The sequence below is a fragment of the Pantoea sp. X-Soil-TKNS-1280 genome (genome assembly GCF_059730475.1).
In genome coordinates, this window is sequence record NZ_AP035962.1 from 1316112 (window position 1) to 1373393 (window position 57282).

53 protein-coding genes and 1 riboswitch (2 of these 54 running past the window's edge) are annotated in these 57282 nt (G+C 56.6%); of the genes, 34 read left to right on the forward strand and 19 right to left on the reverse strand.

Annotated features, from left to right (window positions below; all coding sequences use genetic code 11):
• From galM to modE, 5 genes are all read right to left on the reverse strand, one after another.
• A protein-coding gene (galM, locus tag AC6I8X_RS06175) for a galactose-1-epimerase (protein ID WP_497840734.1) crosses the window boundary here: on the reverse strand, positions 1-219 show its beginning. 816 nt of this gene lie to the left of the window's left edge; only the first 219 of its 1035 coding nucleotides appear in the window; its start codon is at positions 217-219; the stop codon falls past the left edge of the window.
• Positions 213-1361, reverse strand: coding sequence for a galactokinase (gene galK / locus AC6I8X_RS06180; protein WP_299454652.1), 1149 nt, complete (start codon positions 1359-1361; stop codon positions 213-215). The genes galM and galK overlap by 7 nt, the downstream gene beginning before the upstream one ends.
• Positions 1362-2405 (reverse strand): galactose-1-phosphate uridylyltransferase, encoded by a 1044-nt coding sequence (gene galT / locus AC6I8X_RS06185; RefSeq protein ID WP_497840735.1) that lies wholly within the window; start codon positions 2403-2405, stop codon positions 1362-1364.
• 275 nt (positions 2406-2680) lie between these two features.
• Positions 2681-4156 carry a molybdate ABC transporter ATP-binding protein ModF gene (gene modF / locus AC6I8X_RS06190; RefSeq protein WP_497840736.1) on the reverse strand — a complete coding sequence of 492 codons (1476 nt, stop codon included), beginning with the start codon at positions 4154-4156 and terminating at the stop codon, positions 2681-2683.
• A 76-nt stretch (positions 4157-4232) separates the two neighbouring features.
• The gene (gene modE / locus AC6I8X_RS06195; RefSeq protein WP_497840737.1) at positions 4233-5015 is read right to left on the reverse strand and encodes a molybdenum-dependent transcriptional regulator; all 783 of its coding nucleotides are present in this window, start codon (positions 5013-5015) and stop codon (positions 4233-4235) included.
• Between the two features lie 121 nt (positions 5016-5136).
• Here modE and AC6I8X_RS06200 point away from each other — a divergent pair, with 121 nt between their 5' ends.
• The 4 genes from AC6I8X_RS06200 to modC all read left to right on the forward strand — a co-directional run bounded on the left by AC6I8X_RS06200 (position 5137) and on the right by modC (position 7938).
• Positions 5137-5292: an AcrZ family multidrug efflux pump-associated protein gene (locus tag AC6I8X_RS06200; RefSeq protein ID WP_299454641.1), complete on the forward strand. Its 156-nt coding sequence runs from the start codon at positions 5137-5139 to the stop codon at positions 5290-5292.
• 128 nt (positions 5293-5420) lie between these two features.
• The gene (modA, locus tag AC6I8X_RS06205) at positions 5421-6194 is read left to right on the forward strand and encodes a molybdate ABC transporter substrate-binding protein (RefSeq protein ID WP_084873557.1); all 774 of its coding nucleotides are present in this window, start codon (positions 5421-5423) and stop codon (positions 6192-6194) included.
• The gene (gene modB / locus AC6I8X_RS06210; RefSeq protein WP_084873558.1) at positions 6191-6880 is read left to right on the forward strand and encodes a molybdate ABC transporter permease subunit; all 690 of its coding nucleotides are present in this window, start codon (positions 6191-6193) and stop codon (positions 6878-6880) included. Before modA ends, modB begins: the two co-directional genes overlap by 4 nt.
• On the forward strand, positions 6880-7938 hold the full coding sequence (gene modC, locus AC6I8X_RS06215) for a molybdenum ABC transporter ATP-binding protein ModC (protein WP_313682482.1): 1059 nt from the start codon (positions 6880-6882) through the stop codon (positions 7936-7938). Before modB ends, modC begins: the two co-directional genes overlap by 1 nt.
• Before the next feature lie 51 nt (positions 7939-7989).
• On the opposite strand, the gene AC6I8X_RS06220 is transcribed toward modC, so the two are convergent.
• Entirely contained in the window at positions 7990-8808 is an 819-nt protein-coding gene (locus tag AC6I8X_RS06220; RefSeq protein WP_497840738.1) for a pyridoxal phosphatase, read from the reverse strand.
• Positions 8809-8953: 145 nt separating this feature from the next.
• Between AC6I8X_RS06220 and pgl the strand changes: the two genes are divergently transcribed.
• On the forward strand, positions 8954-9952 hold the full coding sequence (gene pgl / locus AC6I8X_RS06225; RefSeq protein WP_497840739.1) for a 6-phosphogluconolactonase: 999 nt from the start codon (positions 8954-8956) through the stop codon (positions 9950-9952).
• A 106-nt stretch (positions 9953-10058) separates the two neighbouring features.
• Here the strand turns inward: pgl and bioA are convergent, their stop codons facing one another.
• Positions 10059-11348 carry an adenosylmethionine--8-amino-7-oxononanoate transaminase gene (gene bioA, locus AC6I8X_RS06230; protein WP_497840740.1) on the reverse strand — a complete coding sequence of 430 codons (1290 nt, stop codon included), beginning with the start codon at positions 11346-11348 and terminating at the stop codon, positions 10059-10061.
• A gap of 86 nt (positions 11349-11434) precedes the next feature.
• Here bioA and bioB point away from each other — a divergent pair, with 86 nt between their 5' ends.
• The 4 genes from bioB to bioD are packed head-to-tail and all read left to right on the forward strand — an operon-like array spanning position 11435 to position 15021.
• Positions 11435-12466 (forward strand): biotin synthase BioB, encoded by a 1032-nt coding sequence (bioB, locus tag AC6I8X_RS06235; RefSeq protein ID WP_313682490.1) that lies wholly within the window; start codon positions 11435-11437, stop codon positions 12464-12466.
• Positions 12466-13620: an 8-amino-7-oxononanoate synthase gene (gene bioF / locus AC6I8X_RS06240; protein WP_313682492.1), complete on the forward strand. Its 1155-nt coding sequence runs from the start codon at positions 12466-12468 to the stop codon at positions 13618-13620. The genes bioB and bioF overlap by 1 nt, the downstream gene beginning before the upstream one ends.
• Positions 13601-14356, forward strand: a complete 756-nt coding sequence (gene bioC / locus AC6I8X_RS06245) for a malonyl-ACP O-methyltransferase BioC (protein WP_313682494.1) — start codon at positions 13601-13603, stop codon at positions 14354-14356. The genes bioF and bioC overlap by 20 nt, the downstream gene beginning before the upstream one ends.
• The gene (gene bioD / locus AC6I8X_RS06250; protein ID WP_313682496.1) at positions 14353-15021 is read left to right on the forward strand and encodes a dethiobiotin synthase; all 669 of its coding nucleotides are present in this window, start codon (positions 14353-14355) and stop codon (positions 15019-15021) included. Before bioC ends, bioD begins: the two co-directional genes overlap by 4 nt.
• Positions 15022-15098: 77 nt before the next feature.
• Here bioD and AC6I8X_RS06255 read toward each other — a convergent pair whose 3' ends face one another.
• On the reverse strand, positions 15099-15815 hold the full coding sequence (locus AC6I8X_RS06255) for an ABC transporter ATP-binding protein (protein WP_299446751.1): 717 nt from the start codon (positions 15813-15815) through the stop codon (positions 15099-15101).
• 896 nt (positions 15816-16711) lie between these two features.
• Between AC6I8X_RS06255 and uvrB the strand changes: the two genes are divergently transcribed.
• Positions 16712-18733, forward strand: coding sequence for an excinuclease ABC subunit UvrB (uvrB, locus tag AC6I8X_RS06260; protein ID WP_299446748.1), 2022 nt, complete (start codon positions 16712-16714; stop codon positions 18731-18733).
• 76 nt (positions 18734-18809) lie between these two features.
• Here uvrB and AC6I8X_RS06265 read toward each other — a convergent pair whose 3' ends face one another.
• Positions 18810-19712 (reverse strand): gluconeogenesis factor YvcK family protein, encoded by a 903-nt coding sequence (locus AC6I8X_RS06265; RefSeq protein ID WP_299446745.1) that lies wholly within the window; start codon positions 19710-19712, stop codon positions 18810-18812.
• A 193-nt stretch (positions 19713-19905) separates the two neighbouring features.
• Positions 19906-20038: riboswitch (molybdenum cofactor riboswitch) on the forward strand.
• On the opposite strand from AC6I8X_RS06265, the gene moaA reads away from it, so the two are divergent.
• The 7 genes from moaA to AC6I8X_RS06300 all read left to right on the forward strand — a co-directional run bounded on the left by moaA (position 20029) and on the right by AC6I8X_RS06300 (position 24669).
• A complete protein-coding gene (gene moaA, locus AC6I8X_RS06270) occupies positions 20029-21015 on the forward strand; it encodes a GTP 3',8-cyclase MoaA (protein ID WP_299446742.1) in 987 nt (328 codons plus the stop codon). It overlaps the preceding riboswitch by 10 nt.
• Before the next feature lie 16 nt (positions 21016-21031).
• The gene (gene moaB / locus AC6I8X_RS06275) at positions 21032-21547 is read left to right on the forward strand and encodes a molybdenum cofactor biosynthesis protein B (RefSeq protein ID WP_299446739.1); all 516 of its coding nucleotides are present in this window, start codon (positions 21032-21034) and stop codon (positions 21545-21547) included.
• A gap of 2 nt (positions 21548-21549) precedes the next feature.
• Positions 21550-22035 carry a cyclic pyranopterin monophosphate synthase MoaC gene (gene moaC / locus AC6I8X_RS06280; protein WP_497840741.1) on the forward strand — a complete coding sequence of 162 codons (486 nt, stop codon included), beginning with the start codon at positions 21550-21552 and terminating at the stop codon, positions 22033-22035.
• Positions 22028-22273 carry a molybdopterin synthase sulfur carrier subunit gene (gene moaD, locus AC6I8X_RS06285; protein WP_208714386.1) on the forward strand — a complete coding sequence of 82 codons (246 nt, stop codon included), beginning with the start codon at positions 22028-22030 and terminating at the stop codon, positions 22271-22273. Before moaC ends, moaD begins: the two co-directional genes overlap by 8 nt.
• 2 nt (positions 22274-22275) lie before the next feature.
• Positions 22276-22728, forward strand: a complete 453-nt coding sequence (moaE, locus tag AC6I8X_RS06290) for a molybdopterin synthase catalytic subunit MoaE (protein WP_299446815.1) — start codon at positions 22276-22278, stop codon at positions 22726-22728.
• 80 nt (positions 22729-22808) lie between these two features.
• The gene (locus AC6I8X_RS06295; protein ID WP_497840742.1) at positions 22809-23903 is read left to right on the forward strand and encodes a DUF1615 domain-containing protein; all 1095 of its coding nucleotides are present in this window, start codon (positions 22809-22811) and stop codon (positions 23901-23903) included.
• A 58-nt stretch (positions 23904-23961) separates the two neighbouring features.
• Positions 23962-24669 (forward strand): Bax inhibitor-1/YccA family protein, encoded by a 708-nt coding sequence (locus AC6I8X_RS06300; protein ID WP_299446728.1) that lies wholly within the window; start codon positions 23962-23964, stop codon positions 24667-24669.
• Positions 24670-24753: 84 nt separating this feature from the next.
• On the opposite strand, the gene AC6I8X_RS06305 is transcribed toward AC6I8X_RS06300, so the two are convergent.
• Genes AC6I8X_RS06305 through AC6I8X_RS06315 form a run of 3 tightly spaced genes read right to left on the reverse strand, consistent with a single transcriptional unit; the run spans position 24754 to position 27739 of the window.
• Positions 24754-25737, reverse strand: a complete 984-nt coding sequence (locus AC6I8X_RS06305) for a lysylphosphatidylglycerol synthase domain-containing protein (protein ID WP_497840743.1) — start codon at positions 25735-25737, stop codon at positions 24754-24756.
• On the reverse strand, positions 25737-26981 hold the full coding sequence (gene clsB, locus AC6I8X_RS06310; RefSeq protein WP_313682511.1) for a cardiolipin synthase ClsB: 1245 nt from the start codon (positions 26979-26981) through the stop codon (positions 25737-25739). Before clsB ends, AC6I8X_RS06305 begins: the two co-directional genes overlap by 1 nt.
• The gene (locus tag AC6I8X_RS06315; protein ID WP_313682513.1) at positions 26978-27739 is read right to left on the reverse strand and encodes an endonuclease/exonuclease/phosphatase family protein; all 762 of its coding nucleotides are present in this window, start codon (positions 27737-27739) and stop codon (positions 26978-26980) included. Before AC6I8X_RS06315 ends, clsB begins: the two co-directional genes overlap by 4 nt.
• Before the next feature lie 176 nt (positions 27740-27915).
• Between AC6I8X_RS06315 and AC6I8X_RS06320 the strand changes: the two genes are divergently transcribed.
• The 4 genes from AC6I8X_RS06320 (at position 27916) to AC6I8X_RS06335 (ending at position 32136) form a co-directional block, all read left to right on the forward strand.
• Positions 27916-28308 carry a YbhQ family protein gene (locus AC6I8X_RS06320; RefSeq protein ID WP_299446716.1) on the forward strand — a complete coding sequence of 131 codons (393 nt, stop codon included), beginning with the start codon at positions 27916-27918 and terminating at the stop codon, positions 28306-28308.
• A gap of 220 nt (positions 28309-28528) precedes the next feature.
• Entirely contained in the window at positions 28529-29893 is a 1365-nt protein-coding gene (gene rhlE, locus AC6I8X_RS06325) for an ATP-dependent RNA helicase RhlE (protein WP_299446713.1), read from the forward strand.
• 4 nt (positions 29894-29897) lie between these two features.
• On the forward strand, positions 29898-30854 hold the full coding sequence (gene dusC, locus AC6I8X_RS06330; protein ID WP_313682516.1) for a tRNA dihydrouridine(16) synthase DusC: 957 nt from the start codon (positions 29898-29900) through the stop codon (positions 30852-30854).
• 76 nt (positions 30855-30930) lie between these two features.
• Positions 30931-32136 (forward strand): MFS transporter, encoded by a 1206-nt coding sequence (locus AC6I8X_RS06335; RefSeq protein ID WP_313682518.1) that lies wholly within the window; start codon positions 30931-30933, stop codon positions 32134-32136.
• On the opposite strand, the gene ppk2 is transcribed toward AC6I8X_RS06335, so the two are convergent.
• Positions 32133-33050: a polyphosphate kinase 2 gene (gene ppk2 / locus AC6I8X_RS06340; protein ID WP_497840744.1), complete on the reverse strand. Its 918-nt coding sequence runs from the start codon at positions 33048-33050 to the stop codon at positions 32133-32135. The two genes, AC6I8X_RS06335 and ppk2, sit on opposite strands and share 4 nt — an antisense overlap.
• 12 nt (positions 33051-33062) lie before the next feature.
• A complete protein-coding gene (locus AC6I8X_RS06345; RefSeq protein WP_313682520.1) occupies positions 33063-34670 on the reverse strand; it encodes an inorganic phosphate transporter in 1608 nt (535 codons plus the stop codon).
• A 164-nt stretch (positions 34671-34834) separates the two neighbouring features.
• Between AC6I8X_RS06345 and AC6I8X_RS06350 the strand changes: the two genes are divergently transcribed.
• Positions 34835-35860, forward strand: coding sequence for a CorA family divalent cation transporter (locus AC6I8X_RS06350; RefSeq protein WP_313682522.1), 1026 nt, complete (start codon positions 34835-34837; stop codon positions 35858-35860).
• Between the two features lie 135 nt (positions 35861-35995).
• On the opposite strand, the gene AC6I8X_RS06355 is transcribed toward AC6I8X_RS06350, so the two are convergent.
• Both AC6I8X_RS06355 and AC6I8X_RS06360 read right to left on the reverse strand, forming a co-directional pair.
• Positions 35996-37060: a L,D-transpeptidase family protein gene (locus AC6I8X_RS06355; protein WP_299446686.1), complete on the reverse strand. Its 1065-nt coding sequence runs from the start codon at positions 37058-37060 to the stop codon at positions 35996-35998.
• A 186-nt stretch (positions 37061-37246) separates the two neighbouring features.
• Positions 37247-39061 carry a glycoside hydrolase family 15 protein gene (locus tag AC6I8X_RS06360; RefSeq protein ID WP_416412910.1) on the reverse strand — a complete coding sequence of 605 codons (1815 nt, stop codon included), beginning with the start codon at positions 39059-39061 and terminating at the stop codon, positions 37247-37249.
• 118 nt (positions 39062-39179) lie between these two features.
• Between AC6I8X_RS06360 and AC6I8X_RS06365 the strand changes: the two genes are divergently transcribed.
• Positions 39180-39959, forward strand: a complete 780-nt coding sequence (locus AC6I8X_RS06365) for an SDR family oxidoreductase (RefSeq protein WP_313682554.1) — start codon at positions 39180-39182, stop codon at positions 39957-39959.
• Here AC6I8X_RS06365 and AC6I8X_RS06370 read toward each other — a convergent pair.
• Positions 39956-40531, reverse strand: coding sequence for a DedA family protein (locus AC6I8X_RS06370; RefSeq protein WP_313682528.1), 576 nt, complete (start codon positions 40529-40531; stop codon positions 39956-39958). The two genes, AC6I8X_RS06365 and AC6I8X_RS06370, sit on opposite strands and share 4 nt — an antisense overlap.
• A 166-nt stretch (positions 40532-40697) precedes the next feature.
• On the opposite strand from AC6I8X_RS06370, the gene AC6I8X_RS06375 reads away from it, so the two are divergent.
• The 3 genes from AC6I8X_RS06375 to AC6I8X_RS06385 all read left to right on the forward strand — a co-directional run bounded on the left by AC6I8X_RS06375 (position 40698) and on the right by AC6I8X_RS06385 (position 45042).
• Complete coding sequence (locus tag AC6I8X_RS06375; RefSeq protein ID WP_084878368.1) at positions 40698-41285, forward strand: Yip1 family protein; 588 nt, start codon at positions 40698-40700, stop codon at positions 41283-41285.
• Positions 41286-41479: 194 nt separating this feature from the next.
• The gene (gene pbpG / locus AC6I8X_RS06380) at positions 41480-42430 is read left to right on the forward strand and encodes a D-alanyl-D-alanine endopeptidase (protein ID WP_313682530.1); all 951 of its coding nucleotides are present in this window, start codon (positions 41480-41482) and stop codon (positions 42428-42430) included.
• Between the two features lie 173 nt (positions 42431-42603).
• Positions 42604-45042 (forward strand): DUF3772 domain-containing protein, encoded by a 2439-nt coding sequence (locus AC6I8X_RS06385; RefSeq protein ID WP_497840745.1) that lies wholly within the window; start codon positions 42604-42606, stop codon positions 45040-45042.
• 96 nt (positions 45043-45138) lie between these two features.
• Here the strand turns inward: AC6I8X_RS06385 and dld are convergent, their stop codons facing one another.
• Entirely contained in the window at positions 45139-46842 is a 1704-nt protein-coding gene (dld, locus tag AC6I8X_RS06390) for a D-lactate dehydrogenase (RefSeq protein ID WP_497840746.1), read from the reverse strand.
• A 157-nt stretch (positions 46843-46999) separates the two neighbouring features.
• Between dld and bglX the strand changes: the two genes are divergently transcribed.
• A complete protein-coding gene (gene bglX / locus AC6I8X_RS06395; protein WP_497840747.1) occupies positions 47000-49297 on the forward strand; it encodes a beta-glucosidase BglX in 2298 nt (765 codons plus the stop codon).
• A 116-nt stretch (positions 49298-49413) separates the two neighbouring features.
• Positions 49414-50277, forward strand: a complete 864-nt coding sequence (locus AC6I8X_RS06400; protein ID WP_497840748.1) for an oxygenase MpaB family protein — start codon at positions 49414-49416, stop codon at positions 50275-50277.
• Between the two features lie 4 nt (positions 50278-50281).
• Here AC6I8X_RS06400 and AC6I8X_RS06405 read toward each other — a convergent pair whose 3' ends face one another.
• Positions 50282-50575, reverse strand: a complete 294-nt coding sequence (locus tag AC6I8X_RS06405) for a hypothetical protein (RefSeq protein WP_497840749.1) — start codon at positions 50573-50575, stop codon at positions 50282-50284.
• Positions 50576-50800: 225 nt separating this feature from the next.
• On the opposite strand from AC6I8X_RS06405, the gene AC6I8X_RS06410 reads away from it, so the two are divergent.
• The 6 genes from AC6I8X_RS06410 to AC6I8X_RS06435 all read left to right on the forward strand — a co-directional run.
• Positions 50801-51919: a suppressor of fused domain protein gene (locus AC6I8X_RS06410; RefSeq protein ID WP_313682544.1), complete on the forward strand. Its 1119-nt coding sequence runs from the start codon at positions 50801-50803 to the stop codon at positions 51917-51919.
• 200 nt (positions 51920-52119) lie between these two features.
• Positions 52120-53001 (forward strand): Rpn family recombination-promoting nuclease/putative transposase, encoded by an 882-nt coding sequence (locus AC6I8X_RS06415; RefSeq protein WP_313682546.1) that lies wholly within the window; start codon positions 52120-52122, stop codon positions 52999-53001.
• A gap of 170 nt (positions 53002-53171) precedes the next feature.
• Entirely contained in the window at positions 53172-55067 is a 1896-nt protein-coding gene (locus tag AC6I8X_RS06420; protein ID WP_497840750.1) for a methyl-accepting chemotaxis protein, read from the forward strand.
• A gap of 185 nt (positions 55068-55252) precedes the next feature.
• Positions 55253-55786: an isopentenyl-diphosphate Delta-isomerase gene (gene idi / locus AC6I8X_RS06425; protein ID WP_313685895.1), complete on the forward strand. Its 534-nt coding sequence runs from the start codon at positions 55253-55255 to the stop codon at positions 55784-55786.
• A gap of 266 nt (positions 55787-56052) precedes the next feature.
• A complete protein-coding gene (gene osmF, locus AC6I8X_RS06430; RefSeq protein ID WP_497840751.1) occupies positions 56053-56961 on the forward strand; it encodes a glycine betaine ABC transporter substrate-binding protein OsmF in 909 nt (302 codons plus the stop codon).
• 9 nt (positions 56962-56970) lie between these two features.
• Positions 56971-57282, forward strand: partial view of an ABC transporter permease gene (locus AC6I8X_RS06435; RefSeq protein ID WP_497840752.1) — the 5' portion only. 849 nt of this gene lie beyond the right edge of the window; 312 of the gene's 1161 nt are visible here — the first part of the coding sequence; the start codon lies at positions 56971-56973; its stop codon lies beyond the right edge, outside the window.

Genomic DNA, 57282 nt, shown 5'->3' on the forward strand with positions numbered 1-57282 from the left:
CACCGTCGCCCCAAGATAGGCGTCCTGATGCAGATAATCGGACGGCGTAGCGCAACCAAGCAGCGCTTCGCGCACGCTGCCATCCTGCATCGGCACACGCGCTGAGAGCCAGGTGGCTCCCCAATCCATAAAGGTCACTACCATGCCGTTGCGATTGCGTAAGACGGTAATCCGCCACGGCTGTCCGTCCGGTGCATGTGATTGCACATCATTTACCATTGGCCCGCTCCTTCAGAAGCTTTGCACACGTAAAAGGTTTCTTTGATACCGGTTTTGGCTTCGTATTGTTCGGCCACTGCGGCCTTCACCTGATCCACCAGATCGGTTGGCATCAGCGCCACGATGCAGCCACCAAAACCGCCACCGGTCATACGCGCACCACCGCGCGTACCGATCTCAGCTTTGACGATCTCGACCAATTGATCAATCGGCGGCACGGTGATTTCGAAATCATCACGCATCGAGGCGTGCGATGCGGCCATCAGCTCACCCATACGGGTCAGATCGCCCGCGCTGAGTGCATCGGCGGCTTCCAGCGTGCGGGCGTTTTCAGTGATCACATGACGTACCCGTTTGGCGACCAGCGGATCGAGCTGGCTTGCTGCGGCTGTGAATTCTTCCAGCGTGACATCGCGCAGCGCCGGTTTGTTGAAGAAGCGTGCACCGGTTTCACACTGCTCGCGACGGGTGTTGTATTCGCTGCCCACCAGCGTGCGGCGGAAGTTGGAGTTGATAATCACCACCGCCACATCGGCAGGCATCGACACTGCGCGGGTGCCAAGGGTGCGGCAATCCAGCAGCATGGCGTGATCCTGTTTACCCAGCGCGGAAATCAGCTGATCCATGATGCCGCAGTTACAGCCGACGAACTGGTTTTCCGCTTCCTGGCCGTTCACCGCAATGGCAGCACCGTCGAGCGGCAGTTGCCACAGTTGCTGGAAGACGGTGCCGACCGCCACTTCCAGCGATGCCGATGAGCTCAGGCCTGCACCCTGCGGGACGTTACCGCTGATCACCATATCCACACCGCCAAAGCTGGCATCACGTTTTTGCAGATGTTTCACCACGCCACGCACATAGTTGGCCCACATCGGCTCAGTTACCGGCTCAATCGGCGCATCCAGCGAGAAGCTGTCTTGTTGATTGTCGTAATCCACCGCGACCACGCGCACCTGGCGGTCATCACGTTTGGCACAGGCAATCACGGTTTGATAATCAATGGCGCAGGGCAGTACGAAACCGTCATTATAGTCGGTGTGTTCACCAATCAGGTTTACGCGGCCCGGTGCCTGAATGCTGTGGCTCGGCTGATAACCAAATGTCTCAACGAAGGTCTGTTGTGTAATGGATTTTAATGACATTTATTGCGCCTCGCGGAAATGGACATCGCTGACAGAACGCAGGCGTTCTGCCGCCTGTTCTGCCGTTAAATCACGTTGGGTTTCGGCCAGCATTTCGTAGCCAACCATAAATTTGCGTACCGTTGCTGAACGCAGCAGCGGCGGATAGAAGTGAGCATGCAGCTGCCAGTGTTCGTTAGCTTCACCATTAAAAGGTGCGCCGTGCCAGCCCATCGAGTAGGGGAAGGAGCACTGGAACAGGTTGTCGTAACGGCTGGTCAGCAGTTTGATCGCCAGCGCCAGATCTTTACGCTGGGCGTCCGAAAGATCGGTGATGCGTTTGACATGCGCTTTGGGCAGCAGCAGGGTTTCAAACGGCCATGCTGCCCACCAGGGCACCACTGCCAGCCAGTGATCGGTTTCTACCACCGTGCGGCTGCCATCTTTCAGTTCACGCGCTACGTAATCCACCAGCATAGGCGTGCCTTTTTCGGCAAAGTAACGACGCTGATGCTCGTCTTCACGCTGTGCTTCATTCGGTAAGAAACTGTTGGCCCAGACCTGACCGTGCGGATGGGGGTTGGAGCAGCCCATCGCTGCGCCTTTGTTTTCGAATACCTGCACCCACGGGTAGTGCTGGCCGAGGTCGGCGGTTTGTTCCTGCCAGGTACGGACGATATCTTCCAGCGCGTTGAGTGGCAGCTCCGGCAGGGTTTTGCTGTGATCCGGCGAGAAGCAGATTACCCGGCTGGTGCCGCGCGCGCTTTCGCAACGCATCAGGACGTCGTCGCTCTCGGGAGCGTCCGGCGTGTCGGTCATCAGGGCGGCAAAGTCATTAGTAAAGACGTAGGTGCTTTTATAATCAGGGTTTTTATCACCGGTGATACGGGTGTTACCGGCACAGAGGAAGCAATCGGGATCGTGTGCGGGCAGCTTTTCCAGTGCCGGTGTTTCCTGTGCGCCTTGCCACGGGCGTTTAGCACGATGTGGTGAGACCAATACCCACTGATCGCTTAGCGGGTTATAACGGCGATGCGGATGATCGACCGGGTTAAATTTTTCCATGTGTGATCCTGGTAAAAAACAGACAGATAAAAATGACTTCGATCAAAGTAGCACAAAGGCCAGACTGAAAGCGTGATCCAGTCTGGATAAATGGTATCGTTTACACAAGGTGACGATTCTCATTTTGTGGGTTTAATCGCAGGGTTTGCTGAATATATGGGCAATACAGTGGTAACGATTACACAGGAGGGGTGTGCGCGATAAATCGCGCCGCTACTTATGATCGCACCAGGCGTAGCGGCGCGATTTATCGCGCATGTGTTTGGGTGTTGACCTTAACGTAGCTTTTCCTGTTGGTAGCCGTAACCGCCACCATCCTGCGCGACAAAACTCAGGCGATGGGTGATGCACTGCGGTGCATCTTCGGCATGGTGCGAGACAAACAACAGCTGCGTGCGGCCCTCGCCAATCAACACATCAACAAAACGGCGAACCAGCAGGCGGTTGATCGGATCCAGCCCCTGCAATGGCTCATCAAGGATCAGCAACGCGGGATGTTTGACCAGCGCGCGTGCGATCAGCACCAGCCGCTGCTGGCCCCATGACAGGCTATGGAAGGGGGCATCGGCCAGTGCGTTATCCATCCCCAGCAAGGCCAGCCACCGGCGCGCGAGCGCTTTCTGTCGATCGGACACCGCCTGATACAGGCCAATCGAATCGAAGAAACCCGACAGAATCACGGTGCGCACATTCACACTGACGCGATAATCGAGATGCAGGCTACTGCTGACATAACCAATATGTTGTTTGATGTCCCAGATGGTTTCCCCACTGCCGCGCCGGATACCGAACAGCGTTAAATCGTTACTGTAGCCCTGCGGGTGATCGCCGGTCACCAGGCTGAGCAGGGTGGATTTGCCTGCGCCGTTCGGTCCGACAATCTGCCAGTGCTCGCCAGGATTAACCTGCCAGTTCAGGCCGTTAATCACCGGTTTGTCGTTATAGGACACCACGCCGTTGCGCAGAATCACGCGCGGCGCATCATCCGCCAGCGGCGGGAGCTGATCGGGCGCATCGGCCTCCGGCAGCGCCATTCCCTCCAGCTTCTCGCTGTGCGCCAGCTGGGCCACCAGCGCTTCCGCCAGAATCGCGCGGCGCTCGCCGACGTGCGTCAGGGTGCATTCCGCCAGCACGCCAACCTGCTGAACAAAATCAGGAATATCATCAAAGCGGTTCAACACCAGCACCACGGTGTAACCCTGCTGATGCAGATCGCTCAGAGTTTGCGCCAGGCTGGCACGGGACGCCACATCCAGGCCATCAAAGGGTTCATCGAGGATCAGCAGGTCCGGCTGCGCCATCAGTGCCTGGCACAGCAGCGTTTTGCGGGTTTCGCCGGTGGAAAGATATTTGAAGCGACGATCGAGCAGATAGCTGATACCAAACTGCTGCGCCAGCGCCTCGCAGCGCGCTTCGTCCTTCACTTCATCCTGAATGATCTGCGCGGCGGTGCGACCGGTGTCATCTTCGCCTTCACTGAGCAGATCGGTGTTATTGCGTTCCCACTCTTCGGTCACCAGCTTTTGCAATTGCTCCAGTGATAAACGCGTCGGACGCTGAAAGTTATGGCTGACGCTGCCTTTGCCCGCGGGCAGTTCGCCTGATAACGCGCGTGCCAGCGATGACTTGCCGCTGCCGTTGGCACCGACAAAGGCCCAGCTTTCACCGCTGTTAAGGGTTAAATCGTTGAGGGACAGCACTCGGGTGTCGCTAAGACGAAACGTGCCTTGCGAAATTTGCAATGAAGCCATGATTTATTCCATTTTATGCATCGTGTCACTCAGTTGTAGCGACCGCTGCCAATGAAGTCAAATCATGGCCTGGATTTCAGAGCAGTGTGGCGATGATGGCGTGTTCCGCATTAAAACTGGCGGTGACGTTATCGCCAGCCTGTAGATTCTGCTGTGCCACTTCGCTATTGGGGACGGTAGCGCACAGAATTTCTCCCCCCGGCAATGCCATCAGCACTTCGCTCACCTGATCGCCGGGTTCGATGGCGGTGATCTGCACAGCCAGCTGATTATCACTCTGGCTGGCAGCACGGCTGACCTGAATCCACGGCGCTTTGATCAGCACCAGCACTTCTTTGCCGTTTTCCAGCTGCAAACGCTCGGCGCTGCGCTGGGTCAGCGCCACCTGCAGGCGGGTCACGCCATCGTTCAGCAGCACATCAAGATGCTGCACCACCTGCTGGTGATCACGCGTCAGCACCGTACCAAAAAGCTGGTTACGCGCGCTGGTCTGCAACGAGAAACGGGCAATCGCCGCCAGCAGGCTATCGAGGGGCAGGCTGTCATTCTTCAATACATCAAAGGCTTTTTGCTGAATCTGCTCCATCAGCTGAAACAGCTGGATCAGGCGTTCGCCGTAACGTGTCAGCTGCGCGCCACCGCCGCCTTTGCCACCGGTGGCACGTTCTACCAGCGTTTGATCGGCCAGTTGGTTCATTTCGTTGATGGCATCCCAGGCACTTTTGTAACTGATACCCGCCAGTTTTGCCCCCTGGCTAATGGAGCCGGTTTCCTGGATGCGCTTCAGCAGCTCAATACGACGCGGATCGGCAAACAACTTCTGTTGCAGACGAATATGAAGAGAGAGTTCAGCTTGCATGTCAGCTCCTTAGGTTAGTCTGTCGATTCTAATCAGCTGTTAAAGTAAAAGCACGAAAAGGGCATGGCACTTTATTCTCAGGACGTTACAATCACTTTTTTATTTTCTGCGTGAGGTTTCCATGCTGGAACTGCTAAAAAGCCTGGCCGTCGCCGTGATTATGGTGCCGATTGTTATGGCTATCATGCTGGGCCTGATTTACGGCCTCGGCGAAGTGTTTAACGTCATCTCCAAATTTGGCCGTCGCGACGATCGTTCCGCCAACGGCTCACATTGATTTTCCAGCGCCCGCATCTCGCGGGCGTTTTGTCCTTAACTTCCGTCAAATCCTGCCGATATAAAGCTCATGACAGCATCAAACCTTGCGTTGTAGTATTCAGTATATAACGTAACAAGGAGATAAAAATGCTATCAAAACATTACCGCTGGGGTGCCGTTGCCGTTCTGTCTTTCTCACTGACCGGACCGGCACTGGCCGCAGAGAAAATCACCGTGTTTGCTGCGGCTTCACTGACCAATGCGTTGCAGGAAATCGGCACGCAATATCAGAAGCAGACCGGCGTTGAAGTGGTGTCATCTTTTGCCTCTTCGTCCACGCTGGCACGCCAGATAGAACAGGGCGCGCCAGCGGATTTGTTCATCTCTGCCGACCAGCAGTGGATGGATGATGCGGTGCAGAAAAAGAGCGTGATCGACAACACGCGCTATACCCTGCTGGGCAATGATCTGGTGCTGGTGGCTCCGCGCAGCAACAGCGCTAAAGAAGTCACCATCAATGAAAAAACCGACTGGAAAAGCCTGCTGAAAGGCGAGCGTCTGGCAGTGGGCGATCCGGACCATGTACCGGCCGGGATTTACGCCAAAGAAGCATTACAGAAACTGGGCGCGTGGGACACCTTAGCGCCAGTGCTGGCACCGGGCAATAGCGTGCGTGCGGCGCTGGCGCTGGTCGAACGTAATGAAACGCCTTACGGCATTGTTTACGGTTCTGATGCGGTCGCCAGTGATAAAGTCCAGGTTGTCGGTCGTTTCCCGGAAGATAGCCACAAACCGGTGGAATATCCGATGGCGATTGTCAAAGAACATCAACGTGCGCCGGTTGAGGCCTTCTACAAATATTTGCAGGGGCCGGAAGCCGCCGCAGTGTTTAAACAGTATGGATTTACGCCGAAGAAATGATACTGAGTGATCCTGAATGGCAGGCGGTGTTTCTCAGCCTGAGAGTCTCCTGCGTGGCGGTGCTGTGCAGCCTGCCGTTTGGCATCCTGATGGCCTGGATTCTGGCACGCTGCCAGTTTCCAGGCAAAACCCTGCTGGATAGCCTGATCCATCTGCCACTGGTGCTGCCACCCGTGGTAGTGGGCTATCTGCTGCTGATTTCCCTCGGACGCCGTGGCTTTATCGGCCAATGGTTGTATGACTGGTTCGGTATCAGTTTTGCCTTTAGCTGGCGCGGTGCGGTTATTGCCGCGGCGGTAATCGCGTTTCCGCTGATGGTGCGGGCGATTCGCCTGGCGCTGGAAGGCGTCGATACCCGGCTGGAACAGGCGGCGCGCACCCTGGGGGCGGGGCGCTGGCGCGTATTCTTCACCATCACCTTACCCCTGACATTTCCTGGCATTATCGTTGGCACGGTACTGGCCTTTGCCCGCTCGCTGGGCGAATTTGGTGCCACCATCACCTTTGTCTCCAATATTCCTGGCGAAACGCGCACCATTCCCTCAGCAATGTTTACCCTGATTGAAACACCCGGGGCGGAAAATGCGGCGGCACGGCTGTGTGCGGTGGCGATTCTGCTGGCGCTGCTGTCGCTGGTGGCCTCGGAACTACTGGCCCGCTGGGGCCGCAAGCGGCTGGGGGTTTAATGCTGACCCTTAATTTTTCCCAGCAACTGGGCAATCACCAGCTGGAAGTGGATGTCGATATTCCAGGCAAAGGCATCACCGCCATTTTTGGCGTGTCCGGTGCCGGTAAAACCTCGCTGATCAACGCCATCGGTGGTTTAACGCAGCCGCAACGCGGGCACATCAAACTGAACGAGCGGCTGTTATTTGATGCCGAATCCAGCCTGAACCTGCCGCCTGAGAAGCGTCGTATCGGTTATGTGTTTCAGGATGCGCGCCTGTTTCCGCATTACAGCGTGCGCGGCAATCTGCAATACGGCATGGCCGCCACGATGAAGCCGCAGTTTGACAGCCTGGTGGCGTTGCTCGGTCTGGAACCGCTGCTGCGGCGTGCGCCATCTTCTTTGTCGGGCGGTGAGAAACAACGCGTGGCGATTGGTCGTGCACTGCTGACCGCACCGGATATCCTGCTGATGGATGAACCGCTGGCTTCGCTCGATCTGCCACGCAAACGTGAGCTGATGCCTTATCTGCAAAAGCTGGCGAAGCAGGTGGATATTCCGCTGTTATATGTGTCACACAGCCTCGACGAAATCCTGCAACTGGCGGATAACGTGCTGGTGCTGGATAGCGGCAAAGTGAAAGCCTTTGGTTCGCTGGAGAAGGTATGGAGCAGCGCGGCCATGCGTCCGTGGCTGCCGGTGAGCGAACGCACCAGCGTGCTGCGGGTGCAGGTGCTGGAGCAGCATCCCGATTACCCAATGACCGCACTGTCGCTCGGCGATCAACATATCTGGGTAAGCCGGGTTAATCAGCCGCTGAAAACCGTGTTGCGCATTCGTATTGCGTCAGCCGATGTCTCACTGGCATTACAGCCGCCGCAAAACACCTCGATCCGCAATATCCTGCCCGCGCAGGTGGTGGAGTTGCTGGAGATTGATGATCAGGTGGAAGTGAAGCTGCGTATCGGCATCAGCGAATTGTGGGCGCGTATCTCGCCGTGGGCGCGGGATGAGCTGGGCATCCGGCCAGATCAGTGGCTGTATGCCCAGATTAAAAGCGTCTCAATTACCGCCTGATTCGTCGCGATTCAGGCACATCCCGTAGCGGCGCGATTTATCGCGCGGGTTTTACAGAATTTCCTGGTAAATCACTTCGGCAATGCCGGGTTCCAGATTGGTGCCAATCACCTTGCCGGCACGCGCTTTAATCGCGTCGTCGGCATTGCCCATCGCCACACCCAGACCCACTTCTTCCAGCATGCTGAGGTCGTTGTAGTTATCACCGAACGCCAGCACATCTTTCATGCTCAGACCCTGGCTCTCCACCCACTGCGCGAGGCGTTTGCCTTTGCTGTTGCCGCGCTGGGCGATATCGACCTGATCGTGCCACGACCATTCACAAGCCAGCCCCAGTTCGGCTTCGGTCTGCTCAGCGAATTGTTGTAATGCGCGCGTGTCAGAATGGGACAGCGCGAATTTCCAGATCGACTGCGCATCATGGGCCGCCTGTACCAGGCTCGGTACGTGCAGAAAGGTCGGACGCTGCTGCGGTGGCAGTGATTCCGCCCAGTTAAGCGTACGCGTGACATGGCCGGTGGGATGCTGGTAAAGCATCGCGTCATCGACATAGAGCAGGCCGTGAATGTCCTGCTGGTCGAGCATTTCAATCACGCGTACCGCCTGTGATTTCTCCAGCGGATCGGATGCCAGCACTTTTTTTGCCTGATAATCATACAAATAGGTGCCGTTGCAACAGATTGCGGGTGTATCCAGTTGCAGCGCCTGATAAAAAGGATGGATGGCACAATGGTGACGACCGGTGACGATCAACACTTTGACGCCAGCCTGCTGTGCGCGGGCCAGCGCTTCAAGGGACTCGGGCAGAATAGTTTTACGCGGGGTCAGCAGGGTGCCGTCAAGGTCAAGGGCGATTACGCGGTAGCTCATTACTCTTTCCGTCTGGGGTTACAAAGCAAACAGTCTACACCGGGCAACCGCTCTGAGACAAAAAACAGGGCACAAATGATTCCAGCGCGTCCAAATGAAACGCGCTACAGTGATACCCTTTCAGCAAGCCGAACAAGGAGAACGCATGAAACAAGTCGTGTATACCGCCAGCCCCGAGAGCCAGCAAATCCATGCCTGGCAGCTACAGGAAGATGGCGCGCTGACGTTACTGCAGGTGACGGATGTTGCTGGTCAGGTGCAGCCGATGGTGGTCAGCCCGAAGAAAGATTTCCTCTATGTCGGCGTGCGTCCGAATTTCCGTGTGCTGGCCTACCGCATCGCTGCTGATGGCACGCTGAGTGAAGCGGGTGAAGCCCCTCTGCCGGGCAGCCCGACACATATCTCCACCGATCGTCTCGGTAACTACCTGTTCTGCGGTTCCTACAACGATGCCTGTGTCAGCGTCAGTCCGATTGGTAGCGATGGCGTGCCGCAGGCCCCGAGTCAGGTGATTGGTGAGCTGGAGGGTTGCCACTCTGCCAATATTGATGTGAAAAATCAGACGCTGTTTGTTCCGGCACTGAAGCAGGACCGTATCTGCCTGTTCCAGCTGAACAGCGACGGTACGCTGACGCCGCGTCCGCAAGCGCAGGTGACCACGGTGGAAGGGGCGGGGCCGCGTCATATGGCGTTTCACCCGAATGGCAACTACAGCTATTGCGTGAACGAGCTGGACAGCACCGTAGATGTCTGGGCCTTGAGCAATGCGCATGGCGAAGTTGCACGCGTGCAGAGCCTGAACATGATGCCAGCCGATTTCACCGGCACCCGCTGGGCGGCAGATATCCACCTGACGCCAGATGGCCGTTTCCTGTATGCCTGCGACCGTACCAGCAGCATCATCACGGTGTTCAGCGTCAGTGAAGACGGTGGCCTGCTGAACCTCGAAGGTTTCCAGCCGACGGAAACGCAGCCGCGTGGTTTTAACATCGACCACAGCGGCAAGTACCTGGTCGCGGCGGGACAGAAATCTCACCATATCGAAGTGTACAAAATCAGCGACGATCGTGGTCTGCTGACACCGCTGGCGCGCTATGCGGTAGGGCAAGGCCCGATGTGGGTGGTGATTCACTCGCTGGATTAAATCCTTGCGCGATAAATCGCGCCGCTACGGGGCGGTGCGGTTTTTTGGACGGGACAGGCATCCGGCACTTGATCGTAGCGGCGCGATTTATCGCGCTGTTTTTATCTCACTGAAAATGATGCGAAAAATCCAACGCATCACGCACCGCGTCGGTGAGTTTCAAAAGCTCAGTGGCGGAAATCACATACGGCGGCATCAGATAAATTAAGCGTCCGAACGGACGGATCCACACCCCACGCTCAACAAAGAACTGCTGTAACGCCGCCATATCCACCGCCTGGTGGGTCTCAATCACACCAATCGCCCCCAGCACGCGCGCATCTGCGACGGCGGGATGGCTGCGTAATGGCAACAGCGCGGCACGCAGCTGCTGCTCAATAGCAGGCACCTGGGTGGACCAGTGGCCTTCATTAATCATGGTCAGACTTTCTACTGCCACCGCGCAGGCCAGCGGATTACCCATAAAGGTCGGGCCATGCATAAAGCAGCCTGCCGCGCTACGGCTGATGGTGTCCGCCACTTCACGGGTGGTCAGGGTGGCGGAGAGCGTCATGGTGCCGCCGGTCAGCGCTTTCCCCAGACACAAAATATCCGGCGTGATCCCGGCATGTTCACAGGCGAACAATTTACCGCTGCGGCCAAATCCGGTGGCGATCTCATCAGCTATCAGCAGCAAACCGTAGCGATCGCACAGTTCACGCACTTGTTGCAGATAACGCGGATGATAAAAACGCATGCCGCCTGCACCCTGCACAATCGGCTCCAGAATCACCGCCGCAATCTGCTGATGATGCTGCTCCGCCAGACGGGCAAAATCGGCGAAATCTTCCTCCTGCCACGCCTCATCAAACCCCAGCTGCGGTGCGGCTGCGAACAGATGCTCCGGCAGATAACCGCGCCACAGGCTGTGCATCGAGTTGTGGGGATCGCACACCGACATGGCGGCAAAGGTATCGCCGTGATAACCGCGTTTCAGGGTGAGGAATTTTTGTCGGGTTTCGCCGCGTCCCAGCCAGTATTGCAACGCCATTTTCATCGCCACTTCGACGGCGATCGAACCTGAATCGGCGAGGAATACGCATTCAAGCGACTCGGGCGTCATCGCCACCAACTGGCGACACAACGCCACTGCGGCCGGATGGGTGATGCCGCCAAACATCACGTGTGACATTTGGCTGATTTGCGCCTGCATCGCCTGATTGAGGCGAGGATGGTTATAACCGTGAATCGCGGCCCACCAGGACGACATACCATCCACCAGTTCGCGTCCATCGGCCAGCTGTAACTGGCATCCATGTGCCGCTACCACCGGGTAGCAGGGCAGTGGATTCTGCATCGAGGTATAGGGGTGCCAGATATGCTGGCGGTCAAAATCGAGGTCATCCTGAGTGAACATGGGTATTGTAAACCAAAATTAAAAGATTTAGTTTACAAGTATAACCACGTTAATCGTCAGGATGAACCCTTTTCTGGAGCGAAGCAATGGCACACCGCTGGACACTGGCACAAGCCCAGGCACTATTTGATAAACCTTTCCTTGAGCTAATGTTTGAGGCGCAACAGGTACATCGTCAACATTTCGACCCGCGTCAGGTACAGGTCAGTACACTGCTGTCGATCAAAACCGGCGCTTGCCCGGAAGACTGTAAATATTGCCCGCAGAGCGCGCGCTACAAAACCGGGCTGGAATCAGAGCGGTTAATGGAAGTGGAAGCGGTGCTGGAATCGGCGCGCAAAGCCAAAGCGGCCGGTTCCAGCCGCTTCTGTATGGGCGCTGCGTGGAAAAACCCGCACGAGCGCGACATGCCGTATCTGGAGCAGATGGTGCAGGGCGTGAAAGCGATGGGCATGGAAACCTGTATGACTCTCGGCACGCTCGACAACAGCCAGGCGCAGCGTCTGGCGCACGCCGGGCTGGATTTCTACAACCACAACCTCGATACCTCGCCGGAGTTTTACGGCAACATCATCACCACCCGCAGCTACCAGGAACGTCTGGATACGCTGGACAAAGTGCGCGGTGCCGGTATCAAAGTCTGCTCAGGCGGTATCGTCGGTCTGGGAGAAACGGTGAAAGATCGCGCCGGTTTACTGGTGCAGCTGGCGAACCTGCCGACGCCGCCGGAAAGTGTGCCGATCAACATGCTGGTGAAGGTGAAAGGTACACCATTGGCCGATAACGACGACGTAGAGCCATTCGATTTTATCCGCACTATCGCCGTGGCGCGCATCATGATGCCATCTTCTCACGTACGCCTGTCGGCAGGCCGTGAGCAGATGAGCGAACAGACTCAGGCGATGTGCTTTATGGCCGGGGCGAACTCGATTTTCTACGGCTGCAAGCTGCTCACCACGCCGAACCCGGAAGAAGACAAAGACCTGATTCTGTTCCGTAAACTGGGGTTGAATCCGGAGCATACCGCCACCACTGCCGGTGATAACGAACAGCAGTATCAGCTGAGTGAGCAACTGCTGCACGCTGATACCCCACAGTTCTACAACGCGGCGGTGTAATGAGCTGGTTGCAACGCATCGAACAGGCGCTGGCAGAGCGACGCGCCGTTGATGGCTGGCGTCAGCGCGTGCGCGTTGAGCACAACAGCGTGCGCGAACTGACGGTCGCCGGACAGCGCTATTGTCACTTTTCCAGTAACGATTATCTCGGCCTGAGCCAGCATCCGGCGGTGATTGCCGCGTGGCAGCAGGGGGCGGCGGAGTCGGGTGCGGGAGCAGGGGCATCAGGCCATGTGACCGGTTACAGCCGCCATCATGCGCAGCTGGAAGAGGAGCTGGCCGACTGGCTGGGCTATCGGCGTGCGTTGCTGTTTATCTCCGGTTTTGCCGCGAATCAGGCGGTGATCCATTTGCTGGCGGAAAAACCGGATCGCATCCTTGCCGACAAGCTGGCGCACGCGTCATTGCTGGATGCTGCCAGCCACAGCCCGGCGCTGTTGCGTCGTTTCGCCCATAACCAGCCGCAAAGCCTGGCAAAAATGCTGGCAACGCCGGTTGAGGGTAACACGCTGGTGGTGACGGAAGGGGTGTTCAGCATGGATGGTGACAGCGCGCCGCTGGCAGAGATTGCAGCGGAAACGCGGCGTGGCAACGGTTGGTTGCTGGTGGATGATGCGCATGGTATCGGCGTCACCGGCGAACAGGGGCGCGGCAGCTGCTGGCAGCAGCAGGTGCGACCGGAACTGTTGATCGTCACCTTTGGCAAAGGCTTCGGCGTCAGCGGCGCAGCGTTGCTGTGCGATGACGCCACTGCCGATTATGTTGAACAGTTTGCCCGCCATTTGATCTATTCCACGGCGATGCCTCCGGCGCAATGTTGCGCGTTGCAGGCCGCATTGCAGCAAATTCGGCAGGGTGATGAACTACGCGCGCGTCTACACGCCAACATCGCTCGCTTCCGCGCCGGTGCAGCCGATTTACCGTGGCAGCTGATGCCTTCGGACAGCGCCATCCAGCCGCTGGTGGTGGGTGAGAACAGCGCAGCTCTGGCGTTATCACAACGGCTGAAGGCGGCGGGGTGTTGGGTTAGCGCCATTCGTCCGCCAACCGTACCACCGGGCACCGCACGGCTGCGTATCACGTTAACCGCCGCGCATCACCCGGATGATATTGATCGTCTGCTGGAGGCGCTGTATGACGCTACAGGTCAATAAACAGGCGGTTGCGCAGGCGTTTGGTCGCGCAGCGCAGCATTACGAACAGCATGCTGAACTGCAACGCCAGAGCGGCGATGCGTTGCTGGCACTGGCCCCGGCCGGGTTTGGTCCGCACCTGCTGGATGCCGGCTGCGGCACCGGCTGGTACAGCCGGTACTGGCGTGACCGTGGGCGCGAAGTGACCGCGCTTGATTTGTCGCAAGCCATGCTGGATAGCGCTGCACAGCAGCACTCGGCGCAGCATTATGTGCAGGGCGATATTGATGCGTTACCGCTGCCGGATGCCTGTGTTGATGGCGTGTGGAGCAATCTTGCGGTGCAGTGGAGCAGCGATTTGCGCACCGCTTTGCAGCAGTTTTTACGCGTCACCCGACCGGGCGGCACGGTGCTGTTTTCCACGCTGTTGTCCGGCTCATTGCACGAGGTGCATCAGGCGTGGGCGCAGCTGGATGGGCGTCAGCACGCCAACCGTTTCCTCAGTGCAGCGCAGGTTGCCGCTGCCACTCACGATCTCTCGCTTAAACACCAGCAGCAGACCATTACGCTGCACTTTCCCAGCGCGCTCAGCGCGATGCGTTCACTGAAGGGCATCGGTGCAACCCATTTGCATGACGGGCGGCCGGGAGGATTGCTGACGCGCACGCAACTGGCCCGGCTGGAGCAGGGCTGGCCGCAGGATGAGGCAGGTTATCGCCTCAGCTATCACCTGATGTTTGGAGTATTAACACCATGAAACGCTGGTTTATTACGGGCACCGATACCGAAGTAGGAAAAACGGTGGCCAGTGGGGCGCTGTTGCAGGCGGCCAGTGCAGCCGGATTGACCACTGCAGGCTACAAGCCAGTGGCTTCCGGTTGCGAGGTCACCGCCGAGGGGATTCGTAACAGCGATGCGCTGGCTTTGCAGCGTTACAGTTCGCTGGCGCTGCGTTATGAGCAGGTCAATCCGCTGGCCTTTATCGAGCCAACGTCGCCGCATATCGTCAGTGCGGAAGAGGGGCGACCCATCGAATTCACTCAGCTGTCAGCGGGATTGCGCCAGCTGGAACAGCAGGCTGAATGGGTGCTGGTAGAGGGGGCAGGCGGCTGGTTTACCCCGTTGTCCGCCACCCAGACTTATGCCGACTGGGTGATCGCTGAACAACTGCCGGTCATTCTGGTGGTCGGAATCAAACTGGGCTGCATCAACCATGCGATGCTGACAGCCGCAGCCGTGCGCGCCAGTGGTTTATCGCTGGCCGGCTGGATCGCTAATGATATTCAGCCACCAGGCAAACGTCACCATGAGTATCTGGCAACCCTGCGTCAGCGTATTGATGCACCCTGCCTGGGCGAAATTCCATACCTGACGGATGACGCTCAGCAGGCAGAGTGCGGACGTTTCCTGACGCTGCCGTAGCGGCGCGATTTATCGCGCGGCTGTCATGGCGCAATAAATTGCGCCGCTACGGTTTGTGCCAAAAATAACCGGCATTATCAGGTCACCGTCAGCCATTTGTTGATGGTGACATCATCCAGCTGTGCCACTTTGCCCTGTGCCACATTACGACCCCGATGCAGCAGCAGAAAGTAGTCAGCGACGCGGCGAATAAAGGAGACGTGTTGCTCCAGCAGCAGGATGGTCAGGCCATAATCACGGTTCAGACGGCGGATTAAGTTGCCCATCTCCTCTTCGAGCCAGGGTGACATCCCTTCAGTGGGTTCGTCGAGGATTAACAGCTTCGGTTGCAGCACCAGGGCACGTGCCAAAGCCAGCTGCTGCTGTTGATCCATCGGCAGCTCGCCACTGCGCTGGTGACGCAGTGAGTAGAGCGCCGGGAACAAATCAAACACCATTTCCGGGATAGCGCGGCTGCGCTCATCCTGCGCCGCCATCAACGCAATCAGCAGGTTATCTTCCACGCTCATCTGCGAGAAAATATGACGTCCCTGAGGCACATAGCCAATGCCCATGCGTGCACGTTGCTCCGCCGGTTGCAGCAATAAGTCTTCGGGGGGCGAGCCATCTTCCTGCCATGTCATCGAGCCGCTGTTGATTGGCAGCCGCCCCATAATGCAGTTGACCAGCGTGGTTTTCCCCATCCCTGGACTCCCCAGCACGCCAGTGCAGGTGCCGGGCGGCAGATCCAGATCCACATCCCACAGAATATGGTTTTGACCGTAAAACTGATTCACCGAACGTAAACTCAGCATCTGACATTCTCCTTCCAGATAATTAGCCTGAATGCTTCCGCTCTGTGTCGTCTGGCAAACAGTCAAACACGATTCATCATTGCCACTCTCACCATCAGTGAGTTGTTACAAATGCTCTATCGATAAACCTGCAATTCTCAGGCCAGGTTGCCAATGCGATGAAAAATGCATCAATGGCGGGCAAAAATCAGGCTTAAAAGTTGAGTAACGCTTAACAATTCCACGGAGTGATAAAAAGGCTGCACTTTAGCGGTGCTGAATGCTTAACGATTCTGGTGCAGCCGATCTGGCATAAGGCAGAACCGGCAGGAATAAGTGGCCTTATTTACTGGAAATTTCATCCAGCAGACCCCCTCAGCACGGAAAAAGAATAGTTAATGCCGCGCGGGTTGTGAGAAAAATAAACGCAAAAAAAAATTTTTTCGCACGTCAGGACAAGCCGGAGAAAATTATGCACAGGCGATGGGGGCGGGGCTGCCATCAGTTATCCACTATTCCTGTGGATAACCTTGTGCATTAGAGACTGAAAACAGAGCGCAAGCGAGGAAATACGCGGCCTGCATACATTATGCTGAGAAACTGGGCTTTTTAGTGATTTTCTAATAAATCAACATGTTAGTTAAAATCAAGCCTGAGAATTATCTTGCTCGTCATCAGACTGCAATTTTATGACGCTCTATTGACAAATGTTAAAAGCATCTCCTTTCTGGGGATAACCTTGTACCACAAGGTGTTACCTGTCGTTGTTAAAATTGCACTGTGGCGAGTCGCCACGCCTCCCCGTAATCGTGCAGCATATATGTAAATATATCCAGTATTTTTTACTGGCAAATTCGCGCTGGCAGAGTAGAATTAGCAGCCTGCCCGCCGACTTCTCCAGCAGGAACCGCAAAACCATGAGTAAAGCCTTTAAACTCAACTCCGCTTTTAAACCATCAGGGGACCAGCCTGAGGCCATTCGTCGTCTGGAAGAGGGGCTGGAGGATGGCCTGGCGCATCAGACGCTGCTGGGGGTGACCGGTTCGGGAAAAACCTTTACCGTGGCCAATGTGATTGCCGATCTTAACCGGCCTACCATGGTACTGGCTCCTAACAAGACGCTGGCGGCTCAGCTTTACGGCGAGATGAAGGAGTTCTTCCCGGATAACGCGGTGGAGTTTTTCGTCTCCTACTACGACTACTATCAGCCAGAAGCTTATGTGCCCAGCTCCGACACCTTTATAGAAAAAGATGCGTCGGTGAATGAGCATATTGAGCAGATGCGTCTGTCTGCCACCAAGGCGCTGCTGGAACGGCGTGACGTGATTGTGGTGGCGTCGGTTTCGGCGATCTACGGCCTGGGCGATCCCGATCTTTACCTGAAAATGATGCTGCATCTGACGCGCGGCATGATCATTGATCAACGCAGTATTCTGCGTCGCCTGGCGGAGTTGCAATATAGCCGCAACGACCAGGTGTTCCAGCGTGGCACCTTCCGCGTGCGCGGCGAGGTGATTGATGTCTTCCCGGCCGAATCTGACGATATCGCGCTGCGCGTGGAGCTGTTTGATGAAGAAGTGGAGCGGCTGTCACTGTTTGACCCGCTCACCGGCCAGGTGGTTTCGGTGGTGCCGCGTTTTACCGTCTATCCTAAAACCCACTATGTCACACCGCGCGAACGCATCCTGCAATCCATGGAAGAGATCAAAAAGGAGCTGGTGGTACGCCGTCAGGTGCTGCTGGAAAACAATAAATTACTGGAAGAACAGCGCATTACCCAGCGTACCCAGTTTGACCTCGAGATGATGAACGAGCTGGGTTACTGCTCCGGTATCGAAAACTATTCGCGCTATCTCTCCGGACGTGGGCCGGGCGAGCCACCGCCAACACTGTTTGACTACCTCCCGGCCGATGGTCTGCTGGTGGTTGATGAATCCCACGTCACCATTCCGCAGATTGGTGGCATGTATCGCGGTGACCGCGCGCGTAAAGAGACGCTGGTGGAATATGGCTTTCGCCTGCCGTCAGCGCTGGATAACCGTCCGCTACGCTTTGAAGAATTTGAAGCGCTGGCCCCGCAAACCATCTATGTCTCGGCCACGCCGGGTAACTACGAGCTGGAGAAATCCGGTAATGAAGTGATTGATCAGGTGGTGCGTCCGACCGGCCTGCTCGATCCGATCCTCGAAGTGCGTCCGGTAACCACCCAGGTGGATGACCTGCTGTCGGAAATCCGTAAGCGCGTTGAAATCAATGAACGTGTGCTGGTCACCACACTGACCAAACGCATGGCGGAAGATTTGACCGAGTATCTGGAAGAGCACGGTGAAAAGGTGCGTTATCTGCACTCGGATATCGACACGGTGGAGCGTATGGAGATCATTCGCGACCTGCGTCTGGGTGAGTTTGACGTGCTGGTGGGGATTAACCTGCTGCGTGAAGGGCTGGATATGCCGGAAGTGTCGCTGGTGGCGATTCTTGATGCCGATAAAGAAGGCTTCCTGCGCTCCGAACGTTCACTGATTCAGACCATTGGCCGTGCTGCGCGTAACATCAATGGTAAAGCAATTCTGTACGCTGATAAGATCACGCCATCGATGGCTCGCGCCATTGGGGAGACAGAACGCCGTCGCGAGAAACAGCAGCGCTACAATGAAGAAAACGGCATCGTGCCGCAGGGGCTGAACAAAAAGATCACCGATATTCTCGAACTGGGTAAAAACGTGGTCAAAACCCGTGGCAAGGGCAAAACGGCATCGCGCACCGCCGCTGAAGCCGAGGCCAGCTACCTGGCGCTCACGCCGCAGGCGATGCAGAAGAAAATTCACGAGCTGGAAGGGCAGATGCAGCAGCACGCGCAGAATCTGGAGTTTGAAGAGGCGGCACGGGTACGCGACCAGTTGCATGAACTACGCGAGCTGTTTATCGCTGCGTCGTAATGCGCGATAAATCGCGCCGCTACGAATAACGGCGCGGGTGGCAAATTTGTAACGGCGTGATGTATCACGCCTTGTTTCAGAATGCCTGGATGGCATGCTCCAGCGCCACGCGCAGCAGCTGGCGGTCATGTCGGTATTTAATGTCGGCGGCCTCCAGCGGTTCGCGCACGATTAAACGCTCCTCTACGCCGCGAATATCCGCCGCCGGGCTGACGATCACCGCATCAATCACCCGTTTACCAATCGCTTTTTCCATGATTACCAGTTTGTCCGCCACGGTCAGGCTGGCGGCGGCCGGGCTGAGTTCCCGGCCGAGGTTGCCGATAAACACCATGGTTGCCGGGGTGCGACGCAATGCGCGCGCCATCTCTTCCATCAGCAGAATCGGCATCAGGCTGGTGTAGAAACTGCCGGGACCAATCAGGATCAAATCCGCTTCGCCAATCGCATCCAGCGCTTCACGAGTGGGGATGACGTTGGGATGCAGCATCAACTCCTGCGGGGCCTGCTTCATCTCATCAACTGCGGTTTCGCCGTACACCATATTGCCTTCGTTATCCTGGGCCACCAGATCGACGGGTTGCTCGGACATCGGAATCAAAAATGCATCCACTTTCAGCAGGTTGCGGATGATATTGATGGCTTCCAGCGGACGCACGCTGAGATGGTCAAGCGCTTTCAGGATCAGGTTGCCGAGGTTGTGACCGGCCAGTTCGCCATTGCCGGTAAAGCGATATTCAAACATCGCCGAAGCGACGCTCGGTTCGGTGATCAACTGGTTGATGCAGTTACGCATATCGCCCCAGGCAATACCGCCTTCTGAACGGCGGATGCGTCCGGTCGAACCGCCGTTGTCGGTGGTGGTAACAATACCGGTCAGACGCGAGCCAAGCGGTGCCAGCGCCGACATCACACGACCCAGACCGTGGCCGCCGCCCAGCGCCACCACACGATCCAAATCTGCCAGGGTACGATTCATGTTGCTCCTTATGACTGACGCTCAATCGTTGAGCAGCAGTTAAACTGATATGTATCAAAATCTGTCGGTTATTTTAACGTATCCTGTCGCGAAAATGCGGTGAAAAAACGTTATGTATCAATATATATAGCGAAAATCCTTAATGGAAGCGAACAACAAATCGCGCTAACATTCAGGCAACCGTGTTGCTTTGAGTCGCAACATACACTCTAGCCTGTGCACCTAAGTCTTCGGATACGGTGCCCAGGCCGCAGCCCAGAGCTGCCAGGGTGCAGAAAGAAATGACTGCATCTCCCGTATTTGGAAAGGTGTTCAGGTGTCACAACTTACAGATAGCTACGCGCGCAGCTTTTATTATCTGCGCTTGTCGGTCACGGACGTGTGTAACTTCCGTTGTACCTATTGCCTGCCCGAGGGCTACAAACCTCAGGGGACGCGCAATAAAAGTTTTCTCTCGCTTGATGAAATCCGTCGCGTGACGCGAGCCTTTGCGGCCGCGGGCACTGAAAAAGTGCGCCTGACGGGTGGCGAGCCCTCCTTACGGCGTGATTTCACCGACATCATTGCCGCAGTGCGTGAAAATGACGCCATTCGTCAGATAGCCGTTACCACTAACGGCTATCGTCTGGCGCGTGATGTTCGCGAATGGCGTGCTGCCGGGCTGACGGCCCTCAATGTCAGCGTCGATAGCCTTGATGCCCGCCAGTTTCACGCCATCACCGGGCAGGACAAGTTTCATCAGGTCATGGCGGGCATTGATGCCGCCTTTGAGGCCGGTTTTGCGCAGGTGAAAGTCAACAGTGTGCTGATGCGCGATGTCAACAGCCACAGCCTTGACACCTTTCTGCAGTGGATTCGTACCCGACCGATCCAGCTACGTTTTATCGAGCTGATGGAAACCGGGGAAGGCGGCGACCTGTTCCGCCGTCATCATATCTCGGGCGAGGTGATCCGCGACCAGCTGATTATGCAGGGCTGGCAGCGCCAGCCGCGCGGTCGGAGCGATGGCCCGGCGCAGGTGTTTCGCCATCCCGATTATCAGGGCGAGATCGGTCTGATCATGCCGTATGCCAAAGATTTTTGTGCCAGCTGCAATCGCCTGCGTGTGTCGGCGATCGGTAACCTGCATCTGTGCCTGTTTGGCGACGGCGGGGTCCCGCTGCGTGATCTGCTGGCATCCGACGATCAGCAGGACGAGCTACAGGCACGCATCGCCTACAGCCTTGGGCAGAAAAAGCAGACACATTTTCTGCATCAGGGCAACACCGGTATTACGCAAAATCTTTCCTTCATTGGTGGCTAACAAAGGAGTTATGGCCATGGGTAAATCTTCCGGCGACTTTGTTGCCATCAACGCTGCGGTGCTGACCGTTTCTGACAGCCGTGATGCGGGTTCCGACACCTCAGGTGATTATTTGCGTGAAGCACTAACCGAAGCCGGGCATCAGGTGGTTGATCACGCGATCGTACCGGATAACCGCTATCGTATTCGCGCCACGGTGTCGCGCTGGATTGCCAGCGACGATGTCCAGTTGGTGATCGTCAACGGTGGCACCGGTTTTAACAGCAAAAACAGTACGCCAGAAGCGCTGCTGCCGCTGTTTGATCGCGAAATCGAAGGATTTGGCGAGCTGTTCCGCATGATCTCATACGAAGAGATCGGCAGCGCCACTTTGCAGTCACGCGCGGTGGCAGGTATGGCAAATCAAACGCTGATCTTTGCCGTACCCGGTTCCAGCAACGCCTGCCGCAGTGCCTGGGAACGCATCATTGTCGATCAACTGGATGCGCGTACCCGTCCCTGTAATTTTGTCTCTCATTTGAAGAAGTTGTAAGCATGTCCTCGTTAACTCATATCAATGCCGCTGGCGAAGCCCATATGGTGGATGTCTCCGGCAAATCCGAAACGGTGCGTGAAGCCCAGGCGGAAGCGCTGGTGCTGATGAAGCCGGAAACGCTGCAAATGATCATCGATGGCAGCCACCATAAAGGCGATGTGTTCGCGACTGCGCGCGTCGCAGGGATTCAGGCGGCCAAGCGCACCTGGGAACTGATCCCGCTGTGCCATCCGCTGATGCTAAGCAAAGTCGAGGTGACGCTGGTGGCTGAGCCGGAACACAGCCGGGTGCGCGTCACTTCACGCTGCCGTCTCACCGGTAAAACCGGTGTCGAAATGGAAGCGCTGACCGCCGCGTCGGTCGCGGCCCTGACCATCTATGACATGTGCAAAGCGGTACAAAAAGATATCGTCATCGACCAGCTGCGTTTGCTGAGCAAAAGCGGCGGCAAATCCGGTGATTTTCAGGCGGTGCAGCATGATTAAGGTGCTGTTTTTTGCCCAGGTCCGTGAGCTGACCGGCACCAGCGCGCTGGAACTGACGCCTGAATATGCTGATGTGGCGGCCTTGCGCCATGCGCTGGCGGCGAAAAATGATCGCTGGGCGCTGGCGCTGGAATCCGGCAAATTGCTGGCGGCGGTCAATCAAACCCTGGTGCCGATGAGCCACCCGCTGCGCGCCGGTGATGAAGTGGCCTTTTTCCCCCCGGTAACCGGAGGTTAATGATGGAAACCCGCATTCGTGTCGGCCACGAGGCATTTAGCGTGGCACAGGAGTATGCCTGGTTGTCGGCGCATGACAGCGACGGCGCCGTGGTGACCTTCACCGGTAAAGTGCGCAATCACAATCTCGGCGACAGCGTGGCAGCACTGACGCTGGAGCATTATCCGGGCATGACGGAAAAAGCGCTGAAGGAAATCGTCGATGAGGCCCGTCAGCGTTGGGCGCTGCAACAGGTATCGGTGATTCACCGCGTCGGTGCGCTCTTCCCTGGCGACGAAATCGTGTTTGTCGGTGTCAGCAGTGCGCATCGCAGCACCGCCTTTGCGGCGGCAGAATTCATCATGGATTACCTGAAAACCCGCGCGCCATTCTGGAAGCGGGAAGCCACTACCGAAGGTGAGCGCTGGGTGGATGCGCGTGATAGCGACCATCAGGCAGCGGAGCGCTGGAAGTAACGCGCAAAACCATCCGGCTCTGATGGCGGCAGGCCACTGAAAACGTTAAGGTAAGGTTTTTGTTTGCGTCAGGGAACGAGATGAAAACCACTGTGATCCTCAAACGCGCCGCATTACTGGCCTTGCTGGTGCTGGCGGGTTGTAGCACCAAAAAGCCACCGCAGGCACCGGTACGCCAGCCAACGGACGTCAAGGCGCAAATCCGCCAGCTGCTGCCCAGCCATGTCACGCAGAAAGCCGACTGGGCTGACGATATCTACACGGCCTTCCGCACGCAGCAACTGGATCCCAGCGTCAGTAACCTGTGTGCGGTGATCGCCATCGCCGATCAGGAATCCAACTTCAGCGCGGATGCCAACGTTCCGGGGCTGCCGAAAATCGCCTGGGGCGAAATCGATCGTCGCGCGGCGAAGCTGCATATTCCGGCCTTTGTGGTGCGTACCGCGTTATTGATTAAATCCCCCAGCGGTGAAAGCTATGCCGCGCGTCTCGACAAAGTCCGCAGCGAGAAAGAGCTCAGCGCTATTTTTGATGACTTTATCGATATGGTGCCGATGGGCCAGAAATTGTTTGGTAACCTCAACCCGATTCACACCGGAGGGCCGATGCAGGTCAGCATCGCCTTTGCCGAGGCGCACGCCAAAGGTTATCCGTGGCCGGTGGATGGCACCATTCGTCGCGAAGTCTTTACCCGGCACGGTGGCATGTATTTTGGCATCATGCATCTGCTGGGCTATCCGGCGGATTACTCCGCGCCACTGTACCGCTTTGCCGATTTCAATGCCGGATGGTACGCCAGCCGCAACGCAGCTTTCCAGGCGGCAGTGGCACGCGCCAGCGGCATCAAACTGGCGCTGGACGGTGATTTGATTCAATACGGTAGCGATGCGGCCGGATCAACCGAGCTGGCGGTGCGCACGCTGAGTAAGCAGCTGGATATGAGCAACCGGGAAATTCGCCGCGACCTGGAGAAGGGGGAGCAACCCGACTTCAGCGACAGCGTGCTGTGGAAACAACTCTTCACCCTGGCGGACAAAATGGCGGGCAAACGGCTGCCGCGTGAAATGCTGCCAGGCATTAAACTGGAAAGCCCGAAAATTACCCGTAATCTCACCACCGCCTGGTTTGCCCAGCGCGTAGATAGCCGTTATCAACAGTGTTTGACGCGCCGTTGACGCGGCGGGGCGTAAGCTCCACACTTACAGAGTTTGTCTAACTACTAAGAGGTGCATCATGGACCGATATCCACGTAACGATTCAATCGTGCAGCAGGCCTCGGCCGGGCTGCAAACCTATATGGCGCAGGTGTATGGCTGGATGACCTGTGGTTTGCTGCTGACGGCGTTTGTTTCCTGGTTCGCTGCCCGCACACCCGCAGTGATGGAGCTGGTGTTTGCTAACCGCATCACCTTCTTTGGCCTGATCATTGTGCAGCTGGCAGTGGTGTTTGTGCTGTCCGGGATGGTGCATCGTCTGAGCGGCGCGGTGGCAACCGCGTTGTTTATGCTGTATTCGGCGCTTACCGGCCTGACGATCGCCAGCATTTTCCTTGTTTATACTTATTCGTCTATCGCCAGCACCTTCTTTGTGACTGCCGGGATGTTTGGTGCCATGAGTTTTTATGGCTACACCACCAAACGTGACCTCAGCCGTTTTGGCAGCCTGCTGTTTATGGCGCTGATTGGTATTTTGCTGGCGTCGCTGGTTAACTTCTGGCTGAAAAGCCCGGCGTTGATGTGGGCCATCACCTATATCGGCGTGGTGGTGTTTGTTGGCCTGACTGCCTACGATACCCAGAAGTTGAAAGCGATTGGTGAGACGGTCAATGTGGATGATAAAGAGAACCTGCGTCGTTTCTCAATTATGGGCGCGCTGACGTTATATCTCGACTTCATCAACCTGTTCCTGATGCTGCTGCGGATTTTCGGTAACCGCCGCTAAACCCGCACATACCCGGTAGCGGCGCGATTTATCGCGCAGGTGTTCCTGCGCAGCGACCAAAAATCCGCGCGATTTATCGCGCCGCTACGATGATATGCTTTTTTCCGATTTCCCCATCCGACGTTCATTCTGCTGGCGTAAATGCCGGGCGCGACTCTCCAGCCACAGATACAACACCAGTGCCAGCAGCAGCGGTAAAATAAAATACAACACGCGATAAGCCAGCAGCGCCGCGATAATGGTGCCGTGCGACACATGTTGTCCGCTGAGCAGCGCGAGGAAGACCGCCTCCAGGACGCCAATCCCGGCCGGAATATGGATAATCACCCCCGCGATACTGCTAATCAGTAGCACACCCAGCACCACCGGATAGTCAACCCGTTGCGCCAGCAGCAGCCAGATAATCGCCCCCATCACCATCCAGTTGGCGCAGGATACCGCGAACTGAAACAGCGCCATACGCAGTGAAGGCAGTTGCAGGTGCTGACCTTTTACCGTCCAGCGACGTCGTTTGGCAAAGGCACAGGCCCACAGATACAGCGCGACACCAGTCAGCAGACAACCGCCAATGATGCGCAGCGTCTGGCCGCCAATAAACCAGCCCTGGGGAATCGGCACCATCCCTGCGACAAATACCACACCCGCCAGCAGAATATAACCCAGCCAGTTGGTGGCGATGCTCAGCGAGAAAATCCGCGTGATGGTGCCGCCCGGTAAACCCAGCCGCGAGTAAAGGCGATAGCGCATCGCTACGCCACCGACCCAGGTACTGAGCGTCAGATTGAAGGCATAACAGATAAACGACACCAGCATCACCTGGCGTTTGGCCAGCTTGTGCCCGCAGTAAGCGCGACCAATCAAATCATAAACGCCGTAGGTCAGGTAACTGACCACCACCAGCCCGACGGCAGTGAGGATCACCGTGCGGTTGTAATTGACGATCACATCAATAACGTCGTCCCAGTTCACTTTGCGTGCGTACACCACCAACAGCACGATCACCGCGATGAAAAATAGCCAGGTGAGAATTTTCTTCACCCGCTGCCAGCGAGAATGCTTTTTACTCATCAGGGCTTAGCTCCTTCGTTATCGGTTTCTACCCGATCCTGCGTTTCCAGCTCCGGTTGTACCGGGGGAGCAACCTGCGCCAGACGCGGCGTATGGGCGGGCAACCAGCCAGCAATCGCCGGGAAGTGGCGCAAAAAGTGAAACGCCATCACGCTTTTGGTCAGTTGCCACCAGGTTCGCGGCGGCAGTTTATCGTCGCGTACCCGCTCGCAATCCTGTTGCAGCAACTGTTCCAGGTTGTCGCGCAACGTCTGATTGAAACGGCGATCGTGGATCATCAGATTGGCTTCCAGATTCAGCGACAGGCTGAGCGGGTCGAGATTGCTGGACCCCACCGTTGACCATTGGCTGTCCTGCACTGCAATCTTGGCATGCAGCGGGCGGCGGCAATATTCGTACACCTCCACCCCGGCATCGACCAGATAGTTGTAAAGCAGCTCGGCGCCGACTTTCACAATCGGCATATCCGGCTCTCCCTGCACCACCAGTCGTACGCGCACGCCACGTTGTGCCGCGTGACGCATCTCGCGCAGCAGGCGATAACCCGGGAAGAAGTAGGCGTTGGCGATGATCACGTCTTGTTTTGCTTTGCGCAGCATATCGAGGTAATGCTGTTCGATATCATCGCGGTGGTCATCGTTGTCGCGAAAGACAAACAACACCTGCGCATCGCCGGGCAGGGCATTCAGCGCCGGACGATGCGAGCGCGTTCCCCACCAGCGCCGGGTCACCTGCTTGCTGCCGAGAGCCTGTTGTACATAGCGGGCAATATCCAGCACCACCGGTCCTTTCACTTCGACGGCGTAATCCTGTTTGGCTTCCGGTCCATAGTCACTATTGTGTTCGGCGGAGAAATTGATCCCCCCGACGAAGGCGAGGGTTTCATCAATCACCACGGTTTTGCGATGCAGACGGCGAAACACGTTGGTACGCATCCCCAGCACCAGCGGGCGGGGATCATAAAAGATAAAACGCACACCAGCAGCGGTCAGGCTATTGATGTAGCTGGCGGAAAGTTCGTGCGAACCATAGCCGTCCACCATCACCTCGACCCTGACCCCGCGCTGGGCCGCCGCCAGCAGTTCGCGATGGAGCGCTGTACCCACCTGATCCTCAAACAGGATAAACGTCTCCAGCAGCAAGGTACGTTCAGCACGCTGAATCGCTGCCATCACGCGGGGAAAGAAGGCTTCGCCGTTCTCCAGCAGGCGTAGCTGATTGCCATCACGCCAGTTGAAATTCACAGGGAGATCTCCACGGCCAGCGGTGCATGATCGGAAAGATGCGACCAGGGCCGCACGGGTAACGCCCACGGCTGGCTGATGGAAGCATTGCGCACATAAATACGATCCAGCCGCAGCAGCGGGAAACGCGCCGGGAAAGTGCGTGCCGGACGGCCATGTTTAATGCTGAATACCTCGTCCAGTCCGGCGTGGCGTTTGAGAAACTTATTGGCGCGAACCTGCCAGTCGTTAAAATCACCGGCTACCACCAGTGGGGCATCGGGTGGCAGCGAGGCGATGACTTCGCACATCATACGCATCTGCGCCCGGCGATGCGGTTCACGCAGGCCAAGGTGGACGCAGATGACGTGCAGTGGCAGCGGTTGCCCTGGCAGGCTGATTTTGCAGTGCAACATGCCGCGATTTTCACCACCGGCAACGGAAATATCGCGATTTTCGTACGCAATAATCGGAAAACGTGACAATATCGCGTTCCCGTGATGTCCTTCGGGATAGACGGCGTTGCGACCATAGGCATAATCGTGCCACATGCTGTCGGCGATAAACTCGTAATGTGAGGTTTCCGGCCAGTTTTCAATATGTAATGAATGGATGGCATGGGTGCCCATCACCTCCTGCAGGAAGACAATATCCGCCGAGGTGGCACGTACCGCGTCGCGTAATTCCGGCAGGATAAAGCGGCGGTTAAAGCTGGTGAACCCTTTATGGGTATTGATCGTCAGGACTTTAAATGAAAATCTCTGCGCATTTTGTGGCATACTCGGACGCGCTCCTTTTCATCAACAACAGAATAAAGTGTAGTCTTTGTCACAAATGGGTGGCGAAAAGAGCAGAAAATTAGGGCGTTATCCGAAATTTGCTTTACATTGAGGAAATCCGTCTGGCTAGCGCCAGATACACTTGGGCGACCTGTTGGGTCTGCCAGGAGAAGAGAATGAAATGGTCTAATCGTGTTCAGATTGTTACCGGACAAACCTGCGTTCATATCGCCATGCATTTGCTGGTCATTGCTGCGCTGGTTTGGGGCTGGAAACATAAGGCGCTGGTTGAAGTGAGCAGTACCCTGGTGGCGGCTTATGTTGTGGTGTTTATCACCATGCTGGTCACGCAGCGTAGTGCCCGTTTGCGTATGCTTGGCGATTCTCTGGAAGAGGTGACTACCACTTACTACTTCGGCGCAGCCATGCTGACGCTGTTCCTGGTTTCACGCATTATCCATAACAACCTGTTGCTGGGTTGCCTGGGTGTGGTGATGCTGGTGGGACCGGCGCTGGTATCGCTACTGGCCAAAGAGCCCGCACAGCACGTGGAGAAGAAGCGCAGCTAACCGCGCACTTCTGACAAAAAGGAGCCTGGCGGCTCCTTTTTTTATGCCGATGATGTGTGGCTATTTGCGGGTCGCGCTGCTGGCGCAAAGCTGCTACACTCGCGCCCTTACGCATGGTAGTTTGTGCCCTTTTCACACGTGAGCCTCAGGCTTGCGTCATATCCCCCCTGAAAACTACATCGCCCGCGGCGATCAGGGCGGTTCGGAGTAATACACCTGCATGTCTTTTGACTCTCTCGGCCTGAGCGCCGATATTTTGCGTGCGGTAGCAGAACAAGGCTATCGCGAACCGACGCCAATTCAGCGTCAGGCAATTCCCGTGGTGCTGGCTGGTCGTGACCTGTTGGCGAGCGCCCAGACCGGCACCGGTAAAACGGCTGGTTTTACGCTGCCATTGTTACAGCGTCTGTCCGCGAAAGCGGCTCCGGCACGCGGACGTCGTCCGGTACGCGCCCTGATCCTGACACCTACCCGTGAGCTGGCGGCTCAGGTTGGTGAAAACGTACGTGATTACAGCCAGTACCTTGACCTGCGTTCGCTGGTGGTATTTGGTGGCGTCAGCATTAACCCACAAATGATGAAACTGCGCGGCGGCGTAGATGTGCTGGTGGCAACACCGGGCCGCCTGCTCGACCTGGCGCACCAGAATGCGGTTGATCTGTCCCAGGTGGAAATCCTGGTACTGGACGAAGCGGACCGCATGCTGGATATGGGCTTTATCCACGATATCCGTCGTGTGCTGGCAAAACTGCCGGCTAAACGTCAGAACCTGCTGTTCTCCGCCACCTTCTCGGACGAGATCAAAGCACTGGCAGAAAAACTGCTCAACAACCCGGAGCAGGTGGAAGTGGCACGCCGCAACACCGCTTCTGAGCAGGTTTCGCAGCAGGTTCATTTTGTTGATAAGAAACGCAAGCGCGAGCTGCTGTCGCTGATGATCGGTCGCGATAACTGGCAGCAGGTGCTGGTGTTCACCCGTACCAAACACGGTGCTAACCATCTGGCAGAACAGCTGAATAAAGATGGCATCACCGCTGCGGCGATCCACGGCAACAAAAGCCAGGGCGCACGTACCCGGGCGCTGGCCGATTTTAAAACCGGCGGCATTCGTGTGCTGGTCGCGACCGATATCGCGGCGCGTGGTCTTGATATCGAAGAATTGCCGCACGTGGTGAACTACGAGCTGCCTAACGTAGCGGAAGATTATGTGCACCGTATTGGCCGTACCGGCCGTGCGGCGGCAACCGGCGCGGCGTTGTCGCTGGTCTGCGTTGACGAGCACAAACTGCTGCGTGATATCGAACGTTTGCTGAAGCGCGAAATTCCGCGCATAGCGCTGCCAGGCTTTGAACCGGATCCGAACATCAAAGCGGAGCCGATCCAGAATGGTCGTCAGCAGCAACAGCAGCGCGGTCGTGGCCGTGGTCCGGGGCAGGGTGGTAACCCACGTCCGCAGGGCGAAGGCCGTCCGCCGCGTCCGCAGGGTGAAAACCGCGGACCGCGTCGTCAGGGACAGAGCGCAGGCCAGGGTCAGGGACCGGCTCGTTCTCGTCGCCCGGCAGCGAAGAAAAGCGGAAACGTCTAAGACCATGAGGGTATTACTGGCGCCGATGGAGGGCGTGCTCGATTCGCTGGTGCGCGAGCTGCTCTCGGAAGTGAATGATTATGACCTGTGCATCACCGAGTTTTTGCGCGTGGTCGATCAGCTGCTGCCGGTAAAATCCTTCTATCGTCTCTGCCCGGAACTGCAATACCACAGCCGCACGCCGTCTGGTACGCGCGTGCGGCTGCAATTGCTGGGACAATATCCCGAGTGGCTGGCAGAAAACGCCGCGCGTGCGGTGGAGCTGGGTTCCTGGGGGGTTGATCTCAACTGTGGCTGTCCGTCAAAGCTGGTTAACGGCAGCGGCGGTGGCGCTACGCTGCTGAAAGATCCGGAACTGATTTACCGCGGAGCCAAAGCGATGCGGGAAGCCGTGCCGGGTCATCTGCCGGTGACGGTCAAAGTGCGTCTCGGCTGGGACTCCAGCGAGCGCCGTTTCGAAATCGCCGATGCGGTGCAGCAGGCGGGTGCCAGCGAACTGGTGGTGCATGGCCGTACCAAAGAAGAAGGCTACCGGGCCGAAAGCATCAACTGGCAGGCGATTGGCGAAATTCGTCAGCGTCTGCGCATTCCGGTGATTGCCAATGGTGAAATCTGGAACTGGCAGGATGCGCAGGATTGTCTGCGCATCACCGGTTGCGATGCAGTGATGCTGGGACGCGGCGCGCTCAACGTGCCGAATCTGAGCCGGGTGGTGAAGTATAACGAAGCCCCAATGGCGTGGCCGGATGTGGTGACGCTGTTACAGAAATACACCCAGCTGGAAAAGCAGGGCGATACTGGTTTGTATCATGTGGCACGAATTAAGCAATGGCTGGGCTATTTGCGTAAGGCGTATCACGAGGCCGATGGGCTGTTCAGCGAAATTCGCACATTGAAAGTCTCGGCTGAGATTGCCACGGCGATTGAGCGTCATGCCGAAAGCTGCATAAACCAGACATAAAAAAACCCGCGACCCATTAGCAGGCTAAGGGTATAGTAGTGCTTCAACTTCACCCAGTTACGCTACGCCACCGCTCATGTCTGACGCCGCTGTACTGAGTAATGCTCAGTTAAATAAACGTATTGTCTCCGTCCTGATTTTCACCTTTTTTTGCTATCTCTCCGTAGGGCTGCCGCTGGCGGTGCTGCCGGGATTTGTGCATAACCAGCTCGGTTTCAGCTCCTTTATGGCGGGGTTGATCATCAGTGTGCAGTATTTCGCCACCCTGATGAGTCGTCCGCATTCTGGTCGCCTGGCGGATCGCTTTGGTCCGAAACGCGTGGTGATGCTCGGTTTGATCTGCTGTGGCATGAGCGGCGTGCTGTCGATTGTCGCCGCGTTATGCCGTGACCTGCCGGTGCTTAGCTTGCTGCTGCTGGCACTGGGACGGGTGTTTCTCGGCGTCGGGGAGAGCTTCAGCAGTACCGGCTCGACGCTGTGGGGCATGAATATTGTCGGGCCGTTGCAGACAGCGCGGGTGATTTCCTGGAACGGGGTCGCCACCTACTTTGCTATGGCGATTGGTGCACCGCTCGGGGTGCTGCTGAATCAATGGTTTGGACTCAGCGGTTTTGCCGGTCTGGTGGTACTGATGGGCATTGTGGGTTTTGTGCTGGCGTATCAGAAACCTCCGGTCAGCGTGACGGCGGGCGTGCGTATTCCGTTCCATCGTGTGGTCAGCCGCGTATGGTTGTTCGGTCTGGCACTCGGTTTCGGTACCATCGGCTTTGGGGTGATTTCCACCTTTATCACCCTTTATTTTGCCAGCCGTGACTGGAGCGGGGCAGCCTTTGCGCTGACGGTGTTTAGCCTCGGCTTTGTCATTGTGCGTCTTGGCTTTGGCCGTTACATCACGCGTTTCGGTGGCCTGAAAGTGTCGCTGGTCTCCTTTGTACTGGAATGTGCCGGTCTGCTGTTGATCTGGCAGGCAGACAGTGCCTGGCTGGTGGACCTGGGGGCGTTTCTCACCGGGGCGGGGTTCTCGCTGATCTTCCCGGCACTGGGAGTGGAGGCGGTAAAACAGGTACAGCAGCAGGATCAGGGCTCGGCGCTCGGCACTTATTCCGCCTTTCTGGATTTGGGACTGGGGTTGACCGGTCCGGTGGCGGGATTGCTGATCAGTCACTGGGGGATGCAATCGGTCTACCTGGCGGCAGCGCTGATGGTGCTCGGCGCATTTCTGATTACGCTGCGCCTGCAACAGCAGCACGGTCGCCGCACGACCGTGCCAACTGCGGGTTAATACTTTTCCGGTACGATCATATGATCCGGCACCGGTGCCCGACGATAGTCTTCATGACGCTCGCGCACCGGTAACACAATCGCCTTTTGCTCGCTTTCTTCGTAAGGCACCTGTTGCAGCAGATGGCTGATGCAATTGAGACGAGCGCGCTTCTTATCCACGCCCTGTACCACCCACCACGGCGCTTCGTCGATGTGGGTACGTGCCAGCATCTCCTCCTTCGCCTCGGTATACTCTTCCCAGCGGCGGCGGCTTTCCAGATCCATCGGGCTGAGTTTCCACTGCTTCAGCGGATCATGAATACGGCTGAGGAAGCGCAGCTCTTGCTCCTCATCGGTGATAGAAAACCAGTATTTGACGATCTGAATCCCGCTGCGCGTCAGCATTTTTTCGAACTCCGGCACGCTGCGATAAAACTCTTCAACCTCGTCATCGTTACAAAACCCCATCACGCGTTCCACCCCGGCACGGTTGTACCAGCTGCGGTCGAACAGCACCATCTCACCTGCGGCAGGTAAATGGGCGATATAACGCTGAAAATACCATTGGGTTTTCTCGCGATCGTTCGGCGCGGGCAACGCCGCAACCCGGCAAGTGCGCGGGTTAAGGCGCTGGGTGATGCGTTTGATCACGCCGCCTTTACCGGCAGCATCGCGTCCTTCAAACAGAATCACCATGCGATGCCCGGTGCGCATCACCCAATCCTGCATCTTCACCAGTTCGCCCTGCAAATGCAGCAATTCGCGGAAATACTGACGTCGCCAGGTCTTTTCGTCATCGGCCTGTGGCTGGCTGTCGCCAAAACGCAGGTCGTCCAGTTCCATTTCGAGTTCTTCGTCGTAGCTATCGTAGAACTCCTGGAGCAGGCGTTGGTGGAAGGTCTCGCTTTGAAAAGTATTGTCGTGTGTGGCCATATCCAGTCACCGTTAAAGATGGATAAACAGGGCGTAAAGCAAGCCCGAAAGAAGAATAGAAACCGGTAGTGTCAGCACCCAGGCGACGGCCAGGTTGCGCAGGGTAGCAAGCTGTAAGCCCGAACGGTTGGCCGCCATGGTGCCCGCCACGCCAGAAGAGAGCACATGGGTGGTGGAAACCGGCAGACCAAAGCCGTCGGCAGCTCCGATGGTGGCCATCGCCACCAGTTCAGCGCTGGCTCCCTGGGCATAATTGAGGTGGGTTTTACCAATACGTTCGCCCACCGTCACCACAATGCGCCGCCAGCCCACCATGGTGCCGAGACCCAACGCGATGGCGACCACCACTTTCACCCACATCGGGATAAAGCGGGTGGCGCTGTCCAGCTCACGTTTCACCGCTGTCAGATTGCGCTCGGTTTCCTCCGGCAGTGCAACTTTGGCCGTTTGCAGATGCTTGATGGACTCGGATGCCAGATACATGTCATTACGCGTGTTGGTGACTGACTGCGCCGGGATGTTCTCCATCGAGCCGTAGCGTCGGATCTGATCGCCAATATCCCCCAGCATGATGCCCAGTGCCGGTAACACCTGCGGGCGCGATTGCCCGGTACGCACAAATTCAGTCAGCACCTCGCGCGGTGCAGGCATGGTGGCGGGGGTGGGTTGCAGGGACAGAAGTTGTTGCTCGGTCACCTGAGTTAAAGCAGCGACGCGTGGGATCTGATCCGGCGGCAGCGACCGGTTCAGGGCGTAGGCGATGGGCATGGTGCCGACCAGAATCAGCATAATCAGGCCCATGCCTTTCTGCCCATCATTTGAGCCGTGAGCAAAGGACACACCAGTGCAGGTGAGGATCAGCAAGCCACGAATCCAGACCGGCGGCGGCTGGTCATTCTTCGGCGCTTCATACAGCTGACGGTTACGAATTAACGCCTTCATCGCCAGCAGCAGCAGGGCGGCACAGAGAAAACCGACAATCGGCGACAGCAGTAGCGAGTAGCCGACTTTCAGTGCCTGGTCCCAGTCCACACCGCTGGTGCCACTGCGGCCATGCAGCAGCGCATTGGCCACGCCGACGCCGATAATCGAACCAATCAGCGTATGCGAGGAGGAAGAGGGGAGGCCAAAGTACCAGGTGCCGAGGTTCCAGATAATCGCCGAGAACAATAACGCATACACCATAGCAAAGCCGTTGCCGCTTCCGGCCTGCAAAATCAGTTCCACCGGCAGCAGCGAGATAATGCCGAACGCCACCACACCGCTGGAGAGTAGTACACCGAGAAAGTTACATAAACCGGACCAGACCACCGCCACACCAGGTGTGAGCGAATGGGTATAAATCACTGTAGCCACCGCGTTGGCAGTATCGTGAAAGCCATTGACGAACTCAAAGCCGAGGGCGATCAGCAGCGCCAGCCCAAGCAGCAGAAAAGGGGTATAGCTTGTGACCGGCGCGCCGGTATCAGAGACATCGTTAAACAGGTTGATAGCGGTGAAAGCCAGACCGGCGAGCACCAGCAGCAGAAACAGCGAGCGGGAAAAACGACCGCCGCGTTGATGCAGATTCGGGCGTCCAGCGCCTGATGACGCTGATGCAGGTAAACTGTTATCACTCATAACACACCCCGATGGTGGATGACGGTGCCGAATGGCAACCGTTACCCGCAGTGTGATACCTGCTTTGTATGACAGAATGATGATGTCGCGGGCTTGCTGTCATCGTTCTGTCATATTGCTGACGCAGGCTGTGGATCTGTCCGCAGCCGGATTTTTTGATCGCTATGCTCCAGCCTGTTCTGCCGCTCACTACGTTGCCCGACTTCAATAATGAAGTGGCCGGGCTGATTCATGGTTACCTGTTCACCCCTGACCTGCCACCCCAGCGACTCAGTGCACGCGAAGCGGCGCAACTGGCACGTCAGACGTTACCGGAAGCCCACTTTCTCTGGCTGCATATCAACCTTAACCACGCCCGGGCTGAGCGCTGGGTTCAGGTCCATTTTGCAGTAGACAGCGATTTCTTCGATGAGATCCATTCCGCCTCGCCTCGCACCCGGCTGGCACAGCAAAATGATGCGCTGCTGGCGGTACTCAATGATGTGACTTTTAGCAAGGAAGAGCGCAGTGCGCAGAACGCCACCCTGTGGATCTGGTGCCGCGAGCAGATTATTGTCAGCGCGCGTTACCGGCCGGTGGGGATGATTGAACGTATGCACCAGCAACTGGATCGCTTGCAGTTTCGCCAGCCTGATGCGCTGCTGCTGTGGTTGCTGGGCGAACAGGAGGCACAGCTGGAGCAGGTGGTGCGCCGTTCCAGCGCGGCGGTGGATGCCATAGAAGAACGTCTGCTCAGTCCGGCGATCAAAGCCAACCGCAGCGAGCTGGGACGTCTGCGGCGGATGTTGCTGCGTATTCAGCGCTTGCTGGCACCGGAACCGGCGGCATTGTTTCGTTTGCTCAACCGGCCACCGGGTTGGCTGAAGCGGGAGCAGTTGAGCGAGCTACGAATTTTTACCGAAGAGTTCAGCGTAGCGTTAAACGATCTCGCCAGCCTGATGGAGCGTATTCGCCTGTTGCAGGAGGAGATTGCCGCCCGTTTGATGGAGCAGAGCAACCGCACGCTGTTTTTGCTGACGGTGATTACCGTACTGGCGCTGCCGATCAATATCGTGGCGGGATTCTTTGGTATGAATGTCGGCGGTATCCCGCTGGCGAGTAATCCGCACGGTTTTTTGCTGCTGGTGCTGGTGGTGCTGGCGTTTACCCTGGTGGCCGGCTGGCTGGCGCTGCGGCGACCCTACGAATAAATCTTGCCCGCATTGCGTGATAAATTGCGCCGCGACAGACCGCACACAACCGTAGCGGCGCGATTTATCGCGCTTTTTTTGGCAGCGGCCAAAAAAAAGCCAGCCCGCAGGCTGGCCTGATCTTATCCGTCAGGATTAAGAATTATTATTGGCAGTGGCGGTATTGGCCGCAGCCGGAGTCGGGATCACGGCGCCCTGCGGCGTCATCGGCTCCTCTTTCGGCATCGCGTCTGGCGTTTCCTGTACCGGGATCGGTGCAGGTTGCGCTTCACCTGCCGGACCATTAATTTTGGTCGGCATGCCGCTACGTGCCTGGATCGCGTTGTTCACTGCATCCTGATTGGTGCTGGCATCGGCAATCACTTTGGTCACCGCAGCAGTCAGGGTGATCGGCACGATTTCACGCGAGTTGAACTGTTCTTCCGTGGTTGACAGCGGGTTGTGAACCTCGATGTAGCGTGAACCGTCTGGCTCGACGGAGGCTTTCACCGGCTGGTCAACAAACTGTACGCGCGTACCGACTGGCACGTTGTCGAACAGCCATTTGATGTCATCCGCACGCAGGCGCACGCAACCGTGGCTGACGCGCAGGCCGATACCAAAGTTGGCGTTGGTGCCGTGGACGGCATACAGGCGACCGATGTACAGCGCGTAGAGGCCCATCGGGTTATCCGGGCCTGCCGGGAACACTTCCGGGATAATTTCACCACGTGACGCGTATTCGGCGTGCATCGCTTTGGTCGGTGTCCAGGTCGGGCCAGCTTTTTTGCGCTGTACGCTGGTGGTCCAGTTGATCGGGGTATCTTTACCCAGCTCACCGATACCGATTGGCAGTACTACCACGGTTTTGGTGCCTTTCGGGTAGTAATAAAGACGCATTTCAGCACTGTTGATCACAATACCTTCGCGCGGAGCGTCAGGCAGAATCAGCTGCTGCGGGATCACCATGTTAGTACCGGCTTTCGGCAGATAGACGTCAACACCCGGATTGGCTTCCAGCATGTTGCTGAGGCCCATCTGGTATTGCGCCGCAAAGGCTTCCAGCGGAAGTCTGCTGTCCTGAGGCACGGTGATTTGGATGTTTTCGCCGATCAGACGGCTGTTAGCAGGCGGTAGCGGATAAACCACCGCAAAGGCCGACTGGCTGAACGCCGCCAGTACGAGGGCGAGTGAAGCGAACGCGCGAATGCTCTTTTTCATGTTTTTCAAGTCGTTATAGCCGTGTTTCAGGCATGTCAGTGTGTCGAACCCATCTTGGTCTTATTGACCCGCTGCGCATTATATGTGCATAGAAGCGGTGATGGGAATCACGATTTTAACAGGTTGATGATACTTTACGTAAAAAGCTGTAATAACCCTTCTGTGTTATTTTTCGCTGGCCTGCATTCAGGGCTGCCATAGCGTCACTTCCCCGCTGAGTTTGCGGTTGAGAAAGAACGCCGCGCTGATCAGCGCCAGATGAGTCAGCGCCTGTGGCATATTGCCCAGCGCCATGCCGTGCGGGGTGAATTCCTCGGCATACAACCCCAGCGGATTGGCATAGCTCAGCAACTTTTCAAACTCGAAATGCGCTTCGTGCACCCGTCCCGCGCGTGCCAGACACTCCACATACCAGAACGAACAAGCGGCAAAAGAACCTTCTCCACCCTTCAATGCATCGGCGGGCGTTTCGCTGATGTTGTAGCGCCTTACCAGTCCGTCGCTCACCAGCTGGACTTTGATGGCATCCAGAGTTGCGATCCAGTCGGGATCGGTGGCACCGACAAAACGAACCAGCGGCATCAGCAGCATCGACGCATCAAGAAAACGGCCACCGCGCGTGGCGGTGAAGTGGCCCAGCTCCGGGTTCCAGAAGTTTTGCCAGATATCGGCGCGGATGGCGCTGCGTTCCCGATCCCAACGCTCGTAGGGCATGGGCAGTGAACGTTTCAGGCCAAGGCGTAACGCGCGATCCAGCGCCACCCAGCACATCAGACGCGAATGGAGAAAATGCTCCGGCTCGCCGCGCATCTCCCAGATCCCGGCGTCGGGTTGCTGCCAGTGATCGCACACGTAATTGATCATGTTGACCACATGCTGCCAGCCGCGCTGGGAAATCGCCTCGCCATATTTGTTGGCGAGATAGATGGCGTCCATCAGCTCGCCATAAATGTCCAGCTGCGTCTGCCGCCAGGCATCGTTGCCGATGCGCACCGGGCGCGAGTTGGCATAGCCGGAGAGATTCAGCAGCTCGGTTTCGTGCAGTTCAGTGCTGCTGTCAAGGCGATACATCACCTGCAAATGCGATCTGTCGTCATGGCTATGTTCAACACAGCGGCCTACCCAGTGGGTAAAGTGTTTCGCTTCTTCGACGTAACCGAGGCGCATCAGGGCATACATGCTGAATGACGCATCACGGATCCAGGAGGCGCGATAATCCCAGTTGCGCTCACCGCCCAGTTCTTCCGGCAGGCCAAAGGTGGCGGCAGCGGCAATTGAACCATGCTGATGGGAGGTCAGCATTTTCAGCGCCAGCGCGGAGCGCGTCACCATCTCCTGCCAGCGTCCGCGATAGGAGCTGTGGCGGCTCCAGCGCCGCCAGTAGTGCAGGGTGTCACGGAAGCAGTGCTCGGTGGCAATCTTGTCCAGATGCGGATCTTCATCGCTGCCAAACACAAATTCGGCGTGCTCGCCCGCCTGTAAGGTGAAATCGGCGGTGGCCGCGTGGGTTTCCCGCGTCATCACGACGCTGGCGCTCAGACGCAGCGAAGGCTGGCCTTCGGCATGGAAGGCGATACCACCGGGGCGTACTTCGGTCCGGATTTCTGCACGGGCGTAATCGTGGCGCGGTGAGCACAGCAATTTGAAACGCGCGGAACCGCGTACCATTTTCACCCGGCGTACCACGCGCGGCAGCTTGCTGCTGTCGTCGCAGATCGGCATGTAATCGGTGATCTCCGCTACGCCCTCATCGCCGAGCCAACGGGTTTGCAGGATATTGGTATCAGGCAGATAGAGTTGCTGCTGGCGCGCATTTTTCCACTGCGGTGCCAGCGAAAACAGACCCGCTTCGTCGCTGTCGAGCAGGGCGCTAAACACGGACGGGCTATCGAGTTCCGGCCAGCACAGATAGTCGATGGTGCCATCGCTGGCGACCAGAGCACAGGTACGTAAATCGCCAATTACGCCGTGGTCGTCAATTTTGCGTTTGATCTCGCTCATCCTGCCTCCTTTACGCTATTCCGTTGTTAACTATAGCCGAAGCGGTATTTATGGCTGCGGCGAGGCACAGAAGGATAACTTCTATACTGAGGAGACACCCGACAAAAAGGAGAACATGATGGCGCTGGTAAAACAGAAAGTGGCGGTGGTGACCGCTTCCGATTCAGGCATTGGGCGCAGCTGTGCACTTATGCTGGCCGAGGCGGGCTATACCCTCGGTATCACCTGGCGTTCGGACGAAGAGGGGGCGCATGAGACCGCGCGGCAGGTTGAAAGCCGTGGTCAGCAGGCGCAGGTACGGCAGCTGGATCTTTCCGATCCACAGGCCGGTGGGCAGCAGCTGGTGCAGCTGATTGCGTCACTCGGACGGATTGATGTGCTGGTCAACAACGCAGGGGTGATGACCAAAGCGGATTTTCTCGATGTCACCTTTGAAGACTGGCGCAAGGTTTTCAGTGTCGATGTCGATGGGGCGTTTGTCTGCGGTCAGATTGCCGCCCGCTATATGGTGGATCAGGGTAATGGGGGGCGCATCATCAACATCACCTCGGTGCATGAACACACGCCATTGCCCGATGCGACGGCTTACACCGCAGCAAAACATGCCCTTGGCGGCCTGACCAAATCGATGGCCCTCAGCCTGCTACCGCACCATATCCTCGTCAACGCGGTGGCACCGGGCGCGATAGCGACACCGATGAATCACCTGCGTAACGAGGACGCGCGCAGTACGCGCATGCCAGAAATCCCCATCGGGCGACCGGGCGACACGCGCGAAGTGGCGAGTTTAGTGGCCTGGCTGTGCTCGGAATGGGCCACCTACACCACCGGACAATCGTTTATTGTCGATGGTGGCTTTATGCTGGCGAATCCGCAGTTTAAGGGGTATCACAATTAATCGACACGGCGGCGGTTCCAGCGACGGATGACGTAGCGCAACAGGATGGCAAATCCCACCGCCGCCACCAGCCACAGCAGATGTTTGAAATGCTGATCGAGTTTATGCAGCCACGGGGTGATGATCTCCCCGGCAAAATAGCCAAGGGTGACAAAGATCAGCGCCCAGAGGGCGGCCCCAATCACATTCAGCAGCAGAAAGCGCAGTGGTTTAAGACGGCTGGTGCCGATGATAATCGGCCCGACAATGCGGAAACCGTACATAAAACGCACGCCAATCACAAACAGGCTGGGGTGACGCTGAATCAGGCGGCTGGCTTTGTGGATGGTGTCCTGATGCTTTTTAAAACGGCGCAGGATACGGGTGCCAAAACGACGGCCGAGCCAGAACAGCAGCTGGTCACCGATAATGCCGCCCCCCATCGCGGCCAATACCACGCCGCCGAAGTGCAACAAGCCTTCATGAGCTGCCACACCCCCCAGCAGGGTAAAGGTTTCCCCTTCGGCGATACAGCCAATCAGCAGCGCCAGGTAGCCGTACTGGCTAATTAATCCGTTGATATCAAGATGCAAATCGTCCTCCCTGTTGTTATCAACCCTTGTAACAGTCTACACCCGCAGGTGATTTTTTGTGCCGCTTGCCGCAAAAACGACAGCGCCGATTATACTTGAAGTGAAGCTGCCTGCGCTGGTCAGCCTGAGCGTTGGGGGCAGCCCGTCGCATCAGAGGAGTGATTTTATGAATCATGTCTGGGGACTTATCGCGCATCCTAATCAGGAAATGCGCGACATCAAGCAGGAAAACGAGAGCGTCTCGCACCATTATACCCACCATGTTCTGCTAATGGCGGCGATCCCGGTGATCTGCGCCTTTATCGGCACCACACAGTTGGGCTGGAATCTGGGCGAGGGGCAATTTGTACAACTCAACATGCTGACCGGTATTGGTCTCGGCATTCTGTTTTATCTCGTCATCCTCGGTGGGGTGGCGGTAATGGGACGTGTTATCCACTGGATGGCTCGTAATTATCCGCAACGCCCCAGCATCCAGCGTTGTACCGTGTTTGCGGGCTATGTCGCGACACCGCTGTTTATGAGCGGCCTGGTGGCGCTTTATCCGCTGGTCTGGCTTTGTCTGCTGGTAGGGACGCTGGCGCTGGTGTACACCGGCTATCTGTTATTCGTCGGTATCCCGGTATTCCTCAATATCGATAAAGAAGAGAGCCTGCGTTTCTCCGGCTCGACGCTGGCGATTGGGGTGCTGGTGTTTGAAGTGCTGCTGGCGTTAACCGTGATTCTGTGGGGCTATGGACCGAAGCTGTTCTGACGTGCATACCTGGGCGGCCTTGTGCCGCCCTTTTTGATCCCATCCTGATTTTTAACGCCCGGAAACAATCTCTCCAGGAAATTTCGCAGAGAACCACGTATTATGCTGTCGCCAGCCCGCATCCCATCTGGCCTGATGCGCGCGGCCTGTGCGATAGCACAGCACAAAACTCCTCACCGGATTTTTTTGACACGATGTCTGTAAAAATGCGTATTTCTTTACTGTCGCTGGCGCTGATGATCGGCGCACCGGCAGTGACTACACCTGTTCTGGCCGCGCCTGCTGCGCTGTCAAATCTGGCACCTGTCGCACAACCGCAAATTGCCTCTGGCAGTGCGATGATTGTCGATCTGGATAGCGGCAAAGTGCTGTATTCCAGCCATCCCGATCGCGTCCGTCCGATCGCCTCACTCACCAAGCTGATGACGGCGATGGTGGTGCTGGATGCCAAACAGCCGCTGGATGAAATGCTGTCGGTGGATATCAGCCATACCCCGGAGATGCGCGGCGTGTTTTCCCGCGTCAAGCTGAACAGCGAAATCAGCCGCCGTAATATGCTGCTGCTGGCGCTGATGTCATCGGAAAACCGTGCTGCTGCCAGCCTGGCGCATCACTATCCGGGTGGCTACGATGCCTTTATCCGCGCGATGAATGCCAAAGCCCGCTCCCTTGGCATGACCCATACCCGCTATGTGGAACCGACAGGGCTCTCGATTCAAAACGTCTCCAGCGCGGAAGATTTGATTAAGCTGGTAAAAGCCACGCGTCAGTATCCGTTGATTGGGGAACTGAGTACCACCAAAGAAGATACCGCGGTGTTTAAACATCCGAACTATGCGCTGCCGTTCCGTAACACCAACCACCTGGTGTACAAAAATGACTGGCGTATTCAGCTCACTAAAACCGGTTATACCGACGAAGCGGGCCATTGCCTGGTGATGCGCACCTTTATTAACAATCGCCCGGTTGCGCTGGTGGTGCTGGATGCCTTTGGCAAATACACCCACTTCGCGGATGCCAATCGTCTGCGCGACTGGCTGGAAACCGGCAAAGCCGCACCCGTACCGGCGGCGGCGCTGGCGTATAAAAAACAGAAAGCCTCACAAACCGCGAGCAACGGCGCTCAGGGACAGAACGTCGAATAATCTGTCGCAGATGCCATCCGGCCGGGTGGCATCTGCAAAAAATCTTATCGTTATGACCCATGTTTTACGCATTCATTCCTATAGTTTCACGATTGCCAAAGGCCTACACTAGCCGCCACAGACTCACAATCAGATGCGTCTGCAGACTGTTATTGCGCTGGAATCTCACTCTTATGTTTACGTTTCGATCTCTTTTTGCTCCTTTCCTGCTGTTAATGGCCCTGGCCGTACCGGCGATGGCACTGGCTGATGACAGTGCTGCCACGCCTGCGCAAGAGGATACGACGCCGAAGGTTAACGCCTCGGTCGAGCTGCCTAAAATGCAGAAAATTCTCGACAAGATAAAAGGTCAGGTGTCGGGAAATACCAATGAAAACCAGCTCAACCAACTCAACGAGATGGCGCTGGAACTCTCCGGCAATGCTGATACGCTCGGACAGGCGTTGATTCCTCAGCGTCAGCAACTTGATGCCCAGCTGGCGGTACTGGGTCCGGCACCGAAGCCCGATAGTGGTATGAAAGAAACCCCGGAAGTGACGCGTAAGCGCAGCACGCTTGAGAATCAGAAAAGTAAGCTGGACGATCAAATCAAGCAGGCGGAAGGCATCAAAAACGGTGCGCTGGTGTTGTCGTCGCAAATCGTTAACCTGCGCCGTGACCAGCTGAAAAGTCAGCTGGCGCTGAATTCCGGCAGTATTTTCGGCCCGCGTTTTTGGTCACCGCTGGTCAGCACTCAGGATCTTGATGGCGAGAAAATCAGCGACTTCCTGAGTGAATTGCAAGACACCGCTGCGTTGTCGTGGGAGCCGGGCTGGCGCTTCGGCACCATTAGCTGGCTGATCGCCGCGATGCTGGTGATGACGCTCGGCCGTCGTTACGGCGAAGAGTTTCTCGCGTGGGTGAGTATCCACAAAATGCCGGAAGGGCGTCTGCGCCGCAGTTTTCTCGCCACCGCCATCGCGCTGACCACCCTGGCGGCAGTGGTGCTGACCTTCAATTTCTTTGCGCTGGCGTTTGCCCGTCGTGATGAAGTGTCGGCCGATGTGCAGGATTTTATCTTGCGCCTGGTGCAACTCAGCGTCTATTGCGGCCTGATCGCGGGTTTAGGGCGTGCTTTCCTGTCAACGCGTCGTCCCAGCTGGCGTTTACCCAGTATCTCGAATGAAGTGGCGCAGGCGCTAAAACCCTTTCCGCCGATCACCGCGGTGCTGGTGTTTATTTTCCAGACGGTTGAATCATTCAACTACAGCGTGGGCACCAGCCTCAACACCACCATTTTTGCCAACGGCCTGACGGCGCTGCTGATTGGTGGCACCGGGCTGGCGATCAGCATGCGTACCAACCGGGTGCGTCGCCGTATGGTGCAAGCGGGTAACCCACCGGAGGCGCGTTCTACGCTGGTCGGTCTGATCCAGATGGGACTGACGCTGACGGCGCTCGCCATCCTGGTATTCCTGGTAATTGGCTACGTCTCACTGGCGCGTTTCCTCAGCTATGAATTGATCTGGTGTGGCATCCTGTTTGGCTCGTTCTATTTCCTCAGCCAACTGATCACCGACGGTTGTGACACGCTGTTTTCGACGCAAAACAGCAGTGGCAAACGTATTCAGAGTTCACTCAATATTGATGAGCGCCACTTGCAACAGGCGGCCACGCTGCTCGGCGCACTGGGTAAAACTGCGCTGATTGGCATTGTCGCCCTGGCGTTGCTTAACGGTACCTTTGCTTCATCTACGCCGATTGAGCTGATCCAGAAAGTCATTGAGTTCTGGGGTGGTAAAGGGCTGGAGTCGCTGAACATTGTTCCTGCTCATCTGGTCAACGCCATTCTGTGTCTGGTGGTGGGCATTTACGTGCTACGCGCGGTGCGCCGCTGGCTGGATAAAGAGTTCCTGCCGAAGACCACCATGGACGCGGGAATGCGCGTGTCGCTGGTGACACTGTTCAGCAATATTGGTTACGTGCTGATTATCCTGCTGACGCTGTCGATTATGGGTCTGCAATGGAACAAACTGGCGTGGATCGTCAGTGCCCTGTCGGTAGGTATCGGTTTTGGCTTGCAGGAGATAGTGAAGAACTTTATCTCCGGCCTGATTCTGCTGACCGAGCGTCCGGTTAAAGTGGGCGATCTGGTAACCATCAGCGGCATTGAAGGGGATATCCGCCGCATCAATGTGCGCGCCACCGAGATCCAGCTCAGCGATAAATCGACGGTGATTGTGCCGAACTCGCAATTCATCTCACAAAATGTGCGTAACGCCACCATGGGTAATGCGCAGGGCGTGGTCACCATCCCGCTGAACTTCCCGCTGGATATTGATCCGGTGCGGGTGCGGGAACTGCTGCTGGAAGTCTATGAGGAGAATGAGCGCATCCTGGAATCGCCCGCGCCGTCGGTATCGTTTAAGGAGCTGTCACCCAATGGGATCGTGCTGAGCGTAACCGGTAACGTTGCCAGCCAGCGTCAGATCTCCGGTGCCAAAAGTGATTTGCTGTTCGATATTCTCACGCGTCTGCGTAAAGAGGGCATTGTGCTGTCAACGCCGCAGACGATGATCATCGAACGTCGCGCGCAGCAGGCCGCCGCAGGCGACAGCGAGCCGTTGTCTTAAATCACGGTATTATCCCGTAGCGGCGCGATTTATCGCGCAATTTCGTGCGCGATGCCGGAAAAACCCGCGCGATAAATCGCGCCGCTACGGGGCAGGCTAAGCTTTCACTGCCCAGCCTTTCTGCTTACTGGTTTTGCCAATCCCCGGATTAAAACTGTTGGTGGGGTCCAGGCGGCGATAGAACGCCTGGAGCTGCGGCTTCGCGGCATACAAATGCCCGACGTTATGCTCCGCCGGGTATTCCGCGCCACGCTGGCTGAGAATCGCCAGCATCTTCTCCTTCAGCGCATGGGCATCCACGCCTTTCTTCACGATGTAATCCTGGTGGAATACGTGACAGAAAAAGTGGCCGTAGTAGAGACGATGGCTCAGATCGTTATCGAATTCCGGTGGCAGGCGCTCAAACCAGTCGTGGTCATTACGGCGCAACGCAATATCCAGTGCCAGAATATCTTCCACTTCCTCCGCATGGACCGCGTGATATCGCACGGCGGCACCGGCGGCGGCAAAACGATGCAGAAACGCATGCGCGCCTTCTTTGGCATCGCAGGCAAAAAACTCCCCGCCACCTTCACGGAAAAAGTCGTGCAGATATTCCTGCGCCTCGGCCACGCCATCGCCGGACATTTTCAGCATCAGATGATGTTCATATCTGTCGCGATACTGTTTCAGACGTTTCGGCAGATGGGCCGGGAAGAGGGTACTCAGGCGTTGCAACAGGCGATCGGTAAAGTGCGGCTTGATCCAGTTACGCTTCGCCAGCCAGGCATCAAGGCGTCCCTTGAGGGTGAAAAACAGCGGCATCTTGTCGGTACCAAGCCGGTCGATCATCAGGAAGGTATCTTTGCCATACACTTCGGCGATATCAAAAATATCGCGATGCATATATTCCCCTGCCACCGGTAGGTTGTGGAAATTCTCGAGGATATGACGGCGAATTTCCCCCAGTTCTGCCGGATCGTTACTGCCGATATAGAACACCTGCTGTTTCGGTTCGCTGGCGAAGGTATCGAGGCGCACGGCAAACACCGCCAGCTTGCCGGCACAGCCAGAGGCTTCAAACAGGCGGCGTGCATCGGCATTGAAACGTGCCGGGGTATCGGCGTGGATATCGCGTACGCGATCGGCATATTCATGATCCGATGCGTGGCGATCGTCCCAGATAACATCGCTTTGCTGCCAGCGATCGTCATCCAGTCTTCCCAGCACCTCTTCCGGCGAATGACCGAGTTCGATACCCAGATGATTCACCAGATGCAGCTTTCCTTCGGCATCAATCTGCGCATACAGCGCCATCTCGCTGTAAGCCGGACCGCGCTTGATCAGGGAACCACCGGAATTGTTGCAGATCCCTCCCATCACCGACGCGCCAATGCAGGAGGAACCAATGACCGAGTGAGGCTCACGTCCCAGCGGTTTAAGCGCTTTCTCCAGCTGATACAGGGTACTGCCGGGGAACGCCAGGATCTGTTTGCCGCTATCAATCAATTGCAGCTTGTCTAGGCGCAGCGTGCTGATGATCACCACCGGACGATCATAATCGTTACCGTTTGGCGTCGAACCTTCCGTCAGCCCGGTATTGGCGGCCTGCATTAGAATGACGGCATCGGCCGCCACCAGCGCCTGCAATACCCGCCATAACTCCAGCAGTGTACCAGGGAACACCACCGCCAGCGCTTCACCCTCGCCAGAGCGAAAGCCTTTGCGGTAGCGCGCCGTTTGTTCGGCGTCGGTCAGCAGTTGTGCAGAACCGACCAGGCGGCGCAGCTCACCCAGCAGGTTCGAATCAGAGAGGGTCATTGGCTTATCCTTGTCATTAACGTTGCGAAAAATACTGTAGCACGCCTGGGGCGAAGCGGTGGCGATGTGACATCGGTGGCTACCTGCTATCCTCATCTTATGGCACACTTCCCTGGCTATTTTTATATTGCGCAGTCACTTAAGAGAACCTGACCTGATGAAATGGATTTGCTCTATTAGCCTCGCTGTATCCCTCGCCATTCAACCCGCACTGGCGGATGACATGTTTGGTAACCATCCGATGACGGAACAGGCGCGTGACGCCTTCGTTAACCAACTGCTCGGCAAGATGACGCTGGATGAAAAAATTGGTCAGCTGCGTTTAATCAGCGTGGGGCCGGATAACCCAAAAGAAGCCATCCGTGACATGATTCAGCACGGGCAGGTCGGGGCGATTTTCAATACCGTGACGCGTCCGGATATTCGCGCCATGCAGGATCAGGTGATGCAGCTCAGCCGCCTGAAAATTCCCTTATTCTTTGCTTACGACGTGGTACACGGCCAGCGCACCGTGTTCCCGATTCCGCTGGGGCTGGCATCAAGCTGGGATCTGGATGCGGTGGCGGAAGTCGGACGGGTTTCTGCCTATGAAGCGGCCGATGATGGCCTGAACATGACCTGGGCACCGATGGTGGATGTCAGTCGTGAACCGCGCTGGGGACGCGTCTCCGAAGGCTTTGGTGAAGACACCTTTCTGACCTCACAAATGGGCAGCACCCTCGTGAAAGCGATGCAGGGCAAAAGCCCGGCGGATCGCTACTCGATCATGACCAGCGTAAAACATTTCGCCCTGTATGGCGCAGTGGAAGGGGGGCGTGATTACAACACCGTGGATATGAGCCCGCAGCGCATGTTCCAGGATTATATGCCGCCGTATAAAGCCTCGCTGGATGCGGGCAGCGGTGGCGTGATGGTGGCGCTCAACTCAATTAACGGTACCCCGGCGACGGCAGATAGCTGGCTGTTAAAAGATCTGCTGCGTGGCGAGTGGAAATTCAAAGGCATCACCATCAGCGATCATGGCGCGATCAAAGAGCTGATCAAGCATGGTGTAGCCAGCGATCCACAGGACGCGGTGCGCATTGCGCTGAAATCCGGCATCGATATGAGTATGAGCGATGAATACTACAGCAAATATTTGCCGGGGCTGGTGAAACGCGGTGTCGTGAGCATGGCGGAAATTGATGATGCGGTGCGCCATGTGCTGAACGTTAAATACGATATGGGGCTGTTTAACGATCCCTACAGCCATCTGGGGCCAAAAGGCAGCGATCCGCAGGACACCAACGCCGAAAGCCGGTTACACCGTGCTGAAGCGCGTGACGTGGCGCGTAAAAGTATCGTCCTGCTGAAGAACTGGCATGAGACGCTGCCGCTGAAGCACGATGCTACCATAGCGCTGGTCGGCCCGCTGGCTGACAGCCAGCGTGACATTATGGGCAGCTGGTCCGCAGCCGGGGTAGCCAGTCAATCCATCACCCTGTTGCAGGGCATGCGCACGGCGATGGCAGGCAAGGGCACGCTGCTATATACCAAAGGGGCGAATATCACCGATAACACAGGTATTCAGAACTTCCTGAATTTGTATGAAAAAGCAGTGACCGTCGATCCACGTAGTCCACAGCAGATGATCGATGAAGCCGTGGCTATCGCGAAAAAGGCCGATGTAGTGGTGGCGGCGGTTGGCGAGGCGCAGGGTATGGCGCACGAAGCTTCCAGCCAGAGTGATTTGGTGATACCGGAAAGTCAGCAGAAATTGCTGGCGGCGCTGAAAGCCACCGGCAAACCGCTGGTGATTGTGCTGATGAATGGCCGCCCGCTCAATGTGGTGAACGAAGATCGCCAGGCGGATGCGATGCTGGAAACCTGGTTTAGCGGCACGGAAGGCGGTAACGCGATTTCCGATGTGCTGTTTGGCGACTACAACCCATCCGGTAAGCTGCCGGTTTCCTTCCCCCGTTCAGTGGGGCAGATTCCGATTTATTACAACCATCTGCCGACGGGTCGCCCGTATAACTTCGAGAAGCCAAACAAATACACCTCGCATTACTACGATGCCATCAATGGGCCGCTTTATCCGTTTGGCTATGGTCAGAGCTACACCACTTTTAGTGTCTCGCCGGTGAAAATGTCCGCGAAAACCATGCCGCGTAACGGATCGGTAGAAGCCAGCGTGACGGTAACCAACACCGGCAAGCGTGACGGTGCCACCGTAGTGCAGATGTATCTTAACGATCCGGTTGCCAGCATCAGCCGCCCGGTAGCGGAACTGCATGGCTTCAAACGCATCATGCTGAAGGCGGGTGAATCGCAAACGGTGAGCTTTAAGATTGATGTGGATGCGCTGAAGTTCTGGAATCAAAAAATGCAGCATGTGGCTGAGCCAGGTAAGTTCAATGTGATGATTGGGCTGGATTCGGTGCGCACCCAGGACGCCAGTTTCGATTATCTCTGATTAGCTGTTGTTCCGCACCAGGTTGACATAAATGCCGCCCCTGCGATGTTATGCTTATGCGTTCGTAGGGGCAGCATTTATGCTGACCTGGTTATCCACGGTACAACCACAAAAACATGAATATCCGCAACCGCATCGAACAACAAGTCTTTCGCCTGAATGGCCTCTCGCTCAATGAATTCGACATCTCGCAACCACCAGGCGACCCGGGCTTGTTCGGGCCGGACAGCGTTATCTGGCGTGTGCACGGTGATTTTGCATCCATGATGTGCGGCGGCATCAGTGCCTTGCTGTTGCAGATGCTGCATCCGGCAGCGCTGGCCGGTGTATGGGATCACTCCAACTTCCGCAAAGACATGATGGGGCGGCTACGACGCACCAGTCAGTTTATCGCCGTCACCACCTTTGGTAACCGGCAGGATGCCCATACGCTGATTGAACGCGTCAAACGGATTCATCTGCGCGTGACTGGCGTTGATAATGCCGGACATCCGTATGCCGCCAGCGACCCGCAGTTGCTGACCTGGGTGCATGTGGCGGAAACCAGCCGCTTCCTTGCCGCCCACCTGCGCTACAAAAATCCCCATCTCAGCCTGGCGGAGCAGGATCGTTATTATCAGGAAGCGGCGCTGATTGCTGAATCTCTGGGGGCAGAGCAGGTGCCGCAAAGTGTCGCGGCGGTGGAAGACTATTTGCAGGCGATGCGTCCGCAGCTGGTGTGCGATGAACGCACACGTGAAGTTACGCAACTGCTGATGAACGCGCCAGCCCCCAGCTGGCAGGCGAAACCGGTGATGAAGGTGATGCTGAAAGCGGGGACGGGTCTGCTGCCCGACTGGGCGCAGCAGCAGGCAGGCTTAACCATCAATCCTGTGCAGCAACGGTTGGTGGATGGACAAATTCATCTGATTGCCGGGTTGTTGCGCTGGTCGATCCAGCGTGGAGCTTATGCGCGCGCCATGAAACGTATGGGCCGCTGATTCATCACGGATGAAACCCATCTCCGGTTTTGGTGTAAGTACGTGGCGTTCTGGCTTCGCGGCGCAGCGTTAACTGCCGCAACTGATAGTGGTGGATCAACATGCCCAGCCCGAAGCCAATCAGCGCCAGCGGTATCAGGCTGTAGTAAAGATCGGCAGGCAGGATCACCAGCAAGGCAATGCCGCCAGCGATCAACGTCAACGCTGACATCACCCAGGTGTAGCGGATAAACAACCATACCAGCAGGGCGAAAATCACCACATCACGCAGGTTCAAATCCAGATTTTGCAGCACCATAACGGCGACTCCTTTGATGCGAATGGGGCGACAATAGCATGTGCCGCAGCAAATGAATCGCGAAATAATTTGATGTCTGAGTGCGATGCCCGTAGCGAAACATCAACAATCCTCAACCTTTCCCCGCATCACTTTGAGAGTTTTACCCTTGTGTCACATGGCGCGAGTGCCGATCCTGCTCTATTCTCGGGGGAAATGGATCCCTCCAGGCATTGTTGAGGCGTTATGACACACCAACCTCTGATTGCTGAGGTGCCTAATCAGCAACACACATTAACGGCTATCGTCGAGCAGGACGCGCGCACGGCCTATTTTTACATCTGGCCGAGTGACCTGTTCCGCAGCCAGTATGCGGTGCGCGGGTGCTGGCTACGCAACCTGCTGCCCGCACCCGCCACCGAAGATCGTGCTGCGATGGAGCAGGGTATCGCACCGCTGCTCAGCGCTGAGTATTGCCGCACGCTGGAAGCCGAGCCGATGCTCGATCCGGCAGGTTTACAGGTGATATGGGAACCGGGCGATGAGGGCGCGGCGCTGTGGTATTACGGCCAACTGCTGGCGGTGATCCCTGGCTGGAGCCTGTATCAGGACAAACAGGTCAGCTTCTCGGCAGGTTGCATCAAAGCCAATCGCCTGACGGCACCGCTCGGTTCCGCGTCAACCAATGATTATTACGCGCGCGCAGAACAACAGCGTCATTTCTGGCGAGACTGGCACGACGGCCATCAGTGGGATACGGTGCAGCGTGAGCTGATGCAGTGCTATCAGGCGCAATTTGGCGAGTCGGTGAAGTATTACGCCATCGATCAGGGCAACTGGCCGCCGATGGCGATTTCGCAGCACTGGCATCAGGGCGTCTGGTATTTTCTCACCCTGGGGATGTGCATCCGTCCGATGCCACAGGTGGATTACCTGTTTGATGAGCTGGCCCCGCAGTATCGGCGAATCGAACTGGCGATGGCGGTGGATGGCGAAGTGATGGACGAAGCCAATGCGGTGCAGATGGCCAGCGCACTGGCGGAGTTTGCTCATCTGCCGTGGGCGCGGCTGACCTGGCTGGGAGAAGGCCATACGCTGGCGTCGGAAGTTGCACCGGTGGGGTTTGAAAGTTTCCTGCTGGCAAATGGACTGGCCCCGGAACCCGCTCAGTTCCGTCTGCCGAAGCGCGAAGGCGATCGGGTTAATTTACTGTGGTCCACGCCGATTACTGAGGCCGAGCGTCAGTTTGCCCAGGCCGACGAGCGCGGCGGTCAGCAGTTGGTGCAGCGCCTGCTGGCTGAAGGTAACGACCATATTTTTCGCCCTCGTCAGGAAGTGGTAGAACCTTCCCCGCATGTCAGGTAGCCACCGTCTGGGGGGGTGAGAGCCCCCATCAGACACAGATAACTCACGTAGCCAGAGCAGATGGAAAGGGTTTAAAGCTGATGGTTTTATCACGTTATTCTGAATACATTAAATCCTCCTGATAATTTCATCCCTTATATATCAGTGATATAGCCTCTATGGTAGCGTTGGGCTCTCCCATTACCTGGCAGGTAGTCTTCATGAGCGCCACAGTGACACCGCACGATGCCCTGTTCAAAAAATTTATGAGTCAGCTCCCTCTTGCCAGGCAGTTCCTGGAAATTCACCTGCCGTCAACAATACGCTGCCACTGCGACCTGGATACGTTGCAACTGATACCAACCACGTTTATTGAACGGGATCTCAGCGCTTTTTATTCTGATGTTTTGCTTTCAATGAAAACTGACTGTGGTGATGGGTATATCTATACGTTGATTGAGCACCAAAGTTCCCCTGATAAACATATGACTTTACGCATGATGCGCTACGCCATTGCTGCCATGCAGCGCCATCTTGATGAAGGCCATAACGAATTACCAATTGTGGTGCCAATGCTGTTCTATCAGGGAAAAAACAGTCCCTATCCTTACTCTATGAACTGGCTGGCTTCATTCCGCAACCAGGAACTGGCTGAGCAGATTTACTGCCATCCCTTCCCACTGATTGATGTCACGGTCATTCCGGATGAGGAGATCATGGCGCACCGCGCCGTGGCACGGCTGGAGATGGCACATAAGATCATTCGTCTGCGCGACATACTGGAAAACATTGACCCGATAGCCACGCTATTGTCAGTAGATTACGATGATGATCTCTCTATCGACGTGATCTACTATATTCTACGGCATGGAGATACCGATGATCGGGAAAAGCTCGTTGAGACATTGATACAAACCAAACCTCAGTTAAAGGAACAGATTATGACTGTTGAACAGCAATGGCGTCAGGAAGGGCGTCAGGAAGGGCTCCTGGAGGGTAAATTGCAGGTGGCTCAGCGCATGCTTTTAGACAAAATAGACGTTGCAACCATCATGAAATTCACTGGCCTGAGCGAGAGTGACGTTCAGCAGCTGAATGCCTGAATACCACAAGTTTTGCCCCTTCCTCCTTGACGGCGTGAGACGTCGCGCCGCTGGATCCTTACCCGCATCAACTATTTTATTGCTTTGTGATCGTGCGCACCTCAAGTTCCTTCTTAACAAGCCGTTAACCCGGATCAGGCATCTCGCCACTCCAGGGTAAGGGCACTCCAATGTTAAAAACCACACAATCACGTTTCACCGCGACCCTCATCGCGTTTTTCGTTGTCCTGATGCTGGTCACCGTGATGGTGATCAACCAGTTTATTGCGCCGCAACTCACGCAAAATGAGAGCCGCCTGGTGCGTTACGAAGTGGACGGCCTGGCTGGACGCATCGTCGAGCAGATGAACCGCGTACAGGCGCAGCAACGCGCCATTACCGAAGCCGCCGGAGTGATGGACAGCGCCAGCATTGATACGCTGCTGCCCGCGCTGGTGAACCAATATCAGGATAGCAACGTGTTTGGCGGCGGCATCTGGCCGTTACCCAATCGCCGCGATCCCGCCAAAGAAAAAGACAGCTCGTTCTTTGCGCGCAACGCCAGTAATCAGCTGCAGGTGAATACCTACTGGAACTCCGATGCTGCCGATAAATACTGGGAGCAGCCGTGGTACAAAGATGGCATGGCTGCGGCCAAAGGGCAGTGCGCCTGGGCGAAAGCCTATCAGGATGCAGCCAGCCCGCAGCCGCGTACCAACTGTGCGATGGCGATTTACCGCAATGGCACGGTCTGGGGCGTCGCAACCATTGACGTCACCCTCGGCTTTTTCAACCAGCTGGCGAAGCAAATGGGCGAAGCAATCCAGGGGCGCGTGCTGATCGTCGAGGCCGATGGCAAAGTGGTGGGTAACGCCGCGCTGGTAGAGGGGACGCCAAAACTGGAAAATCTGGCAGACACTCAACTGCCGCTGGCAGCGACCCTGAAAACCTTGCTGGCGCAAGCGGGGGCGCAGCCGACGCAGGCCAGCTACAAAGGTGATGACGGAGAACATACCCTGTTCCTGCAAGCGATTCCCGGCAGCCCCTGGTATCTGGCCAGTGATGTTCCATCGAGCCTGCTGGATGCTCAAACCCATAGCATGTTGACGCGCCTTGGTCTGGTGCAAATCCCGCTGGCGGTGATCCTGCTACTGGTGCTGCTCGGTTTTGTGCGCGCCATGATGAAGCGTCTCAGTCTGCTGAACCGCAATATCGAAGCGTTATCAACCGGGGGGGCCGATCTGACCCAGCGTTTGCCGGCCAGCAACAGCCCGGAATTCAACGCGGTAGCGCAGAGTTTCAACCAGTTTATCGCCTATTTGCAGGGACTGATGCGCCAGGTGGGCGACAGTGCGCTGGCCATCACCGCGGCTTCGCGCGAGATTGCCAGTGGCAATGCGGATCTCTCCGCACGTACCGAATCGCAGGCTAGCTCGATAGTTGAAACGGCTGCCTCGATGGAAGAGTTAACCGGTACGGTACGTCAGAACGCCGATAATGCCACCCATGCCAATCAGCTGGCTGATGGGGCCTCGCAGGTGGCGGCACGCGGTACCGAAGTGGTGCGTCAGGTGGTAAGTACCATGGGTGAGATTCACCACTCCTCGCGCAAAGTGGTGGATATCATTAGCGTCATCGACAGCATCGCTTTCCAGACCAATATCCTTGCGCTGAACGCTGCGGTGGAGGCCGCGCGCGCAGGAGAGCAGGGACGTGGTTTCGCCGTGGTGGCCTCGGAAGTGCGCAATCTGGCGCAACGCTCGGCGAATTCGGCGCGTGAGATTAAAAAGCTAATTGAGGAATCAGTCGCCAATATCGATACCGGCAGCCAGCTGGTGGAGCAGGCCGGGCAGACCATGGATGAACTGATGCAGGGCGTCAGCAGCGTGACCACCCTGATGGCTGAAATCATGTCTGCCAGCCGCGAGCAAAGCCTGGGCATCGATCAGGTTAACGTCGCTATTACCCAGCTTGATGGTAGCACCCAGCAAAATGCCGCGTTGGTTGAACAGGTTTCCGCTGCGGCGCGTGCGATGGAAGAACAGAGCGTGCAACTGGAGCAGGTGGTGCATAGCTTTAAACTCTAACCTTACCTGGCACGGCAGCTCATTCCGGGCTGCCGATTCTCCTTTCTAATCGTAAATTCCCCATTTTTTGTGCTGACTGCTAAGATTAACCTTCCGTTACGGAAACGCACGGAATGTACGCAATTTCTCCCGCCCTCTGCGTCTCGATTGTGTACAATGGTTGAGATTTTTCTGAAGGAGTTGTCATGTCCGCCATAGAAGTTATTCTCGTTGACCACCTCGATCGTCCCACCGGCAAGATGGAAAAGCTGGAAGTTCATGAAAAAGGATTACTGCATCGTGCGGTAACGGTTTACGTATTTAACTCGCGGCATGAACTGCTACTGCAGCGACGCGCCAGTGGTAAATATCACTGCGGTGGATTGTGGAGCAACACCTGTTGCGGTCATCCCTATCCACAGGAATCGACCCGCGCTGCCGCGGAACGCCGCTTGCGCGAAGAGATGGGGCTGACGCTGACGCTGACCCCGGTATTTGAACTGAGCTATAACCTGCCGCTCAGCAATGGCCTGACAGAACATGAATATGGTCACGTATTTTTTGCCATCAGTGACGAGCAGCCCGAGTTAAACCCGGAAGAAGCCGACGCCTGGTGCTACCGTTCTGTGGCGCAGATCCAGCGAGATATCGCGCAGCAACCGACACAGTTTACCCCATGGTTTCTCTACACTTTTGCGCGGATTCCCGCCACTCTGGATGCTTTTCAGATCACGGCTTGATCCCCTGAATGCGTGACCACCACCATCCCGGTGCCGGTCAGCATGAGCTTCACTCGCGTGCAACATCTTTGATGCCGAACATCCTCAGTTCGCTGCTGAAAAATTCCATTTGGTTATATTAACTGCGAATTGGTTATAACTGATTTGAAATGGCTAGCAGAAATTGAGCGAAGTGAAAGCCCCTCGCGCACTTGACCGCGCCCATCCCGGTTCGCCAGGCTACGCTTGTAACTCAACATACGATAACAATATCGAGGGTGAACGGCATGATTAAGCAGGGTTTACTGGGACTGATAGCATTGGCAATGAGTGTTGGCGCAGCGCAGGCGGCGGATTCGGTGCGGGTGGGTTCAAAGATTGATACGGAAGGTTCGCTGCTCGGCAATATTATTTTGCAGGTGCTGAACAAGCACGGGGTGCCGACGGTGAACAAAATTCAGCTTGGCACCACCCAGGTGGTACGCGGTGCCATTACCGCCGGAGCGCTGGATATCTATCCTGAATACACCGGTAACGGGGCGTTTTTCTTTAATGATGAGAAAGATCCGGCGTGGAAGAATGCGCAGCAGGGTTATGAGAAGGTCAAAACCCTGGATGCGGAGAAAAATCATCTGGTCTGGCTGACCCCTGCACCCGCCAACAACACCTGGACCATCGCGGTACGCAGCGATGTTGCTGAGAAAAACAAACTCACCTCGCTGGCGGATTTGAGCCAGTATCTGAAAAAGGGTGGCACCTTCAAACTGGCAGCCTCGGCAGAATTTATTGAGCGCAGCGATGCGTTACCGGCGTTTGAAAAAGCCTATGATTTCAAACTTGATCAGTCACAGCTACTGTCGCTGGCGGGCGGCGATACGGCGGTGACCATCAAAGCGGCGGCGCAGCAAACTTCCGGGGTGAATGCGGCGATGGCTTACGGCACTGATGGCCCGGTCGCGGCGCTGGGGCTGCAAACGTTGACCGATCCGAAAGGCGTACAGCCGATTTACGCGCCCACCCCGGTGATCCGCGATGTTGTGCTGAAGCAATATCCTGAGATTGCCAGCTGGCTACAGCCGGTGTTCAGCAAACTCGACGAAAAGACGCTGCAACAGCTTAACGCGCAGATCGCGGTGGAGGGTCAGGATGCCAGTCAGGTGGCTAAAACGTGGCTACAGCAGAATAAGTTGCTGTAACGCGTGGCATTGATCACGCAAAGGCCACGCCAGCAACCGGTGATTCTGCTGCTGGTGGTGCTGCTAAGCCTGACGTTTGCCACGCTGCCGCTGCTCAGTTATGCCGCCAACCGGCTGGTGTCAGGCCAGCCGCTGTTGCTGTGGCAGATCCCACTGGGGGGAGGGCTGCTGCTTCCTATGCTGGCACTCTGGCTGTTGTTGTTGTGCCAGCCCGGTCGCCGTAGCGCATTGCTGCTGCTGGTGAGTGCCGAATGCCTGTTTACGCTGCTGATCTGGCTGGGTGGACATCAGGCGACGCTCCTGGCGCAGAGTGGCAGCCGG

What these genes read in the sequence shown, in the direction of transcription:
- AC6I8X_RS06350 (WP_313682522.1), top strand. Translation starts at nt 34,835, where the DNA reads ATGCTCCAGCCTGTTCTGCCGCTCACTACGTTGCCCGACTTCAATAAT.
- modE (WP_497840737.1), bottom strand. Translation starts at nt 5,015, where the DNA reads ATGCAAGCTGAACTCTCTCTTCATATTCGTCTGCAACAGAAGTTGTTT.
- AC6I8X_RS06400 (WP_497840748.1), top strand. Translation starts at nt 49,414, where the DNA reads ATGAATATCCGCAACCGCATCGAACAACAAGTCTTTCGCCTGAATGGC.
- AC6I8X_RS06335 (WP_313682518.1), top strand. Translation starts at nt 30,931, where the DNA reads ATGTCTGACGCCGCTGTACTGAGTAATGCTCAGTTAAATAAACGTATT.
- AC6I8X_RS06375 (WP_084878368.1), top strand. Translation starts at nt 40,698, where the DNA reads ATGAATCATGTCTGGGGACTTATCGCGCATCCTAATCAGGAAATGCGC.
- moaC (WP_497840741.1), top strand. Translation starts at nt 21,550, where the DNA reads ATGTCCTCGTTAACTCATATCAATGCCGCTGGCGAAGCCCATATGGTG.
- AC6I8X_RS06415 (WP_313682546.1), top strand. Translation starts at nt 52,120, where the DNA reads ATGAGCGCCACAGTGACACCGCACGATGCCCTGTTCAAAAAATTTATG.
- dld (WP_497840746.1), bottom strand. Translation starts at nt 46,842, where the DNA reads ATGACCCTCTCTGATTCGAACCTGCTGGGTGAGCTGCGCCGCCTGGTC.
- bglX (WP_497840747.1), top strand. Translation starts at nt 47,000, where the DNA reads ATGAAATGGATTTGCTCTATTAGCCTCGCTGTATCCCTCGCCATTCAA.
- galK (WP_299454652.1), bottom strand. Translation starts at nt 1,361, where the DNA reads ATGTCATTAAAATCCATTACACAACAGACCTTCGTTGAGACATTTGGT.
- AC6I8X_RS06420 (WP_497840750.1), top strand. Translation starts at nt 53,172, where the DNA reads ATGTTAAAAACCACACAATCACGTTTCACCGCGACCCTCATCGCGTTT.
- pbpG (WP_313682530.1), top strand. Translation starts at nt 41,480, where the DNA reads ATGTCTGTAAAAATGCGTATTTCTTTACTGTCGCTGGCGCTGATGATC.
- modB (WP_084873558.1), top strand. Translation starts at nt 6,191, where the DNA reads ATGATACTGAGTGATCCTGAATGGCAGGCGGTGTTTCTCAGCCTGAGA.
- bioC (WP_313682494.1), top strand. Translation starts at nt 13,601, where the DNA reads ATGACGCTACAGGTCAATAAACAGGCGGTTGCGCAGGCGTTTGGTCGC.
- moaB (WP_299446739.1), top strand. Translation starts at nt 21,032, where the DNA reads ATGGGTAAATCTTCCGGCGACTTTGTTGCCATCAACGCTGCGGTGCTG.
- AC6I8X_RS06385 (WP_497840745.1), top strand. Translation starts at nt 42,604, where the DNA reads ATGTTTACGTTTCGATCTCTTTTTGCTCCTTTCCTGCTGTTAATGGCC.
- idi (WP_313685895.1), top strand. Translation starts at nt 55,253, where the DNA reads ATGTCCGCCATAGAAGTTATTCTCGTTGACCACCTCGATCGTCCCACC.
- uvrB (WP_299446748.1), top strand. Translation starts at nt 16,712, where the DNA reads ATGAGTAAAGCCTTTAAACTCAACTCCGCTTTTAAACCATCAGGGGAC.
- AC6I8X_RS06405 (WP_497840749.1), bottom strand. Translation starts at nt 50,575, where the DNA reads ATGGTGCTGCAAAATCTGGATTTGAACCTGCGTGATGTGGTGATTTTC.
- modA (WP_084873557.1), top strand. Translation starts at nt 5,421, where the DNA reads ATGCTATCAAAACATTACCGCTGGGGTGCCGTTGCCGTTCTGTCTTTC.
- AC6I8X_RS06255 (WP_299446751.1), bottom strand. Translation starts at nt 15,815, where the DNA reads ATGCTGAGTTTACGTTCGGTGAATCAGTTTTACGGTCAAAACCATATT.
- AC6I8X_RS06265 (WP_299446745.1), bottom strand. Translation starts at nt 19,712, where the DNA reads ATGAATCGTACCCTGGCAGATTTGGATCGTGTGGTGGCGCTGGGCGGC.
- bioB (WP_313682490.1), top strand. Translation starts at nt 11,435, where the DNA reads ATGGCACACCGCTGGACACTGGCACAAGCCCAGGCACTATTTGATAAA.
- AC6I8X_RS06300 (WP_299446728.1), top strand. Translation starts at nt 23,962, where the DNA reads ATGGACCGATATCCACGTAACGATTCAATCGTGCAGCAGGCCTCGGCC.
- rhlE (WP_299446713.1), top strand. Translation starts at nt 28,529, where the DNA reads ATGTCTTTTGACTCTCTCGGCCTGAGCGCCGATATTTTGCGTGCGGTA.
- AC6I8X_RS06360 (WP_416412910.1), bottom strand. Translation starts at nt 39,061, where the DNA reads ATGAGCGAGATCAAACGCAAAATTGACGACCACGGCGTAATTGGCGAT.
- AC6I8X_RS06365 (WP_313682554.1), top strand. Translation starts at nt 39,180, where the DNA reads ATGGCGCTGGTAAAACAGAAAGTGGCGGTGGTGACCGCTTCCGATTCA.
- AC6I8X_RS06315 (WP_313682513.1), bottom strand. Translation starts at nt 27,739, where the DNA reads ATGCCACAAAATGCGCAGAGATTTTCATTTAAAGTCCTGACGATCAAT.
- AC6I8X_RS06220 (WP_497840738.1), bottom strand. Translation starts at nt 8,808, where the DNA reads ATGAGCTACCGCGTAATCGCCCTTGACCTTGACGGCACCCTGCTGACC.
- dusC (WP_313682516.1), top strand. Translation starts at nt 29,898, where the DNA reads ATGAGGGTATTACTGGCGCCGATGGAGGGCGTGCTCGATTCGCTGGTG.
- pgl (WP_497840739.1), top strand. Translation starts at nt 8,954, where the DNA reads ATGAAACAAGTCGTGTATACCGCCAGCCCCGAGAGCCAGCAAATCCAT.
- bioD (WP_313682496.1), top strand. Translation starts at nt 14,353, where the DNA reads ATGAAACGCTGGTTTATTACGGGCACCGATACCGAAGTAGGAAAAACG.
- osmF (WP_497840751.1), top strand. Translation starts at nt 56,053, where the DNA reads ATGATTAAGCAGGGTTTACTGGGACTGATAGCATTGGCAATGAGTGTT.
- galT (WP_497840735.1), bottom strand. Translation starts at nt 2,405, where the DNA reads ATGGAAAAATTTAACCCGGTCGATCATCCGCATCGCCGTTATAACCCG.
- bioA (WP_497840740.1), bottom strand. Translation starts at nt 11,348, where the DNA reads ATGTTCACTCAGGATGACCTCGATTTTGACCGCCAGCATATCTGGCAC.
- moaE (WP_299446815.1), top strand. Translation starts at nt 22,276, where the DNA reads ATGGAAACCCGCATTCGTGTCGGCCACGAGGCATTTAGCGTGGCACAG.
- bioF (WP_313682492.1), top strand. Translation starts at nt 12,466, where the DNA reads ATGAGCTGGTTGCAACGCATCGAACAGGCGCTGGCAGAGCGACGCGCC.
- modC (WP_313682482.1), top strand. Translation starts at nt 6,880, where the DNA reads ATGCTGACCCTTAATTTTTCCCAGCAACTGGGCAATCACCAGCTGGAA.
- modF (WP_497840736.1), bottom strand. Translation starts at nt 4,156, where the DNA reads ATGGCTTCATTGCAAATTTCGCAAGGCACGTTTCGTCTTAGCGACACC.
- moaD (WP_208714386.1), top strand. Translation starts at nt 22,028, where the DNA reads ATGATTAAGGTGCTGTTTTTTGCCCAGGTCCGTGAGCTGACCGGCACC.
- AC6I8X_RS06320 (WP_299446716.1), top strand. Translation starts at nt 27,916, where the DNA reads ATGAAATGGTCTAATCGTGTTCAGATTGTTACCGGACAAACCTGCGTT.
- AC6I8X_RS06295 (WP_497840742.1), top strand. Translation starts at nt 22,809, where the DNA reads ATGAAAACCACTGTGATCCTCAAACGCGCCGCATTACTGGCCTTGCTG.
- AC6I8X_RS06410 (WP_313682544.1), top strand. Translation starts at nt 50,801, where the DNA reads ATGACACACCAACCTCTGATTGCTGAGGTGCCTAATCAGCAACACACA.
- ppk2 (WP_497840744.1), bottom strand. Translation starts at nt 33,050, where the DNA reads ATGGCCACACACGACAATACTTTTCAAAGCGAGACCTTCCACCAACGC.
- AC6I8X_RS06305 (WP_497840743.1), bottom strand. Translation starts at nt 25,737, where the DNA reads ATGAGTAAAAAGCATTCTCGCTGGCAGCGGGTGAAGAAAATTCTCACC.
- AC6I8X_RS06200 (WP_299454641.1), top strand. Translation starts at nt 5,137, where the DNA reads ATGCTGGAACTGCTAAAAAGCCTGGCCGTCGCCGTGATTATGGTGCCG.
- AC6I8X_RS06355 (WP_299446686.1), bottom strand. Translation starts at nt 37,060, where the DNA reads ATGAAAAAGAGCATTCGCGCGTTCGCTTCACTCGCCCTCGTACTGGCG.
- AC6I8X_RS06345 (WP_313682520.1), bottom strand. Translation starts at nt 34,670, where the DNA reads ATGAGTGATAACAGTTTACCTGCATCAGCGTCATCAGGCGCTGGACGC.